This is a genomic window from Amycolatopsis keratiniphila subsp. keratiniphila, assembly GCF_001620365.2.
GTDB lineage: Bacteria > Actinomycetota > Actinomycetes > Mycobacteriales > Pseudonocardiaceae > Amycolatopsis > Amycolatopsis keratiniphila.
This window is the reverse complement of record NZ_LQMT02000019.1, coordinates 113,441-171,111: the sequence shown is the minus strand read 5'-3', so window position 1 is coordinate 171,111 and position 57,671 is coordinate 113,441. Positions and strand designations below refer to the sequence as shown.

Genomic DNA, 57,671 nt, shown 5'->3' with positions numbered 1-57,671 from the left:
TCGCAGGTGGCGCGGCGGGCGCGGTGCTGGCCCGGCTGTTGCTCGGCGTGTACGGACCACCGGGTGAACTGAACGACGGGGCGACACTGTGGGGGTCGCTCGTCGCGGCCGCGATCCTGCTCGTCTCGCTCGCGCTGCTCGCCGGCGTGATCTCCGTCCGCACCCACCGGGAGTTCGAACTCGGCCGGGTCCGCTCCGGACGGCGCAAGAAGGTGAAGGTCCTGGCCTTCTTCCCGTGGGAGCTGCTCACCGCCGGTGTCGCGCTGCTCGGCTGGAACCGGCTGGTCGACTACAGCAAAGGATCGCGGATCGGCAACCCGCTCCCCCAGGTCGACCCGCTCGCGCTCACGTATCCGGTGTTCGTCGTGCTCACCGTCGGTCTCGTCGCCGCCCGGCTGGCCTGGCTCGCGCTGCACGCGTCGCATCGCGCGCGGCTGTGGTCCCGGCCCGCGCTGCAACTGGCCATCCGGCGGCTCGCCAGCGCCCGCGCCCCGGTCACCGGTGTACTCGTGATCGGCACGCTGGCCATCGGGACGCTGGCCACGGGGATCGGCATCGCCCGTGGCCAGGAAGAGGCGCTGCAGACGAAGTCCGCCATCTTCGTCGGAGCCGAGACCAGGGTCGACACCGAAAGCGTCGTCGGCACCGGCAAGGTCGGGCTGCCCGCCTCGATCACCGACAGCACCGCGATCGTCGGCGAACTGACCGGCGCGGGCAACGTCGTGCTGGTCGTGGATCCGCGGACCTTCCGGCACGCGGCCACGTTCGGCCCGCTCGACGGAGCCGAAGTCGACCGGCTGCTCGGCGATCTGTCGAGCCCCGGTGCCGGTGTCCCCGCGATCCGGATCGGGAACGACCCCGCTCAGAAAGCCACGTTGCCGGCCGGACTCGGGGAAGCCAGGGCGGTCGGCGAGCTGCCGATGTTCCCGATCATCGGCACCAAGGCCGGGTATGTGGTCTCACGGGATTCGCTCAGCGAGGCGCAGCTCCGCACGGTTCCCAAGTGGAGCCTGCTGTCCAGCTCGTCGATGACGCAGGTGACCGAGGCGCTGGCGTCCGTGGGGGTGATGACCGCGGTCAACCGCGTGACCCGCGAGTCCGCGCTCGACGCGCTCCCGTTCTACGTGGTGTCGTGGACGTTCTCGTTCATGGCCCTGCTCGGTGCCGTGCTCGGCGTGGTGGCGGTGCTGTCGCTCCTGGTCGCGGTCGAAGTCCGCCGCCGCCAGAACGCGCTGGCCGGGGCGCTGGTGCTGCGGATGGGGATGCGGCCGCGTGCCCTGCTGGCGAGTCACCTGATGGAGCTGGGCGCGCTCAGCGGGCTCGCCGTGGTGATCGGCGTCGTCTGCGGCGTGTCGGTCGCGGGACTTTCGGTGCCGCGCTTCGACCCGGCGACGTTCCTCCCGCCACAGTCGGCGCTGCCCGACCCGACCCCGCTCGCCCTGACCGTGCTCGCCGTCGGCGTGCTCGTCGTGGCGCTGGCGGGCTGGATCGCGATGCGCTCGGTGCGCACCGCCCGGACCGCGGAGTTGATCCGTGCCTGAGAAACCGATCTTCCGGCTGCGCGGGATCGGCGTCGACTACCAGACGCCGGCGGGCACCGTGACCGGCGTCGACGACGTCACCATCGACATCCCGGCGCGCGGGATCACCGTGCTGGCGGGGCCGTCCGGCTCCGGGAAGTCCACCCTGCTGCGGACGCTCGGCCTGTTCGAGCAGCCCGTGCGGGGCACGATCTCCTTCCAGGGCACCGAAACCGGAAAGCTCCGGCATCGTGACCGGCGGGCGCTGCGGCGGCACCACCTCGGCCTGGTGTTCCAGAACCCGACCGACAACCTGCTCGGATATCTGAGCGTCGCCGACAACCTCCGCGCGGCGGCGGAATCGGCCGGGACCGAGTGCCTTCCCGACGACATCCTCGATCAGCTGGGGCTCGGCGGCACCGGCGACTGGCGGATCTCCGCGTTGTCGGGCGGGCAGCAGCAGCGTCTCGCGTTCGGCTGCACGCTCGCTCGCCGCTCGACCGTCGTACTCGCCGACGAGCCGACGTCCCAATTGGACGAAGCCTCGGCCGACCGCGTGCTCGACACCTTGCGGTACCTGGCGGGGCAGGATTTCGCCGTCATCGTCGCCTCGCACGACGACCGGCTCATCGAACTCGGCAGCCGGGTGGCGCGGATGCACAAGGGCAGACTGGAAAAGGTCGAAGAACGGGAGGTCGTGCCGTGATGGCGGAACCCGCCCTCGAGGCCGTCGGGTTACGCCGCCGGTTCCCCCATCCCAGCGGGGACGTCGAAGTCCTGCGCGGGCTCGAACTGCGGGTGGCCGCGGGTGAGCTGGTCACCGTGTCCGGCCGGTCCGGCTCCGGCAAGAGCGCGTTGCTGGCCCTGCTGTGCGGTTTCGACTCGCCCGATTCCGGCAGTGTCCTGCTGGACGGCGTCCCGATAGCGGGCGCGCCGCCTTGGCACACCTGCGCCGTCCTGCCGCAGGCGTTGGGCCTGGCGAACGAGCTGACGATCGCGGAGAACGTGGCGCTGCCACTACGGCTCCGGTCCGACGTCCCCAAGCCCAGCGCGAAGGACATCCACGCGCGGGTTTCGGAACTGCTGGAGGAACTCGGGATCGGCGACCTCGGCGACCGCTACCCGCTCGAGGTCTCGTTCGGGCAGCAGCAGCGGGTCGCGCTGGCGAGGGCGGTCAGCGGGCGGCCCCGGGTCCTGCTCACCGACGAACCGACGGCGCACCTGGACGCGGGGAGCACCCCGCGGGTGCTCCGGCTGTTGCGGCGCTGTGCCGAAGAGGGTGCCGCGGTGATCGTGGCGACGCACGACGACGAGGTGCACCGGATCGCGGACCGGCGGGTACGGCTGCTGGACGGGGTCCTTTCGTAGCTTCCGGATGTCATGAAAGGGTCGTTCAGGACATTTTTCGTCCTGAACGACCCTTTCATGACATTTGGCGCGGCTACGGAGCGACCGGCCCCGCCTTGCCGTACAACCCGTTCCCAGCCCAGTTCACGAGATCGTGCGAAGGCCGCGAAGGCGGGACAGGCACGAAGTTCGCGGCGTCGTCGACGCTTCCCGTGCCGTCGTACTTCGCCTGCAGCGGGTACGGGAACACGGGCCGCGTGCGGAAGACCTTGCCGTCGGCGTCGCGGCCGGTGGCGATCGTCCGGTCCGGCGCGGTACCGCGCTCGACCCAGGAGACCAGCTCCTTCAACGGGTCGTACTCGGTCAGCTTGTCGCCCGTCGCGCAGTGGTACAGCGCGGGCACCATGAACAGCCGCGCCCAGTCCCGCGTCGCGGCCGGGCCGCCGTTGGCGCGGGTGAGCCGCTCGTAGTAGTCGATGCTGCCCGCGGCCGGGATCGCCTGATCCGCCCAGCCGTGCCAGATCACGAGTTTCCCGCCCGCACGACGGAATTCGCGCAGATCCGTCGACATCGCGTTGGAGCGGACTCCTTCCGGGGTCAGCCGGTCGAATTCGCGGGCGGTGAAGGCGAACTTCTCGACCGACGAATGCGGTGTGCCGATCGGGTACGCCATGTACTTCAGGTAGTTGTCGGCGAGCGCGTGCGCGAACGGGATGCCGCCGGTTTCCGGCGACGGGATGATCCAGCCGTACCAGGAGAGTTCGGAGCCGACGGTCTGGCCGCCCGGGTACAGCTTGCGGCCGCGTTCGTCGGTCGGCGTCGCGTAGATCTTCTTCGTGGCGTTCACCTGCGTCGGGGTGAGGCAGCCGGCGTTGTCGCTGCCCGGCGGGCAGGCGATCGTGGCCGGGTCGAACCGGCAGGTGCGCGGGTCGTCGATGGCGCCGTCGCCGAGCCCGTCGGCTTTGTCGCAAGAGGACAGTGCGGCGGCGTGCAACGCCGGGAGTTTCTCCGCGGTCAGGATCGGCTTGCCGTCGGCGCCGGTGTTCACCTTGGCGAGCCAGGTCTGGTACACCCCGAGCAGCGGCCCCCAGTATCCGGCCGGTGCGCCCGCGATGATGCCGTCGAAGTCGTGCGGATAGCGCTGCGCGAGCAGTAGCGCCTCGCGGCCGCCGTCGGAGCAGCCGCTGAAGTAGGACTTCTTCGGCGGAGCGCCGTAGAACGCCGTGATCAGCCGTTTGGACGCCTTCGAGACCACGTGCGGTGCACGGAACGCGAAGTCGTCGCGGGCGGCCTGGTCGTTCTCGGCCCACTTGCCGTCGTCGACGATCGCGGGGGTCTTGCCGACGTGCCCGTCGTCGGTGGCCGCGACGGCGACGTCGCCGCCGTGCGGGAGACCGCAGTCGGCGAACGGCGGCGTGGTGACCACTCCGCAGAAGCCGCCGCAGCCGAACTGCAGGTACCGGCCGGCGTAGGTCTTGGTCGGCAGCCGCAGCTGGAACCGCACCGCCGGCTCCACGTAGCCGCGGACGTCGCAGTTCTCCGGTTCGGTCGCCGTCGCCGGTACGACGGTCGCGGTCTCGACGTGCGTGGTCGCGCCGGGAACGTCATAGGTCCGCACCAGGTCGGCGCAGGTGCGCACCGGGCGGAACGTCGTTTCGCCGGCGGTGGCCGCCGGAGCCGTGAATATCGAGCCTGCCGTGACGAGCGCTGCCACGCCGAGCATGGACAACCGCCGCATGTCCCCACCCCAGTTTCCCGGATCGGCTTCAGTCGTGTCTTCACCCTGGCCCCGGGCCCGTCGGTTGTCCACCACGTTTCCGGGCATCCGGGTTGTCCAGTTCGGGCCAGGTTTGTCCGAGTGTCTTGACATCGATGTCACAACCGAGTTTTTCTCTCCTGGCGTCACCGGTCCCCCTGCGAGAAAGCATTGGTGCAACGATGCCCCGAAGCGTCAGACCCTGGGTCTGCAGCCTCCTGAGTGCCACGGTGGTGGCGTCCGGGCTGGTAGCCCTCCCGGCCACCGCCTCGGCCGAACAGCTCCCACCGGACTTCTACTCCTCTTTCGAACAAGGCGAGCCGGAGCCGACGTGGAGCGACACCGTCGACGTCGACCCGTCCGGCAAGCCCAAGGCGTTCGGTGTCGACGGTGCGAACGCCACCACCATCCCCGGTGACATCCGCGGCAAGGTCACCGAGGTCTCCGCCAACAGCGAGAACACCCCGAACGAGGGTGTGGCGAACCTGGTCGACGGTTCGACCGACACCAAGTGGCTGGCCTGGACGCCGACCGGCTGGGCACAGGTCACGCTGTCCGAGCCGACGTCGATCACCCGGTACGCACTGTCCTCGGCTAACGACTTCGACAACCGCAACCCGCAGGACTGGACGCTTCAGGGGTCCGTCGACGGGAAGTCGTGGACCGATCTGGACAAGCAGACCGGGCAGAAGTTCAGCGAGCCGTTCCAGAAGAAGGAGTACCGCCTCGCCGCCGCGAGTGCCGCGTACAAGTACTTCCGGCTCGACGTCACCAAGAACAACGGCGGCCCGATCATGCAGCTCTCGGAGCTGCTCCTGGCGAACGAGGACCCGGCCCCGCCCGCGCTGCCGAACATGCGCAGCTTCACCGACAGCGGCCCTGGCAGCGGCTACACCAGCAAGAATCGGGTCGGCTTCACCGGCCTGCGCGCGTTCCGTTACTCCGGCAGCCACAAGGCGCAGGGCCACGGCTGGTCGTACAACAAGATCTTCGACGTCGACATCCCGGTGGCGGCGACCTCGGAGCTGTCGTACAAGGTCCAGCCGGAGTTCATCCGCGGCGATCTGAAGTACCCGAGCACGAACGTCGCGGTGGACCTGGCGTTCACCGATGGCACGTACCTGAGCCAGCTCGGCGCGGTCGACCAGTACGGTTTCGGTCTTTCCCCGCAGGGCCAGGGCGCGAGCAAGGTGCTCTACACCAACCAGTGGAACCTGGTGCGCTCGCAGATCGGCGTGGTCGCGAAGGGCAAGACGATCGACCGGATCCTGGTCGGCTACGACAACGCCGACGGTCCTGGTTCGCTGCAGGGCTGGCTGGACGACATCAAGGTCTCCGCCACGCCCACGCCGCCGGCGAGCCTGCGCCCGTCGGACAACGTGCTGACCACACGCGGTTCGCTGTCCAACGGCTCGTTCTCGCGCGGCAACAACATGCCCGCCACCGCGGTCCCGCACGGGTTCAACTTCTGGATCCCGACGACCGACGCGGGCACGTTGAGCTGGATGTACTCCTACCACTCGCGCAACAACGAGCAGAACCTCCCGGCGCTGCAGGCGTTCTCCGCGAGCCACGCGCCGAGCCCGTGGATGGCCGACCGGCAGACCTTCCAGTTCCTGCCCTCGACCGCGAGCGGCGTGCCGAATCCCGACCGTGAGGCGCGGAAGCTGCCGTTCAAGCACTCCAACGAGACGGCGCGGGCGCACTATTACGGCGTCGAATTCGAGAACGGGATCAAGGCCGAGGTCGCGCCGACCGATCACGCCGCGCTGTACCGCTTCAAGTTCCCCGGAGCGGACTCGAACCTGATCTTCGACAACGTCAACAACAACGGCGGGCTCACCCTCGACCCGGCGGGCCGGGCGATCACCGGCTACAGCGACGTCAGGAGCGGACTGTCGGCCGGTGCGACCCGGATGTTCGTCTACGCCACCTTCGACAAGCCGGTGACCGCCGGTTCGAAGCTGTCCACCGGATCCGGTGACCAGAAGCGGGACAACGTCCTCGGCTACCTGAAGTTCGACGCGGGTGCCGACAAGACGGTGAACATGCGGATCTCGACCTCGCTGATCAGCGTGGACCAGGCGAAGAAGAACATGGAACAGGAGCTCGCGCCGAACGCGACGCTCGAGTCCGTCGCCGACGCCGCGCAGAACGCCTGGGATCAGAAGCTCAAGGTCATCGAGGTCGAAGGTGCCTCGAAGGACCAGCTGATCACGCTGTACTCCAACCTCTACCGCCTGTTCCTGTACCCGAACTCGGGCTTCGAGAACGTCGGCACGGTCGAGAAGCCGGTGAAGAAGTACGCGAGCCCGGTGTCGCCCAAAGCCGGTCAGGACACCCCGACCCAGACCGGGGCGAAACTGGTCGACGGCGAGTTCTACGTCAACAACGGGTTCTGGGACACCTACCGCACGGTGTGGTCGGCGTATTCGCTGCTCAGCCCGGACACCGCGGGCAGGCTCGTCGACGGTTTCGTGCAGCAGTACCGCGACGGCGGCTGGATCTCGCGCTGGTCCTCCCCCGGCTACGCGGATCTGATGACCGGCACCAGTTCGGACGCCGCGTTCGCGGACGCCTATCTCAAGGGAGTCAAGGGTTTCGACGTCCAGTCGGCCTACGACTCGGCGATCAAGAACGCCACCGTGACCCCGCCGAACGGCGCGGTCGGGCGCAAGGGCATCGACGAGGGCACGTTCCTCGGGTACGCGCCGAATACCGCGGATCACGGGTTCTCCTGGGCGATCGAGGGCTACGTCAACGACAACGCCATCGCGAACATGTCGAAGAAGCTCTACGACGAGGCCCCGGCGAACGACCCGCGCAAGCAGGAGTACCTGGACAACTACGGGTACTTCACCGAGCGGGCCACACAGTACGTGAACGTGTTCGACCCGAGTGTCGGCTTCTTCCAGGGCCGTGACGCGGCGGGCAAGTTCACCCGGAGCAAGGAGCAGTTCGACCCGGAGGTCTGGGGTATCGACTACACCGAGACCAACGCGTACGGCATGCGGTTCTCGGTTCCGCAGGACGGACAGGGCCTGGCGAACCTCTTCGGCGGCAAGGCGGGGCTGGCGTCCAAATTGGACGAATTCTTCGCCAAACCCGAGCAGGGGCTCAAATTCGGCACCTACCCCGGGGTCATCCACGAGATGACCGAGGCCCGGGACGTGCGGATGGGCATGTACGCGCATTCGAACCAGGCCGCGCACCACACGCTCTACATGTACGACTACGCTGGTCAGCCGTCGAAGACGCAGGCGAAGGTCCGCGAGGCGCTGGCCAGGCTGTACGTCGGCAGCGAGCTCGGCCAGGGCTACGGCGGTGACGAGGACAACGGTGAGCAGTCGGCCTGGTGGCTGTTCGGCATGCTGGGCTTCTACCCGCTGCAGGTCGGCAGTTCGGACTACGCGATCGGCTCGCCGCTGTTCACCAAGGCGACCGTGAACCTGCCGGGTGGCAAGAAGATCGTGGTCAACGCGCCGAAGAACAGCGCGAAGAACGTCTACGTGCAGGGCCTGAAAGTGAACGGCAAGGCGCAGACCTCGACGTCGCTGGCGCACTCGGCGATCGCGAACGGCGGGACGCTCGACTTCGACATGGGTCCGAACCCGTCGTCGTGGGGTACCGGCCCGGACGACGCGCCGAAGTCGATCACCAAGGGCGACGCGGTGCCGACGCCGGTGCACGACCTGACCAAGCCGGTCTCCGGCGCGGACGCGGCGTTCTTCGACAACACGTCGCGGACCGAAGCGAAGGTCACGGCGCCGATCCAGTACCAGGTGCCCTCGGCGAACGAGGCGGGTTCGTTCTACACGCTGACTTCGGGCAAGGGTGCGGGCGACGCGAAGAGCTGGGTGCTGAAGGGCTCCTACGACGGGAAGAACTGGGCGGTCGCGGATCAGCGGACCGATCAGAAGTTCTCGTGGCGGCAGCAGACCAGGGCGTTCAAGATCGCGAACCCGGCGCACTACGCCTACTACCGGCTCGAGGTCACCGCGACCACGGGCGGGGAGGCGTCGCTGTCGGAGTTCGAGGTGCTGGGCAAGCCCGACGCGGCGTGCACTCAGACGATCACCGGCGAGCGGAAGGGGCCGCTGACCGTGCAGAGCGGGGTGACCTGCGTGGACGGTGCGACGGTGTCCGGTCCGGTGTCGGTCGCGGCGGGTGCGAGCCTGATCGTCCGCGGCGGCTCGATCTCCGGTCCGGTGACCGCGAACGGTGCGGCGCAGGTGCTGCTGGACCGGACGAAGGTGGGCGGCCCGGTGGCGATCACCGGGACGACCGGGACGGTCTCGATCGAGCTGACCGAGATCGGCGGACCGGTGGCGTTGACCGGCAACAAGGGGCCGGTGCTGACTTCCAGCACGATCGGCGGCCCCTTGGCGTGCGCGGCCAACTCCCCCGCTCCGACGGACTACGACCTGCAGAACACCGTCCGCGGTCCGGCCGCCGGTCAGTGCGCGAAGTTGTAGTCCTCCGGTATGCGCGTGAAGGCCCCCTTCCCTCGGCTGAGCCGAGGGAAGGGGGCCTTCACGCGCTTCGGGAGCGCAGGATGCCGAACCCGACCAGTGCCGCGGACAGCACGGTGAGAGCGAGACCCGCGTAGCTGGTCGCCGTCAGGAAGTCAGCCGACTGCAGGGCCGCGGTCAGGGCTCCGGGGAAAGCGAGGGCGAGGACGGTGCCGCTCAGCGCGATGCCGATCCCGGTGGTGACCTCGCCGGAAGTGTCGACGAGCGCGGCTCCGATGGTGGTCCGGTCCGCGGGCAGGCCCCGCATGACGTTGGTGCCCGCGACGACGCCGACCACCCGCATCCCCACCGCGACCAGGGCGAGCGCGACCGCGATCCAGACGTAACCGAACCCGCCGAACACGGTGTAGACCGCGAGTCCGCACACGACGGCGGCGGCGCTGAGCCAAGCGGCCTTGGTGAGCCCGACGCGGGTGATCAGCGGCGTGATGAGGGCGCCACCGGCGATGAGGACGACGACCTGGGGCAGCATCCCGAGCGCCGCTTGGGCGGGCGCCCAGCCGAGGCCGAACTGGAGGTGCAGCGTCACGAGGTAGCTCAGCCCGGCGGTCGCCGATCCGGCCGCGGCCTTCGTCGCCAGGCCGCTGGACACGAGCGGCCTGGCGACGAGGGCCAGATCGAGCAGCGGGTGCCGGGCGGTCTTCTCACGGAGGACGAAACAGACTCCGGCGACGAGGGCGGCCGCGGCGGCACTCCAGGGCAGAGGCGAGGCGGTGCCGGCTTCGACGAAGAACGTGGGGGCGAGCAGAACGAGGACGATCGTCGCGGTTGCCAGGACCGCTCCCGCGACGTCGATCGGTTCGCGGTGCAGGCCGGCGGGGTCGTCGGCGGGGATACCGGTCCGGATGCCGAGGAACGCGAGCGCGGCGACCGGCACGTTCACCAGCAGCAGCGCCTGCCATGGCGCGACGGTGAGTGCCAGCCCGCCGACGGTGGGGCCGACGGCGAGACCGATCAGGCCCACCGTCGAGATCAGCGTGGTCGCGCGGACGCGCTGCACGTCTTCGTCGAACAGGCGGAACGCGAGGGCGAGCGAACCCGGCGTCGTCATCGCGGCCGCGACACCCATGAGCGCCCGGACCGCGATGAGCTGCCACGCGGCGGTGACGAACATCGTGGCCAGGCTCGCCACGCCGAGCAGGACGAGACCGGTGAGCATGATCTTGCGCCTGCCCACCCGGTCGGCCAGCGCGCCGAACGCGAGCATGAGGCCGCCGAACACGACGGAATACGCGCCGGTGACCCATTGCAGGGTCGTCGTCGAGGCGGAGAGTTCGCGGCCGATGGTCGGCAGCGCGACGTTGAGGATCGAGTTGTCGAGCATCTCGAACAGGAACACGGCCGAAAGCCCGGCCAGCGCGGGCCACTTCTCGGCGAGAACAGGGGTACGCAAGGGGTCTACTCCTCCGGAAAGAAGGAGTGACGGTTCATCCGATACCGCGTATGCGCGTGCTCGGCGAGGAGCACGTTTCTACCCCGATGCCTCCAGCTTACTGCACTCGTGAGTGTCACGGACGGTTAGGGCCGACGCACTTACTGGTCGGAAGTCCGTGAAGGCCTCCTTGAGGGACTCTGGTTCCCTCAAGGAGGCCTTCACGGACTGGCCACTCAGGGCTCGGCGTGATTGAGGGCGTGACTCACGTGATCAGGGACGTAACTCGCGTGACTGGATGCGGAACTCGGTGTTCCGCCTCTGATCACGCGAGTTCCGCCTTCGATCACGCGAGTTCCGCCTTCAATCACGCGAGTTCCGCCTTCGATCACGTGGGGCCGTCAGGCGGCGGCGCCCCGCACCGCCAGTTTCTGCACGTCCATGTACAGGCACCCGGCCGTCGTCGGCTGCGGCGAGCAGGGCCTGTCCGGATAGAACGACAGCTGGTTGGACGAAACGGTCAGCCGCACGAACCGCACCCCGGTCGCGCTGCCCGGCGCGAGCTGGAGCGCGGTCAGCTTGTTCAGGTCGGCGGGTTTGAAGTCGCCGGTGCCCGCCTTCACCCACGTCGTGCCGTCCACCGAGGTCTCGACCGTGACGTCCTTGGCCGCGGCGGGCGGGTCGTCGCCGCAGACGTTGGTCGGGTCGATTTCGATGGCGCTGACGTCGATCGGCTTGCCCAGCTTGATCGTGACGAAGCGCGTCTCGATCTTGCCGTCGGGGCCGACGACCTTGTCGGTCGACCAGCCGCCACCGCCGAGCGCCGATGAGGCCACGAGGTCGCCGGGGCCGCAGCCGTACGGGGTGAAGTCCTCACCGTTGAACGCGGTGACGCCGGCACCCGCGTCGCGGGACGCCCAGTTGAACCGCAGCGCCCAGTCGACCTTGGTGGTTCCCGAGCGCACCGAGACCGCCCGGGTCTCGCTGTCCGCGCCACCTCCGGAGGCGTAGACCTTCGGATAGGTGCCGGGAAGCACGCCGGGAATGGTGTAAGCCCCCGAGGCGTCGGTGACCGCGGACAGCGAACCGGCGAAACCGGAGTCGTGCCCGCTGAACCGGATCGCGACGCCCGCGATCGGGGTGCCGCTGTCGCGGTTGGTGACCTTGCCGGTCACGGTCCCGGTCGGGGTACCTGCCGGCGGCGGGGTGGAGAAGTCCTCGGCGGGCGCGGTGTCGGCGCCGGTGATCGACGCGGCGAAGTAGCCCATGCCGCGGGCGGCGAACGCCTTCCACAGTTTGGCGTGCGCGCGGCCGCCGTTGATCACCGTGTCGGCCTGCAGGATCGCGTTCCGCATGTCGAGGAACGACGGCGCCGCGGGCGAAAGCTCCATCGCGCGGGTGACCAGCGCTCGGGTCAGCTGCACCCCGAGCGCCGAGCGGAGGTCCCACAGCGTGCTCGCCCAGATCTCGCCGTCGGCGTGGACCTCCGGGAAGCCGATGATCCGGCCGAGGTCGCCGTAGGTGTAGCCACCGGGGCCGGCTCCGGGCGTGCCGGGGCACTGCGGCGCACCGGCGCCGACCGGGCAGTCCAGCGGCTGGGTGCGGGCGAGGGGAACACCGTTGCTGACGTAGTCGCCGCCGAGGAGTTCACCGGGTGCCGAGGTGTCCTTGATCGCGTTGCGCCCGACGAGATAGTCGAAGGCGTACCAGTCGCTCCAGGCCTCGCCCATCGAGCCGGACTGCAGGGACCTGAGGGTGGAGTTGCCCTGCGCGTCGACGACGAGCCGGTTGGACAGGCCGTGGGTGTACTCGTGGTGGATGATCGTGGCGTCGTCCGCGGAGTTCGCCGCGAGGAACGGATCGGTCGGATCCCTCGGGTCGCGGAACAGGAACATCCCCATCGTCGGCGCTTGACCGTCCGGCGGAGTACCCATGAACGCGTTGTTGTAGTAGCCCGGCGTCTGCGCGCCGAGCAGGGTGTGGACCTGGACGGCGTCGCCGTCGACCTTCTCGAAGTTGCCCGCCTCGCGGGTGAAGCCGATCGGGAAGGAGGCGAGATGGTCGTGGAAGCTGCCGACGTAGGCCAGTGCCTGCACGGCGTTCTGTTCGCGGTTCTTCGCCCACGAACCAGGTGTCTTCGGGTCCCACGAGCAGGGCCTCGCCGTCGAGCACGGCGGGCCGACGACGGCGTTGAAGTCGGTGAACCTGTAGCGGAAGGTTCCGTCGGTGTTGCGGCCGATCTCTTCCTGCGGCTGGAACTTCTGGTCGCCGTTGACGTCGGCGGCGACGTGCGCGACGTTGCCGTCCAGTGTCTTGGCGTCGGCGGGTAGCCAGCCCTTCTGGCTCAGGTCGACCTGTTTCTGCGGACCGGGCTGCGCCTCCCAGGCGAGCCCCTTGGCTCCGTCGGCGTCGTTGGCATGGTTCACCAGGTTCTTGCGATAGAGCAGTTTCCCGGTGCCGGCGTCGGTCACTTCCTGGAACATCTGGTCCACGGCGGGTTTGGCCAGTGTGTACCAGGCGGGACGGATGCCGTCGCCGGTCAGGAACGCGACCTGCTTCGAGTCGGGGCCGGGTGCGGCCAGGGTCGCCGCGCCGAGCGACGCGGGAAGGTCGCGCACGGGCGCGCCGTCCAGCTGGATCAGCCTGCCGTCCTTGGTGACGTGCGCCTTCAACCCGTTGCCGAACACGGGAACCCCGCCGACGGACTGGGTGAAGGACAGATGATGCGTGCCTTCGACGTCCACGTAGTCCTTGCGGAGGTTCAGTTTCGCGGTGTCGGCGGCGCTGAGGCCGACGAGGCCTTCCTTGTCGCGCAGATAGTTCAGCACGACGTCGCGGGGTGACTTTCCGCTCGGTCCGGTGAGGAAACCGTCGGTGCGGGCCAGGACGCGGGGTGTGCCGGTCAGCTCGTCGAAATCGAGCAGGGCCTGGTTGCCCAGTTCCGCCCGCGCGGTCGCGACGGAGTTCGCCCGAGACGCCGCGAGCCGATCCCGCGCGGCCAGGACGCGCGGACTGGTTCTCGCCGTGTCACGGACATCGACGTCCTTCCCCGATCTGTCCGGTGTGGTGTGCACGGCGCCCGGTGCCGGTGCCGCACCGGCTTGAGGCGCTGTGACCAGCGCTAATACGGTGATGGCGGTCGCGGCGCACAGCGAGGCACGCGAACGCGACGAACGTGACGTCACTCCAGACCCCTCTCTCGGTGGTGACGCAGACGTTCCATTCGTACCGATACAGTCACAGTGGACGTCAGCGCCGATCAGGTACGGAAATCCCGGTGAGCGGTACCCCTGGCACGATGGTGTCCACAGTGGAATCAAGAGGGATTCGTAGGGGACGATGGACAGCGCCACGGAATTCGAGCGGCTGCGGCCCGCCATGTTCGGGCTCGCCTATCGCCTGCTCGGTTCGGCGGCCGAGGCGGAAGACGCCGTTCAGGACGCCTACCCGAAATGGGCGGGCGCCGAGCGCGAGTCGATCGGCTCGCCGCGGGCATGGCTGGCGAAGGTGGTCACCAATCTCTGCCTGAACCGGCTGACCTCCGCCAGGGCACAGCGCGAGCGGTACGTCGGTCCGTGGTTGCCCGAACCGGTGCTGACCTCGACCGATGTGCTCGGCCCGTTGGAGACGGCGGAGCAGCGGGATTCGGTGTCGCTGGCGATGCTGGTGCTGCTGGAGCAGCTCAGCCCGGTGGAGCGCGCGGTGTTCGTGCTGAAGGAGGCGTTCGCCTACAGCCATCGGGAGATCGCCGGGATCCTCGACGTCTCCGAGGTCAACTCGCGTCAGCTGCACAGCCGTGCGAGGAAGGCGCTGGACCGCTCGGATGAGCGACGGGTTTCGAACCCGCGACAGCACGAGAAGCTGGTCGAGAGTCTCCTGTCGGCGGCACGGGACGGCGATTTACCCGCTCTGGAGAGCCTGCTCACGGCCGACGTGACGGCGTGGTCGGACGGTGGCGGCAAGGTCACCGCGGCGCGTCGTCCGGTGCACGGCGCGGCCAAGGTCGCGCGGTTGTACGCCGGGATGTTCGCCGGTGCCGGCCAGGTGTCGATCGAGATCCTGGAGGTCAACGGCGGCCCAGCGGTGGTCGCGACGGCCGGTGACGTCCTGTTCGGCATTCTCGGGTTCGAGGTGGTGGACGGCCGGATCCGCGGGCTGCGCGCGGTCGGCAATCCGGACAAGCTCGCCTTCCTGTCGGGGCAGCTGTCACGTTCCGGGTGGCCCGCTGGTTCTTGAGGGTGGAAGCTCTCGTGAAGGAGGACCAAGGTGACGAACCCGATTCTGGTGACCGGTGGGACCGGCGACCTCGGCCGTGAGGTGGTGCGGCGGCTGGCGGCCGAAGAGCGGCGGGTCCGCATCATGAGCAGGCGGCCGCGGCCCGCGGACGAGCGGCACGAGTGGGCGCGGTGCGACCTGAAGACCGGAGACGGTCTCGCCGAGGCGGTCGCCGGTGTGTCGACGATCATCCACTGCGCGTCGACGCTGGGCCGCGGGGACGAGCAGGTGACGCGGAACCTGGTCGAGGCGGCGAAGCGGGCGGGAAATCCGCATGTGGTGTACATCTCGATCGTCGGCATCGACGTGATCCGGTTCTTCTACTACAACGAGAAGCTGGCCTCGGAGAAGGTGATCGAGGAGTCCGGTCTGCCGTGGACGGTGCTGCGCGCGACACAGTTCCACGAACTTGTCGCACGGGCGTCGTCGGCCCAGCGGCGGCTGCCGGTGACGATCATGCCGTCGGGATTCCGGTTCCAGCCGGTCAGCACCGGCGATGTCGCGGACAGGCTGGTCGCGCTGGCGTCCGGTGAGCCGTCGGGGCGGGTGCCGGACATGGGCGGCCCGGAGGTGCGGACCGCGCGTGATCTGGCCGAGGCGTATCAGTGCTCGGTCGGGCGCCGGAAGCCGATCGTGTCGCTGTGGGTGCCGGGCAAGGTGGCCAGGACGTTCCGGGCGGGCGGCAACCTGACCCCGGAGAACGCGACCGGTGCGGGCACGTTCGAAGAGTTCCTCTCCTCACGCGTTTAGTCCTCTGGATGCGGCACACCGAGCCGGGCGCACGCGCGGGAGTTACGGTGGCCTGGTGACGATCACCGGGTTCTTCTCCTCCTTCGAAACGGGTGATCCGCAGCCGGTGGATCCGGCCTTGCGCGTCGGCACCGGGCCGCGTTCGTCGCCGACGGCGAAGCCTGGCGTCGGGTTCACGGGCGCGCACGCGCTCCGATACGAGAACACGCTGCGCGCGACGCTGTTCGAAGTGGACGTCGAGGTCACCGGCCACACCGAACTGTCCTATGTGGTCTTCCCCGAGGCCGAGTCCGACGTGCCCGGCTATCGCAGCACCTTCGTGGCGCTGGACGTCGAGTTCGACGACGGGACGTCGGCCGGGTTCAGCGCCACGGAGCAAGGCCTTGGCAAGACGCTGTACGTGGACCAGTGGAATCTCGTGCGCCGGCGGCTGGGCGAGTTCGCCGGACGGCGGATCACCCGGATCGTCCTGGTCAGCGAACCGCCGGACGGCGAGAGCGCGGGCTGGGTGGACGACGTCCGGCTCACCGAGCGCACGATCGAGAGCCGCGATCCCGTCGATCACGTCCGCACCACCCGCGGCACGCATTCCAGCGACAAGTTCTCGCGGGGCAACAACTTCCCCGCGACGGCGATCCCGCACGGCTTCAACTTCTGGACCCCGGTCACCGACGCGAGCGTCACCAACTGGATCTACAGCTACCACCGGCACAACGACGCCGCGAACCGCCCGGCGCTGCAGGCGTTCGCGCTGTCGCATCAGCCGAGTCCGTGGATGGGCGACCGGCACACCTTCCAGGTGATGCCCGGCATCGGAGAGGTGGAGGCCGACCGGTCCCGCCGCGCGCTCGCGTTCTCTCACGACGACGAGATCGACCGGCCGCATCACTACGGCGTCCGGTTCATCAACGGTGTCACCACCGACATCGCCCCGGCGGACCATGCGGCCCTGTTCCGTTTCACCTTCCCCGGTGATCGCGGCTGGCTGCTGTTCGACAACGCCCGCAACCGGGGTGGCCTGCGCCTGCACGCGGCGAACGGCGTGGTCACCGGGCACACCTGGGTCCGCAGCCGGTTGTCGGCCGGGGCGCGGCGGATGTTCGTGTACGCCGAGTTCGACGTCCCGGCAGAACGCGGCGGGAGGATCCGGCGTCCGGTCTGGCGCACGGTGACCGGGTTCCTGGAGTTCGCCGCGGGTGAGGTGACGATGCGGATCGCGACTTCGCTGATCAGCCTCGCGCAGGCGAAACGAAACCTCGACCAGGAGATCCCCGCCGGCACGAGCTTCGAGCAGGTCCGTGACCAGGCCCGTGCGCGATGGTCCGAGGTGCTTGACCGGGTGGAGATCGAGGGCGCGACCGAGGACCAGCGCACCACGTTCTACTCCAACCTCTACCGGCTCTTCCTCTATCCGAACTCCGCGCACGAGGACACGCCGAAGGGCGTCCGTCACGCGAGCCCGGTCATCCGCCGCCTCTGGCCCAGCTCACGCACCAGGACCGGCGCGAAGGTCGTGGACGGCGAGATGTACGTCAACAACGGCTTCTGGGACACCTACCGCACCACGTGGCCGGCGTACGCCCTGCTCACCCCGAGCCGCTGTGGGCGGATGATCGACGGGTTCGTCCAGCAGTACCGCGAGGGCGGCTGGATCTCGCGCTGGTCCTCCCCCGGCTACGCCAACCTCATGACCGGCACCAGTTCCGACGTGGCGTTCGCGGACGCCTATCTCAAGGGCGTGCGCGGCTTCGACGTCGAAGCCGCCTACGAAGCGGCGCTGAAGAACGCGACCGTGACACCGCGCGGCCAGAGCGTCGGCCGGAAGGGGCTGCACGAGTCGATCTTCCTCGGGTTCACGCCGACGTCGGTCCACGAAGGCCTGTCGTGGGCACTGGAGGGTTGCGTCAACGACTTCGGCCTCGCCAATTTCGCCGAGGTGCTCGGGCAGAGCGACGACGCCGCGTACTTCCGGCAGCGGTCGCAGCAGTACGCGAACCACTTCGACCACTTGATCGGGTTCTTCCAGGGCCGCAACCGCGACGGGAGCCGTCATTTCGGCGCCGCGGGTTACGACCCCGAGGCGTGGGGCGGCGACTTCACCGAGACGAACTCCTGGAACACCGCGTTCTCCGTCCCCCACGACGGCGCCGGGCTCGCCGCGCTGCACGGCGGCACCGAAGCGCTGGAGTCCAAATTGGACACCTTCTTCGCGACTCCGGAGACCGGCCGCAAACCGGGTTCCTACGGCGGGCTGATCCACGAGATGACCGAGGCCCGCGACGTCCGGATGGGACAGTACGGGCATTCCAACCAGCCGTCGCACCACATCCCCTGGATCTATCACCACGCGGGCGCGCCGTCGAAGACGCAACGGATCGTGCGAGAGGTCCTGCGGCGGCTCTATGTCGGGAGCGACCTCGGTCAGGGTTATCCGGGCGACGAGGACAACGGCGAGATGTCCGCTTGGTACGTCTTCGCCGCGCTCGGGTTCTATCCGCTGGCGATGGGCAGCCCCGAGTACGTGATCGGCTCGCCGCTGTTCACGAAGGCGACCGTCCACTTGGAGAACGGGAAGGACCTGGTCATCGAGGCGCCCGGCAACACGGAGGACACCGTGTACGTCCAGGGGCTGACGATCGACGGGCAACCGCACGACAGCGGCACGCTCGCGCATTCCGTGCTGGCCGAGGGCGCGGTGCTGAAGTTCACGATGGGTGAGCAGCCGTCGGAGTGGGGCCGCTCCCCCGCCGAGCCTGCGGCCCCGAGCCCGCTCATGGACATCACGGTGACCGACGGCCCCCTGTTCGACGACACCACCAAGACCGAGATCACCTTCCCCGCGCGCGAACCCGTCATCGAGTTCCCCGTCGAGGACGCCTCGCGCGAGGTCATGATGTACACGCTGACCTCGGGAAGCCGTCGGGGTGATCCGCGGTCGTGGGTGCTGGAGGGCTCCGACGACGGCGAGCACTGGACGCTGCTGGACCAGCGCGAGGGCGAGAAGTTCCGCTGGCGCCGTCAGACGCGGCCGTTCGCCCTCGCCGGGCCGGTGAAGCACGCCCGATACCGTCTTCGCGTCACCTCGTCCACCGCCCGGCGGGTCACCCTCGCCCAAGGAGAGCTGCTCGCCCGATGATCTCCCGCATCACCCAGGCCACGACCGACCGTCTGGTCGCCTCCGATCCCGGCCTGGTCCGGCTCCGGCTCGGCTTCTCGGCCGTGCTCAGCATCGTAGTCGCGGTGCTGGCGATCCTGCCGTTCCATCAGCCGCTCACGATCGTCCTCGTCGCCGCGATCGCCGCGATGACGTCGGCCTTCACCGTCAACGACGAGACCCCGGGGAAGCAGGCGGTGACCCTGGCGTTGGGGCTGGTGCTCGGCGCGGCGTCGCTCACCGCGGCGAGCGTGGGGTCGGCGGTGCCGCCGCTGGACAGCATCGTGTTCGTGCTGCTGATCTTCGTCGCGGTCTACGCGCAGCGATTCGGTTCGCGCGGGATCGCGCTGGGTTCGCTGTCGTTCTTCCTGTTCTTCTTCGCGATGTTCCTGCAGACGCATCTGAAGCAGGTCCCGGTGCTGCTGCTGGCGCTGACCATCGGGATCGCGGCCAACGCGGTGGTCCGCTTCGTGCTGCTGCGACGGCATACCGACGCGGAGTTCCTGCGGATCCGGCGGGCGTTCCGGGCCCGGCTCGCCGCCGTGGTGCGGGCGGCGGAGGACCACCTCGCGGTCGGCGGCAGTGAGCGCACCCGCAAGCGGCTCCGCACGACGAACGCCCGGATGCACGAGTCGGTGCTGCTCATCGAGGACACGGCGCCGGAGGTGACCGGCGCGGATTCGGTGAACCGGCTGCGCCGCCGGGCGATCGAGGTCGAGCTGGCGGTGCAGTGGCTGACGATCACGGTGCAGCGCACCTGCGCGGAGGATCTCGACGAGGACGTCCGCGACGATCTGATCGCGCGGATGCGGCGATTCCGGTCGCTGATCGAGCGCGACCCGCGGGAGCTGCCGCTGATCAGCGAGACCGAAGAGTTCAGCAAGATGCTGGTGGAAGGCAGCCGGATCGACGAGCACGCCGCACCCGGCGACGGCGTCCGGCGCGCGCTCGCCGAACTCGCGCTGGCCGACGTCCGCGCGCAGCGGGTCGCCGAACACGACGTCTCCGATGCCGTCGACGATCCCGAAGACCCCGACGAGGAGAAGTCGTCGGCGTTCGCCTACGACAACCAGACACGAAGCGCCATCCAGGCCGTGGTGGGCGGCGGGCTCGCCGTGCTCGGCGGGGAACTGGTGTCGAGCCAGCGGTGGTACTGGGCGGTGCTGACCGTGTTCGTGGTGTTCATCGGCTCGTCGACCGCGGGGGCGACGTTCGTCAAGGGGGTCCGGCGGATCGGCGGCACGCTGATCGGGATCGTGGGCGGGCTGGTGCTGACGCTGCTCGTGTCCGGCAGTGTGCCTGCGACGCTGGCGCTGATCCTGGTGTGCGTGTTCGGCATGGTGTACATGGCGCGGGTGTCGCAGGTGATCATGGCGTTCTTCATCACCAGCATGCTCGGGTTGCTGTACAGCCTGCTGGGGACGTTCAGCCTCGAGGTGCTGTGGATCCGGGTCGCGGAGACCGCCGTCGGCGCGGCGGCCGGGGTGTTGGCGGCGGTGGTGATCGTGCCGGTGCGCACGCGCGCGGTGATGCTCGACGACGTCTCGGCGTTGCTGGAGGAACTGGACGAGTTCGTCGAGAAGACCGCGGGCCTGTTGTCCGGCGCGGAGAACGTGAGCGTGATCGAGAAGTCGCGTGATCTGGACCGTGCGGTGGACAAGGTCCGCACGACGATCGAGCCGCTGACGCATCCGGTGAATCTCAGCAGCCGTCGTGACTACGGCTGGCACGTGCTCACGACGGTGGAGACGATCGCCTTCCGCGCCCGGCACGTCGCGGCGCGGTCGCAGCCGGGCCTGCTGCTCAACGAGGCGGACCGGCTCCTGCTGTACACCGGGCGGATCCGGGCGAACATCGTCGTGCTGCGGGAGGCGATCGGTGATCCCGGCGGTTCCGGGCACGGGACGCTGGTGCGGGACGACGGGACGCCGGTGGCGGACCGGATCGACGATCCTCAGGCGCGTTCGGTGCTGACCAGTCTCGGGCATCTCGACGAGACGGTGATCGCGCTGGGGCGGGTGTTCGGGGTGGAGGCCACGGATCCGGTGCCGTCGGGGAAGTCGTGACGGCCCAGGTCGGTCCGTGAAGGCCTCCTTGAGGGACCCGTGTTTGCTGACCCGATGGTGTGGCCGGGCCGAGTGTGGAGGATTCGGGACGTTGTGCGTCCTGAACCCTCCACGGTCGACCCCGTTGGTGAGGGAGGCGTAATGCTGGTTGTGGTCTTGGGTGAGCGGGGAAGATTCCGGCCGTCCAACGTCTGGAATCTTCCCCGCTCGGTCGTCAGCCCCTGGGCGTGACCGGCACGATCAACGTTCACGACCAGGACGGCCACCGCGACGACAACCGGACTTTCGCTCCCACGCCGGTCACACGTAGGTACACAAAATGCTGGTCCGTGAAGGCCTCCTTGAGGGACGCTGGGTCCCTCAAGGAGGCCTTCACGGACCAGCGGGCACTCACACGCGCCCCATAAGCCCCGGCAGTCGCAGCGGCAGCGTGTGGAGGCCTCCTTCACTCGGCTGAGCCGAGGGAACTCGACCTTCACACCTTCCCCAAGTACATGAAGGCCCCCTTCCTTGCGCCTAGCGCAAGGAAGGGGGCCTTCATGTACTTCGAACCATCCGCGAGCGCTCACGAGGTTCAGGGATCAGTTCTTCGGTTTCGGGCAGGTCTTCCACGAGAAGTGGTAGGTGGTCTTGATGGAACCGTCGGTCGAGTCCATGGTGACGAAGCTGGTGGTCTTCTTCGGATCGGAAGTGCCGACCGCGGCCCGCAGTTCCGTGTTGATGTTGAAGTTCCGGTCCTCACCACAGGGTTTGTAGACGATGGCGCCGACTTCGATGTCGTCGGTGAACTGCCAGTTGTCCTCGAACGGGCCTTTGAGGCTGTGGTTCACATACGACGTCGGCGAATTGCCTTGGAAGTAGTAGTTGGCCCGTTCCAGTCCGGTGGCTCCCGCGGCCAAGGAGGCGAATCCGCGGTAGTCGGTGCCCGCGATACCGTAGGTGAATCCCTGCGGTACGTGGACATAGAGGTTGAGCTGACAGTTCTTGCGCAGATCGGTCGGTTTCGCGCCGACGCCGACCTGTGCGGTGTATTCGCTGTAGGTGACCGTGAACGCGGTGTTGTCCGGCGATACGGAAACGGCCGCCGTACCGGGTTTGCATCCGGTTCCGTTGACCGTCACGACATCGATGACTATCTTGTCGGCCGGCAACGGGGGCGGCACCCAGGCGTTCGGGGTGACGACCGAGGAGAAAAACGTTACGGCAGCGACCAGCACGTTGAGCATGGGATCCTTCCCAAAGCTTCGAAACGGCGGGATCGGCGGATTCAGCGAGACGATTTCTCCCTGCCGCCCGCCGGAAATGGGGTCGTCGAGAAGACTCGTCGCCGCCGGGCAAGGCGGCGACGAGCGGTGAAGTCCTCGTTCAGAGCGGCCAAGGCCCTGACCGGGCATGGGTGGGACGGCCTTCTTCCGGGCCGGGAAGCAGGCCGTCACCATGGAGGAGAGGTCAGGAGGTCGGGCAGGTCTTCCACGAGAAGTGGTAGGTGGTCTTGAACGCGCCGTCGGTGGAATCCATCGTGATGAAACTGGTGGTCTTCTTCGGATCCGACGAACCCGCGCCGACCCTCAGTTCCGTGTTCACGTTGAGATTCCGGTCCTCGCCGCACGGCTTGTAGATGATGACGCCACCTTCGGCCTCGTCACGGAATTGCCAGTTGTCCGAGATCGGCCCGTTGACGGGATGGCTCACCTGCGCGGTCGGCGAATTACCCTGGAAGTAGTAATTCGCCCGCTGCAGCGCCTTGGCCCCGGATTCGAGTGAGGCGAAACCGCGGTAATCGGCGCTGGCGATACCGTAGGTGAATCCCTGCGGCACGTGGATGTTGAGGTTCAACTGACAGTTCTTCCTGAAGTCGGTGGGCTTCGAGCCGACGCCGACCTGTGCGGTGTATTCGCTGTAGGTGACCGTGAAGGAAGTGTTGTCCCTGGCGACGGCCACCGCGGACGAACCCGGCGGGCAGCCGGATCCGTTGACGGTGACGACGTCGATGACGACCCGGTCGGGCGGCGGTCCGGGCGGCGGGGACATGCTGTTCGGCGTTATTATCGACGAGAAAAGAGATACGGCGGCAACCACTGCATTGAGCATGGGGTCCTTCCCGAAACTTCCACACGGGGGGCGGGGAACTGGGCGGACTCATGTTAGCGAGTCGATCATCACGATGCCGCCCGCCGATCGGACGAAACCGTCTCGGCAATCGGTTCATGAAAACGTATTATGGACTGTAACCGTTTTCCGGAGCCATTGCGAACACCGCAGGCCCCGGAAAACACCATTCGATTCGCACGATATGAAAAAGGCTTTCGCGGCTTCGCCGTTGACGATTCCGTGGAGACAAGCCGGTTCCGGTGGCGACCGTCACCTTCCGGAGGCTTCGGGGCGCGCGAAAGGCGGCAAGCCGCCGATCGGGCTCAGGTGGATGCCGGCGATGAGCCAGCGGTCGTCGTCGCGGACGAACGCGTGGGCGACGGGGAACCGGCCGTCGACCCGGTTCCCCTGATGCGTGCCCTCCTGCGCGTGCACGCCGACGGACACGGCGGCCGTGCCGTGGTCACGGACGTCGACCTCGGTCCACTCCAGTTTCTCGGTGACCAGGTCGCCGCCGCGGTAGCGCTGCAGCCATTGCGGTTTCCCGAGCACGAATCCCAGCGGCCCGACCAGGGTGAAGTCGGCGGTGGTCATCGCGTCGAGCGCTTCCGTGTCGCCGCGGACCTCGGCGTCGGCCCAGCGAGCCCCGAGGTCGCGGATCTCGCTCTCCGTACTGCGCATGGTGTTCCCTCCCTTTCGTTCGACGACTTCTACGTTAGATCTCGAATGATTAGACGTCAAACCTTTAGGGGCATGCGCTATGCTCCGGACGTGCAGAAACCCACCGCGGCGCCCATCGGGGTCGTCCTCGCCAAGACCGCCAAATCCGTCGGGCGCGCCTTCGACCAGGCACTGGCCGCCGACGGCGGCTCACAGCCCGTCTGGCAGATCCTGATCACGCTGAAGACCCGGCGCGTGGCCAACCAGCGAGAACTCGCGGCCGCGGTCGGCATCCAAGGCGCCACGCTCACCCATCACCTGAACGCCATGGAGAGTGCTGGCTTGATCACGCGGCGGCGCGATCCCGACAACCGGCGGGTGCATGTCGTCGAACTCACCGACGAGGGTGAAACGGTCTTCCACCGGCTGGCGAAGGCGGCGATCGCGCACGACAAACGGATCCGGGCCGGGTTCAGCGACGACGAGATCACCATGCTGGCCGGGCTGCTCTCGCGACTCGCCGCGAACGTGGCCGCCGACGGCATCGATCAAGAAAACAGTGACTGGACGCACCCGGACGGCGACTCGGGACAGGACTAGCATCGCGGTACAAAGTCGATGTCGCCTCAAGCTGGAGAACCGCAATGACCCAAGCCCCTGTCAACGTCACCGTCACCGGTGCGGCCGGCCAGATCGGCTACGCGCTGCTCTTCCGCATCGCGTCCGGTCAGCTGCTCGGCCCGGACACCCCGGTGAAGCTGCGGCTCCTGGAGATCCCGCAGGCGGTCAAGGCGGCTGAGGGCACCGCGATGGAGCTCGAAGACGGCGCGTTCCCGCTGCTGTCGGGCATCGACATCTTCGACGACCCGAAGCAGGCTTTCGAGGGCGCGAACGTCGCCCTGCTCGTCGGCGCCCGTCCCCGCGCGAAGGGCATGGAGCGCGGCGACCTGCTCGAGGCCAACGGTGGCATCTTCAAGCCGCAGGGTGAGGCCATCAACGCCGGCGCGGCGAGCGACATCAAGGTCCTCGTGGTCGGCAACCCGGCCAACACCAACGCCCTCATCGCGCAGGCGCACGCGCCGGACGTCCCGGCCGACCGCTTCACCGCGATGACCCGCCTCGACCACAACCGCGCCCTCGCGCAGCTGTCGAAGAAGCTGGGCGTACCGGTGACCGAGCTGAAGAAGGTCGCGATCTGGGGCAACCACTCCGCGACCCAGTACCCGTCGATCGCGCACGCCGAGGTGTCCGGCAAGGCCGCGACCGAGGTCATCACCGACCAGGCGTGGCTGACCGACGACTTCATCCCGACCGTCGCCAAGCGCGGCGCGGCGATCATCGAGGCCCGCGGCCTGTCCTCCGCGGCGTCGGCCGCCTCCGCGGCGATCGACCACGTCCACACCTGGGTCAACGGCACCCCCGAGGGTGACTGGACCTCGGCGGCGGTCGTGTCCGACGGCTCCTACGGTGTCCCGGAGGGCCTGATCTCCTCGTTCCCGGTCACCGCCGCGAACGGCGAGTACAAGATCGTCCAGGGCCTGGAGATCGACGACTTCTCGCGCGCCCGCATCGACGCTTCGGTCAACGAGCTGGCCGAAGAGCGCGACGCGGTGAAGAAGCTCGGCCTCATCTGAGCCTGAACCACCTCACGAAGGCGGCCGTGTCCCCCGGGACACGGCCGCCTTTTCGCGGCCGATGATCGTGTCGAGGTTCGCGCGGGTGCTTTCCAGCTCGCCGATCGCGCTGTCGATCCGGGCACGCTGCTCCCGCAGGGCGTCGACCAGCTCCGGGCAGTCGGGGGTCAACCAGCCGTCCTCGTCGACGATGCAGGGCAGGATCTCCAGGATCTGCGCGGTGTTCAGGCCGGCCCCGAGCAGGATCCTGATCCGCCGCACCGCCGCCACGTCGGCGTCCCCGTAGACGCGATAGCCACTCGGACGCCGCTCCGGCGTGAGCAGACCCTGCTCCTCGTAGTACCGCAGCGCGCGCTCGCTGACGCCGGTCCGCCGCGCGAGTTCCCCGATCCGCATCCGCACTCCAGACTTGACTCTCACGTCAATGTCAAGGTTTAGCTTAGCCGCCATGACCACCGTGACCGTCCTCGGACTCGGCCCCATGGGGCACGCCCTCGCCGCCGCGTTCACCGCCGCCGACCACCCCACCACCGTCTGGAATCGCACTCCTGGCAAAGAAAACGGCCTCGACGCCGCCGTCGCCGCGACCACCGCCGAAGCGATCACGGCCAGCCCGCTCGTGATCGTCTGCGTGCGCGACTACGCCGTCGCACGGTCGATCCTCGACACCGACGCGCTCAAAGGCCGCACCCTGGTGAACCTCAGCGGCGGATCACCGGAACAGGCCCGCGCGATGGCGACCTGGGCCGCCGACCACGGCATCGACTACCTCGACGGCGTCATCATGGCGACCACCGACGCCATCGGCGGCCCGGACGCGGCCCTGTTCTTCAGCGGCCCCGCCGACGTCTACGAAACACACCGATCCACACTGGCCGCGCTCGGCGAGAACTCGCTGCACGTCGGCGACTCCCCCGGCCGGGCCGCCGCGTTCGACGCGTCGTTGCAGGACATGCTCTGGACCTCGATGAGCGGCGTGATCCACATGCTCGCGCTCGCCAAGGCGGAGGGGATCGCCGCCGCCGACATCGCCGCGCACGCCAAAGCCCTCCTCGGCTTCTTCCCCGCCATGATCGACCTGCTCGCCGGACAGGTCGCCACCGCGAACTACTCCGGCGACGCGGGCACCCTCCACGCCACCGCCGCGACGATGGACCACATCCTCGACGCGATCCGCGCACAAAACCTCGACAACGGCGTCCTTGCCGCCGCTCGCGCCGAAGTACAGCGCGCCATCGACGCGGGACACGGCGAAGACGGGTTCGCCAGGCTCGCCGCCCGCTAAGACCGGAACTGCCGCGCCTTGATCCCGTACTGACCCATCTTCCGGTACAGCGTCGCCCGGCCCATCCCGAGCTTCTCCGCCGCACCGACCACAGTGGACCCCGGCTCGGCGAGGCAGCGCACGATCTCGTCCCGCTCCATCGCCTGCAACCGGCTCAGGCGATGCCCCACCCCGGAGAACACCTCCGCCGGCAGATGCCTGCCGTCGATCACGTCCGACCGCGACGCCGCCTCCCGCACCACCCGGCGCAGCTGCTTGGCGTTCTCCGGCCAGTCACACGCGGTCAGCGCCCGCACCGCGGCCGGGGTGAACACCACCTCGCGGCCCCGGTCGCGGCGGGCGAAATGATGGGCAAGCGGAAGCACGTCGTCCGGCCGGAACCGCAACGCCGGAACCTCGACCACGACCTCCACCAGCGGGGCGAGCGCCTCCGGAAGCCCACCGGCGTCCTGCGCGGTCAGCACGAACGGCGGCGGCTCACCTTCCCTGTGCGCCTGGGCGAACAACCCCGCCAGCTCGGCGGCCGCCCACGCCGGAAGCGTGTCCACCCCCGAAACGATCACGCAGGTCTCGTCCTTGAGCAGTTCCGGAGTCCACAGCGTCAGCCACGTGTCCACGTCGTCCGGCGCGGGCGGACGCGCGTTGAGCACCCGGTCACGCGGCCGCGCCGCCCGCCGCGCGGCCGACGCGAGCGCCGTCTTCCCCGCCCCGGCCTCCCCGACGACGGCGACCACCCGCCCTCGGCTCAACGCCACACTCGCCTCGTCGAGCGCCTCCGACCAGCCCGGCGACAGACTCGGGACGTCGGCCGGATCGAACCGATCGGAATGCACCCGAAACACCTCACCACGCGGCGCCGGCCGCGGAGTCCGCCCCGACGCCCGCGCCAGCATCAACGCCGCCGTGTTCCCGGCCGCCGCCTGCGCCAGCGCCAGCAGCAGCTCCGACGACTGATCCGACCACGTCGTCAGGTTCACGCTCCCGGCCAGCGCACCGGTCAACGGATCCAGCACCGGCACCGCCGCACACGTATAACCCCGCAACCCCGTGCAGTAGTGCTCCGCCGCCCGCACCAGCGTCGGCGCGCGATCGGCCAGCGCCAACCCCAGCCCGTTGGTCCCGGCATTGCTCTCCGCGAAGTAGAACCCCGGCGCCAGATGCACCCGATCCAACGACCGGACGATCGACGCGTCCGTGCACAGCCTGCTCAGCACCAGACCCTCACTGTCGGTGATCATCAAGCTGACCGGCTCATTCGCCAGCGTCGCCTGCAACCCCCGCAACACCTCGTTACCGCACTCGTACAACAACGAACCCGTGTCCAGCGAACCGGTGAACACCGGCCGGACCTCGTCCTCGGGCGCGCCGTACCGGGCGCTGCGCTGCCAGGACGCCCGCAACCGCGGCGCGATCACCGCATTCGCGCTCTCCACATCGACCTCCCGGGACGCGACAGTGCGTTCGGACCTCCGCTCAGCGTACGTGCGCGACCCGCGACTCACAGCCTGCTCGGTGTCTCAAACTGAGACACCGACCGACTCCCTGACCTGCGCCGACGCCCCTACCGTTCACCTCCAACGTGCCAACGGCGGTCACGAACGCGGAGGAAGACCCATGTACACCAAAGACGGCGAGACCTACTACATCGTGGACGCGCACGTCGCGCTCTGGGACGCCCGGCCGGAGAACCAGGCCAACATCCACGGCAAACAGTTCATCGACTGCTTCTACGACTACCACCGCAACCTCAGCCCCGAATCCGAACTGTGGTCCTACGAGGAATACCTCTACTACGGCGGCGCACGCCTGATGAAGGACCTCTTCCAAGACGGCTACGTCGACCACGCCATCTTCCAGCCCGCCCACCTCGGCGCCTTCTACAAGAACGGCTTCGGCCAAACCGAAGAAGCCTTCGCCCTCACCCGGCGGCACCCGGACAAGCTCACCTACAACCACTGCTTCGACCCACGCCTCGAACAAGCAGGCCTCGACCAGCTACGCCGCGACGCCGAACGCTTCGGCCTCAAAGGCGTCAAGCTCTACACCGCGGAATGGCGCGACGACTCCCGCGGCTACGAACTCGACGACCCCTGGTGCCGCCGCTACCTCGAAACCTGCCTCGAACTCGGCATCCGCAACATCCACGTCCACAAGGGCCCCACCATCCGCCCACTCGACCGGGACGCCTTCGACGTCGCCGACATCGACAAGGTCGCCACCGACTACACCGACCTCAACTTCGTCGTCGAACACTGCGGACTCCCCCGGCTCGAAGACTTCTGCTGGATCGCCACCCAGGAACCCAACGTCCACGCCGGCCTCGCCGTCGCGATGCCGTTCATCCACACCCGCCCGCGCTACTTCGCCCAGATCATCGGCGAACTCCTCTACTGGCTCGACGAAGACCGCATCCAGTTCTCCAGCGACTACGCGCTCTGGACCCCGAAATGGCTGGTCGAACGGTTCGTCGACTTCCAGATCCCCGAGGACATGACCGAGTACGCGCCGCTCACCACCGACCAGAAACGCAAGATCCTCGGCCTCAACGCCGCCGCGATGTACGACCTCCCCGTGCCAGGGGAACTCCAGGTCCGGCGCATCGAAACCCAAGCCGTCTCGGTGGCCTGACATGCGCGAACACGACGCCTACGCCGCACTCCACGCCGTCTTCGACCCCGAACTCGACGAGCCTGTGACCGACCTCGGCTTCGTCCGCTCCCTCACCGTCGAAGGAACGACGGTCACCGTCCACCTGAGGCTCCCGACGTCGTTCTGCTCACCGAACTTCGCCTACCTCATGGCCTCCGACGCCAAAGACGTCCTCACCGCACTCGACTGGGTCGAGCAGGCCCACGTCGTCCTCGACGACCACCACGACTCCGACCTCATCAACCGCGGCCTCGCCGCCGACGCCGGCTACCGCGGGACCTTCGGCGACGAAGCCGAACAGGACCTCGACGAACTCCGGCTCACCTTCCGCCGCAAAGCCCACACCGCGGCCATGGAACGCGCCCTCACCCGGCTCCTGCGCGAAAACCGCGAACTGACCGAGGAAGCGCTCCACGAAATCACCCTCGCCGACCTTCCCGACCACCGCACCACCCACGCACTCCTACGACGACGGACCTCCCTCGGACTCGACACCACACCCGACGCACCGGTCCTCGTCGACGACCACGGCACGCCCTACCCCCGCGAAGAAGTCCCGCTACGACTGCGCTTCGCCCGCTCCGTCCGCATCTCGATCGACGGCAACGCCCACTTCTGCCGCGGCCTGCTCCGCACCCGCTACCCCGAATCCGCCACCGACCAGACACCACGCGACCAGGAGGTCCACTCATCGTGAAAGCGATCCAGGTCATCGGCTACCACGAAAAGCTCCAGCTGACCGAGGTCGCCGAACCCGAACCCACCCGCCCCTACGACGTCATCGTCCGCATCGGCGGCGCCGGCGTCTGCCGCACCGACCTCCACATCCTCGAAGGCCAATGGGCCGAGAAATCCGGCGTCACCCTCCCGTACACGATCGGCCACGAGAACGCCGGCTGGGTACACGCCGTCGGCAGCGCCGTCACCAACGTGACCGAAGGCGACAAGGTCATCGTCCACCCCCTCATCACCTGCGGCCTCTGCCGCGCCTGCCGCTCCGGCGACGACGTCCACTGCGCCCAATCGCAGTTCCCCGGCATCGACACCGCCGGCGGCTACGCCGAATACCTCAAGACCTCCGCCCGCAGCGTCGTCAAGATCGACGAGACCCTCGAACCCGCCGACGTCGCCGCCCTCGCCGACGCGGGCCTCACCGCCTACCACGCAGCAGCGAAAGCAGCCCGACGGCTCCGGCCCGGCGACCGCTGCGTCGTCATCGGCGCCGGCGGCCTCGGCCACATCGGCATCCAGGTGCTCAAAGCCCTCACCGCCGCCGAACTCGTCGTCGTCGACCGCAACCCCGACGCCGTCGACCTCGCCGTCACCATCGGCGCCGACCACGGCGTCATCGCCGACGGCACCCAGATCGACCAGGTCCTCGACCGCACCGACGGCGAAGGCGCCGAAACCGTCATCGACTTCGTCGGCGAAGGCGGCGCCACCAAAGACGGCCTCGCCATGCTCCGCCGCGCGGGCGACTACCACGTCGTCGGCTACGGCGAGAACATCGACGTCCCCACCATCGACGTCATCTCCACCGAGATCAACCTGATCGGCAACCTCGTCGGCTCCTACACCGACCTCTGCGAACTCATGGTCCTCGCCGCCCAAGGCCGCGTGAAACTCCACACCGCGCGGTACCCGCTCGAAGAGTTCCAAACCGCGCTCGACGACCTCGACGCCGGGCGAATCCGGGGCCGCGCCATCCTCGTCCCCTGACCACCAACTGTGTCTTGCTGAGTCTGCTGGCCGGAAGCCCGTGAAGGCCTCCTTGCCTACTCTGAAGGTAGGTAAGGAGGCCTTCACGGACCCTCAAGGTTCGTCACCGGCAGCTCATCTGCATCAGTGACCACAACTGTCACAGCGGCGGCGCGTGAAGGTCCCCTTCCCACACTCGACGCGGGTCCTGACTGGTAAGGACGGTTAGAGCGGATCGGTGTTTTGAATGTTGAGGGTCGTGCGGGTCTCGGGGTTGATAGAGCCGGAAGCTCGGCGTGCCAGGTGCCGACGATGTAGGAATCGGGACGTTGAGTGTCCTAATTCCTACATCGTCGAGGGGTTGCTCGGGTCGAGGACCTTGATCAACGGAAGATCGGGGACGTTGAACGTCCCGAATCCTCCGTTGATCAAGGTCATACCGAGCGGGGAAGATTCCGGACACTGAACGTCCCCAATCCTCCCCACTCGCCGGCATCGGCTCCGCCACAGCAGTGTCAAGCCGAGTGGGTGAGCAAGTACAGGTTCACCAGAACCGTCCTCACCACTCACGACACAATGGGCCCGTGCACCTCGACGAACTCCTCACCGGCCAGCCCACGGAAGTCCTCACCCGGGCCCTCGAGCTTCCCTCCGCCGAGCGGAAAGCCCTCGTCCCCGAACTCCTGGCCGCCTTCAAGGACAGCCGCGAGTTCGTCGAGATCAAGCCCGACACCTACGGCGCCCGCAACCCGCTCAGGGCCCAGCAAGCCGCGACCGCCCTCTGGACCGCGCTCCCCGCCAGCGACCCCCTGCTGCGCAAACTCTGGATCGCCTCGCCCACGATCCTCGAACGGGTCCTGCAGGACCGCTCCCTCACCGAACGCAAGACGATCGCGCTGCGCATGATCGGCCACCACACCGCCTGGGAAGCCATCCGCCGCATGATCCTCGACGGCGACCTCGAACCCATCCGGACACCGGAATACCACGCCGGCTGGTTCCGCTGGGCCGGACGCTTCCGCGGCAAATCGCTGGCCGAACGGCTCCGGACCGAACGCGAAGCCCTCACCGAAATCTGGGAACTGCTCACGATCGAAGGCAACGGCGACGCCAGCTTCGCCGCCTTCGACAAGTACGTCCGCGACGAGGACAAATGGTCCACCGCGCTGCTCGAACTCACCGAGACCGGCGAACTCGACCGCACCCGGCTCCTCGACCTCACTCTCGACATCCTCGCCCGCGACTTCGCCGCCTTCCGCGCCCAGTGGTACTCCGCGCTCCACGAAGCGCTCGCCCCCACCCCGGACGAACGCACAGCGGCTCAGCACCGCTACGCCCGGCTGTGCGGAAGCAGCCTCCCCCGCACCGTCTCCTTCGCCGTCAAAGCACTGTCCCTTGTGGACAAACAAGGCACACTCGACGACGAAGTCGCACTCCAGCACCTCCCCGCCGCGGCCGCCGGACGCGGCGCCGCCACCGCCAAACTCGCCCTCAAACTCGCCGGCCGCATCGCCGACCGGCGCCCCGAACTCACCGACCTCGCCAACGAAGTCTTCGAAGCGGCAATCACCCACGACGCCTCCGACGTCCGCGCCATCGCCACCGCCCGGCTCGGTGTCACCCCTGAGGCGCCACCCGTCATCGAGACCACCGAGTACCCGGAACCCACCCGAACACCCTGGAACCAGCGCAAAACGCTGACCGCCCCGCTCGAAATCCCCGACACCCCGGCCGCGGTCGCCGAAGCCCTCTCCTCCCTGCTCGCCGACCCCGACCAGGCAGACCTCCTCCTGGCCGCCCTCGACGGCGCCCACCGTGTCGCCGGTGAGCTCCAGGACGCACTCGAACCGCTGGTGAAACGCGCCGCCCGAATCGCCGACCAGCAGTACAGCGCGGCGGTACCGAAGATGATCGCCACCCTCGTCCTCGGCCTCACCGGCCGCGACGTCGCCCCGCTACCGCAGGTCGACGGCTGGCGCCGCCCACTCCACCACCGGATCACCGCCCTCCTCGAAGGCACCGCCGTCCCCGTCTCCGCCGCCACCCACCATGGCGGCTGGCTCGACCCGGTCGTCTTCGTCGCCCGCATGCTCGAACACCCCGACGCGGCCGAAGACGACGTCGCCGACGCACTGCTCCGGCTCGCCCCCGACACGAGATCCGCCGCCCTCGCGCTCGCCACGGATCTCACCGGACCGCACGCCGACACCATCCGCTACGCCCTCGGCGGACCGGCCATCGACAACACGGGCTGGACCGCCCTCGCCGCCGCCCGCGCCCGGCACCCCGAATCCGCAGACCCCGCCGCCGCACTCCGCGGCGAACCCGGACCGCCCATCACCTGGACGCCGAAAGCCGGCCTGACCCACTACGGCTCGAACACACTGAACGTCGAACAAACCCCGGAACCCGTCTCACCGGGGGTTCCTTGGCTGGGCATCCCGTTCGAGGGCCGGGCCCCCGAATGGCTCGGCTTCACCGAATGCCACGAAGCGGTTTCCTCCCCGTACGACCGCGACCACCTCGAAGCCACCGTCGCCGGGAACCTGTACTTCAACGACATCGAAGTCGGCTATCCCGTGGAGAAGGCCGCGCTGCCACCGTTCCTCGACAGCCCCTCGGTACCGGGCATCCCCGGCACGATGCTCCTCGCCACCACTCTGGCGCTGAAACGCCCCGCCGCCGTCCAACTCGGGACGGACGCCGTGCTCACCCTGCTGGAGCAGCGGATGCTCGGCCCCCACGCGCTCGGCGAGGCCTTGGGCGTACTCGGCTCGCAACTCATCATCACGCGGCTGGCACCCCGGCTCGCGGTCATCGCGAACGAACACCCGATCGCCGTACTGTCCACACTGGACACTTTGCTGCCGAAGCTGGCCTCCTCCCACCGCGGCATCTTCGCGCTGCTGGAGCTCGCCGCGGACCTCGTGGACCGCGGAGCGGGCACGATCAGCGCCGAAACGAAGGAATGGCTCACAGGCTTCAAGGGCAGCTCGAAAGCGGCGAAGGCGGCGTCACGACTCGGCGGCTGACATCCGAGCCGCCAGCACGTGCGAACAGGGCCCTCGGTTCTCCTGATGCTTGGCCCACCACGCACACGTGCACCCGGCGGGCGAAAGCCGGACACGCTGCACCGAGCCCGCGCGGGTGATCTCGTAGCCGCCGTCCGGCAACATACGGACCGCTCCGGTGGCAACGAGCTCCCGGGCTTTCGCCAGCCTGCCGTTCGCCGGAGCGGCCCCGCTCGGGAGCTCACGTGGGAACCACGTGCCGTCGACGACGTCGTGCCCGGCGCGACCCGCGACGAGTTCCGGCGCTTCGAGCCCCTCCGCCAGCACGTTCAGCCAGCCGCCTTCGCCAGAGAAACCGCGGGACGGCTCCGGGGACAACGTTACGACGAGCCGCGCACGCTCCAACCGGAGCACCCAAGTCGCGACCTCGCTGTCCGGTCGCGTGTAGACGGTCAGCCCCTGGACGAACCGGGTGAGCGGCTCGACGATCCGCAACCGATGGAGCCCGGTCGCCGGGATCGAGTCCCGGCCCGTCCGTGACGTCAGCCGGAGCCCACGGCCCGACGCCACCGCCCAAGAGTTACCGACCGAAGTGGGGAGCTTCCGCAGGAAGTTCCGCGCCTCCGTCTTGTCCAGCTCCGCCTTCTCGACCGCACCCGCCGTGACAGCGGCGACCTCGGCGAACCCCGACACCCAGCGATCCGGCAACGGCACCACGGACTCGTCGTTCTGCCCGTCGAGCGTGCGGAGGCGGATTCCCTCGCCACGAACGGTCAGATGCAACGGATCCTGGGCGACGACCCCGGCCAGAACGGTCCTCGTCGCCTCGGACAGATCCACGTTGGTGCAACCCTCACCGAGCTCACCCGCCTCCAGCAGATCGAGCCTGGCGTAGACGCCGCAGCACGGCGAGAAAGCCTCCGCTCGCAGCGTCGTCCGATCCGCGGTGAACACCGGATCGGACTCGGCGATCAACCGCTTCACCATGGACGGCGGCGTCCAGAACCGGGTGCGGGCGACCTTCCCCAGCACGAGCAGCGCCTGGGCCGCCTGTGCTCCGGGCACCACAAAACCCTGGAAGAGCACGGACGTCGGAGCGTCCTCTTCCAGCTGCTCCAGCAAGACCTCGGTGACCACCGCGCAACCCTAGCCAGTGCCCCCGACAGTCTTTGCGGGTTTTGTCATCAGCTTGAAGTTGATGTTGTCAACTGCCCGACTGAATAGGTCGTTATACACTTCGAGGCTGACGACGCCGGTAGGCGCGTTGCTGGCACGCCCGCGAGCAGTAGTCCCGAGGCCTGCCCCGCCCTCCCCCGTCCAACGGCTTACCGCAGACGACGCACTCCCCTCCCCCGGTTTCGTCACTGATTACCTCACTCCCCTGGCTTCGGACGAGCGCCTCGATACCGTCGAGGGTCCTCCGCAGCCCGAATTCGAAGGCGTCCAGCGGAGCATCCATTCCCCCGGCCTTCCACAGCCGCTCCAGTGCCGGATAGCGGTCCAGGCGCTCGAAGAGGGACTCGCGTTCACTCCACCAGCGCTCATGGGTCACCCCCGTGCGCCGCTGGAGCTCCGCGGCCTCCCCCGCCTGACGTGCGGCCGACTCGACGAATCCGCCCACCAGGTTCACCACCGCGATGACTTCCGCCGGCGCCAAACCGCTACGCGAAGCCACGTCCAGCGCGTGGTCGTAGCCCGCCATGATGTTCGGCCCCGGGAGGCGGCGGGAACCGGCGCTGTGGACCAGCCACGGATGCCGGTGGTGCATCTCCCAGGCTCGCCGCGCCCAGCGTTCGAGACCCGCTCGCCAGCCGAGCCCATCCGAAGACCCCATCGGGAACTCGCCGTACACCGCGTCACGCATGAGCTCCACCAGCTCGGCCTTGCCGGGGACGTACCGGTAGAGCGACATGGTGGTGGTGCCGAACCGTTCCGCGACCTTGCGCATCGACAGCGAGGAGAGCCCTTCGGCGTCCGCGACCTCGACGGCCGCCGCGACGATCCGGCCGAGGCTCAACCCGGGCCGCTCCGGCTCGGACGTCCCCCACAGCAGCTCGATCGCGCGCTCCGGATCCGGCTGCGCGTCGTCTTCCGCCACCCGCTACTCCCTTGACGCTCTTCGCTCGTTCGTGTTTAGCTGATAAACCTCAGTATATCCCATATACCTCTCGCAGGAGCGCTTCAGCATGCCCGAAATCAGGTTCTTCGTATCCCCGGACGGCAGAGACGACTGGCCCGGCACCGCCGAACAGCCGTTCGCCGGCCCGAAAGCCGCCCAGAAGGCCGTCCGTGCCGCAGCGGCCACCATGACCGGCGACGTCATCGTGTCCTTCGCGGCCGGCGTCTACCACCTGGACGAACCTCTTGTCTTCGCTGACACACAGGGCGATTCCGGCTCGAACGGCTTCCGCGTGATCTACCAGGCACACGGCTACGGATCAGCCGACCAGGCCGAAGTGGAGCTGAGCGGCGGCCGCGAGATCACCGGCTGGACGACAGGCGACGACGGCGTCTGGACCGCGCCGATCGGCGACCTGGCGCCACGACGGCTCACCGTCGACGGCAAACCCGCGACCAGAGCGGCCCGCATGGACGGACCCCCGGGAAACGTGACGAAAACAGCGTCTGGTTACGTCACGGACAGCACTGAACCTCAGGAGTGGCCGGACCCCTCCGGGCTGGAGTTCGTGTATCCGGGCGTCTACCCGTGGTCCGAAGCCCGGCTCGCGGTCGCGTCGATCTCCGGTGACGCCTCCTCGACCACGATCACCATGGCTCAGCCCGCCTTCGATCACGCCAAATCCCTCTACGACGCCAAGTGGTACGGCGCAGGTGGCGACGGCGCCTGGGATGGCCTGGCCGCGCCGACAACGCTCGAGAACAACGTGGCTTTCCTGGCCGAACCAGGAACCTTCGCCGTCAGCCGCACCGACAAGGGCGAGCACGTCCTGCATTACCGCCCTCGTCCCGGAGAGAAGATCGGCGAGACCAGCGTCGTCGCTCCGGCGCTCGAAACGCTTATCAGCGCACGAGGTGTCCGCGACCTCGTGCTACGCGGCTTCAGCTTCACCGACGCGACCTGGTCCGGCCCTGCCCGCACCGGCGGCTACCTGCACTATCACGGCAACGCGCGCTACGAACGAGGCGACTTCCAGAAGATCGACCTCGGCGCGGACGTGGGCTACGTCCATGTGCCCGCGGAGCCGGTCCAGCTGCCAGCCAACGTCAGCCTCACGTCCGTCAGCCGGGTCTCCCTGGAGGGCAACCACTTCACCCGGCTCGGCGCGGGAGGACTGCTGATCGAAGACGCCACTGACGTGCGGATCCGGGCGAACGTCTTCGACGAGATCTCGGGCAGCGGGATCGCCGTCCACACGAGCACCCGGGTCACGGTCGAAGACAACCTGGTCCACCACATCGGCACCGAGTACCGCGGTTCGCCCGCCGTCCTCGTGGTCGAGTCCGCGGAGACCGTCGTGGCACACAACGAGATCCGCGACGTCCCGCACAACGGCATCGTGATCACCGGCGGCGAGCGCGCCAAGGGCACGCAGGTGATCTCGAATCTCGTCGAACGCAGCATGGGGAAGCTCATGGACGGCGGCGGGATCTACCTGTCGGCTCCGCAGGGCTCGTCGTTCGCCGGCGGGGCGTTGGTCCGCGGCAATGTCGTCCGCGACGTACTCACGTCGTACAACTTCGGCCTCTACACCGACTACGGCGCGGCGTGGATCACCGTCCTCGGCAACATCGTCCACCGGGCCGACACCCCGATCGTGCTCCAGGTGGGGCCGCCGATGGAGAACGTCGCCTTCGTCGGCAACTTCTGGGACGCCCTGCCCGACGGCTACGACACACCACCTGAGACGGTGACCGTCGCTGGGAACACGGTGCTGCCCAAGGAGAGCTTCGACGAAGCCATCCGGGCGGACCCGGCGGGCGCGGACATCCTCGCGAGGGCGGGCCGCCGGGGTCTGGAACGATGATCACCGCTCCTGCCGGGCGCGAGTCCGGCAGGAGCCGCTCCGGCCACGATTCCCGAGGAGACCACGCGCGATGCCGACCCAGACCACGGAAGCCCCCGGGTCCCGCCGACGTCTCGCGCGGATCGCGACCGAGGTGCTCGCTCCTTGGGTCTGGGTGCTCGGCCTCCCGCTGATCGTCGCCTGGAAGGTCACCGGATATCACGTCGGCGAGACGGTGCTCTGGGGTCTCGTCGTCGGCGTCACCGGCTCGCTGATCCCGATGGCCGTGATCGTGCGCGGCGCCAGGAAGGGCAAGTGGGACAGCCACCATGTCACCGATCGCGCCGGACGGCTCGTCCCGTTCGCGGTCTGCATCGGCTCGCTGACCGCCGGCTTCGTCGGCCTGATCGCCGGCGGTGCCCCGCACCAGATGATCGCGCTCGCGGCCGCCGAGCTCGTCTGCCTGGTCGCCGCGCTCGCGATCACCTTCGGCCTCGAGTTCAAGATCTCGATGCACGCGATGGTGGCGGCGGGTGCGGCCGTGATGCTGATCCGCGTCTACGGCCCCTGGCTCGCACTGGTCTTCCTCGGCGTCGCCTGGGTCTGCTGGTCCCGCGTCGAGCTCGGTGATCACACCAAAGCCGAGGTCACGGCCGGAATGGCCGCGGGTGTCGTCCTTGGCGGTGGTGTTTATCTATTGCTTGACGCTGTTTTGATCTGAGCCACGCCGTATAGGTCGTTATACGCTTCCCAGTCGCCTGATGCCTTCGGCGAGTTCGGCGACGTCCGCCGCGGCGGCGAAGCCGAGCCGGAGGAACGGACCTGCCGGTTCGGCGGCGAAGAACCGGTCCCCTGTCCCGACCACGACTCCCCGCTCCCTCGCCGCGCGGGCGACCGCGTTCGTGTCACTCCCCGCCGGTAGCCGCACCCACAGGTGGAGTCCGCCCTCGGGCAGCCGCGCGACAGTCCACTCTGGACATTCCCCGGCCAGCGCCGCGGCCGCTTTTCCGCACCGCTGCCGCAGTTCGGAGCCCAGCTTCCGCACGTGCCGTTCCCAGGACGGCGCGCTGAGCAGTTCGAGGGCCGCCTCCTGCAGCGGACGGGAGACGAAGAAGTCGTCGACCCTCCGGATGGCCTTCATCCGGTCGAGAACGGGCCCACGCGCGATCAGCGCCCCGATCCGGAGGCTCGGCGCGGCGGCTTTGGTCACCGACGTCAGATGGACGACCGTGCCGTCGCGATCGTCGGCGATCAGCGGACGCGGTGCCGTGCCCCCATGCGAGAGGTGCCGGGCGAAATCGTCCTCCAGCACGAAGGCGCCCGCCGCGCGCGCCACCTCCAGCACCTGAGTGCGGTGCTCCGGCGTGAGCACGGTCCCGGTCGGGTTGTGAAAGGTGGGCTGGCAGTAGAACAGCCGGGCACCGGTCATCGCGAACGCCTCGGCCAGCAGATCCGGCCGGACCCCGTCGTCGTCGATCGGGACCGGCACCGGGCGGAGCCCCGCCGCCCGCGCGGCGGCGAGTGCTCCCGGATAGGTCGGCGATTCGACGAGGACCGGGCTGCCGGGTGCCGCGATCGCCCGGAACGCCATGGACAGCCCGCTCTGGCCGCCGGCGGTGATCAGGACGTCGTCAGGTGACGCACCGGCGGGTCCCGCGAACACCGACCTCAACGCGGCCAGACCGGCGGCGGGGGCCCGGTCCCAGGAATCCGGACGGCGTCCTGCCCGTGCGAGGGCCGCGCTCAGGAAGCGGGTCGCCTGCAGTGAGCGATGCGGATATCCGCCGTCGAGAAGGATCGCGCCCTCCGGCGGCGGACCGAGGACACCGGTGAGCGACGTCGTGTCGACGCTGCGGTCGGTCAGCGCGACGGTCTGCCAAGCCGTGTCGAGTGGTCCCTCCGCCACCGACGGCCTGGCCGCCACATACGTCCCGCTCCCGGGCCGGGTCACGACGGCACCCTCGGCCGCCAGCAGAGCGATCGCGCGCGAGACCGTCACCGGGCCGACCCGGTAGCGCTCGATCAGCTCACGGCTACTGGGCAGCCGGTCCCCCGCGGCCGCCGAGCGGATCAGGGAACGCAACTGGAGGACGAGTGCGGAAGTGCTACTATCCGACATGAAAGACCATGATAGTGCTACTGGAAACCGCACCGAATCACTACTGGACATCGCCGCTCTGCGGGCCGATACGCCGGGCAGCGAGAAGGTCGTCCACTTCAACAACGCGGGCTGTGGGCTCCTGGCGAAGCCGGTGCTCGCCGCCATGCTCGATCATCTGAAGCTCGAAGCCGAGATCGGCGGCTACGAGGCCGCCGCGGCACGGTCGGATCAGGTCGCGGGCTTCTACCGCGAAATCGCCGCGTTGATCAACGCGCGGCCCCGCAACATCGCCTTCGCGGCGAGCGCCACCCACGCCTACTCCACCGCGCTTTCCTCGATCCGGTTCGAACCCGGCGACGTCGTGCTCACCACCCGCAACGACTTCATCTCCAACCAGATCGCGTTCCTGTCGCTGCGGAAGCGGTTCGGCGTCGAGATCGTGCACGCACCGGACACCCGTGGGGGCGGTGTCGACGTCGAGGCCATGGCGGCCCTGATGCGTACGAGGAAACCGAAACTGGTCGCTGCCACGCACATCCCGACCAACTCGGGGCTCGTCCAGCCGGTCGCCGAAATCGGGCGGCATTGCCGGGAGCTCGACCTGCTGTACCTGGTCGACGCCTGCCAGTCGATCGGCCAGTACCCCATCGACGTCGCAGAGATCGGCGCCGACCTGCTCACCTCGACGTGCCGCAAATTCCTGCGCGGTCCGCGCGGTTCGGGGTTCCTGTTCGTCTCCGACCGGTTCCTCGAAGCCGGGCACGAGCCGCTGTTCATCGACATGCACGGTGCCCGCTGGAGCGCGCCCGGCGCGTACGAACCCACGAAGTCGGCTTCCCGCTTCGAAGAATGGGAATTCCCTTACGCCACCGTGCTCGGCTGCGCGGTCGCGGCGAGGTATGCCCGTGAGGTCGGCCTGGAGGCGATCTCACGACGCACCCCCGCGCTCGCGGCGAGGCTGCGGGACGGTCTCGGCGCCATCGCGGGCGTCGAAGTCCTCGACCGGGGGCCGGAACTGGGCGCCTTGGTGACGTTCTCCATCAAGGGCTGGGAAGCCGTGCCCTTCAAGGAGGCCATGGACGCCAGGCGGATCAACTCGGCGCTCAGCTACCGGGAGTTCGCGCAGTTCGACTTCGGCGACAAGGACGTCGACTGGTGCCTGCGGCTGAGCCCGCACTACTACAACACCGAGCGGGAAGTGGACGACGTCGCCGCGGCCGTCGCCGAACTCGCCGCCTGAACGCGGTCTCCCCGCCTGGGCACTGGGGGTGCCCGGGCGGGGAGACCGTCAGGAGGTCAGGCCCCGGCGAGACCGCGGCGCTTCAGCAGCGGCTCGATCTCCGGGTCGCGGCCGCGGAACGCGCGGAAGGCGGCCATCGGGTCGACGCTGCCGCCCCGTCCGAGCAGTTCGCGGCGGAAGTGGTCGCCGTTCTCCCTGGTGAGCCCTCCGTTCTCGCGGAACCACTGCACGGTGTCCGCGTCGAGGACCTCGCTCCAGATGTAGGAGTAGTACCCGGCGCTGTAGCCGCCGCTGAAGATGTGCGCGAAGTAGGTGGTGCGGTAGCGCGGCGGCACCGCTTCCAGCGCGACCCCGGCCTTGGTCAGCGCCTCGGCCTCGAACCGCTGGACGTCGTCGACGTTGTCCTCGGTGCCCAGCGCGTGCCACGCCTGGTCGAGGAGCGACGCCGCGAGGTACTCGGTGGTCGAGAAGCCCTCGCCGTACTGCTGGGAGGCCAGGAGCTTGTCGATCTGCTCCTGCGGCAGCGGCTCGCCGGTCACGTGGTGCTTGGCGTAGTTGGCCAGGACCTCGGGCCACAGCATCCACATCTCGTTGACCTGCGACGGGTACTCGACGAAGTCACGCGGGACGTTGGTGCCGGAGAACATCGGATACTCGACGTCCGAAAGCAGCGAGTGCAGCGCGTGCCCGAACTCGTGGAACGCGGTGACGACCTCGTCGAAGGTCAGCAGGGTCGGCTCGCCCGCCGGCGGCTTGGCGACGTTGAGCACGTTCACCACGACCGTCTTGGTGCCCAGGAGCTTCGTCTGGTCGACGAAGTTGTTCATCCAGGCGCCGCCGCGCTTGGAGTCGCGGGCGTAGTAGTCGAGCAGGAACAGGCCGAGCTCCGAGCCGTCGGCGTCGAAGACCTCGAAGATCCGGACCTCGGGGTGGTACTTCGGCAGATCCTCCCGCTCGGTGAAGCCCAGGCCGTACAGCTTCGACGCGGCGAAGAAGACGCCGTCGGTCAGCACACGGTTCAGCTCGAAGTACGGGCGCAGCGCGGCGGTGTCGACCTCGAAGCGGTCCTTGCGCACGCGCTCGGCGTAGAACGCCCAGTCCCACGGCCGCAGGATCGCGCCCGGGATGTCGGCTTCGAGGTAGCGCTGCAGTTCTTCGGCCTCCGCCTTGGCGTTGGCGACCGCGACCGGCGCGAGACGTTCCAGGAGCCCGACAGCGGCCTGAGCGGTCTTCGCGGTCTCGTCCTCGATGACGTACGAAGCGTGGTCGGGGAAGCCGAGCACGGCAGCCCGCTCCGCCCGCAGGCGGACCAGTTCGGCCACGATCCCGTTGTTGTCGGACTCGTTGCCCCGGTTGCCGCGCGAGACCGACGCGGTGAAGATCCGCTCGCGCAGCGCACGGTCCTCCAGCGAAGCCAACGCGGCCTGCGCGGTCGGCAAGGTCAGCTTGAGGACGTACTTGCCTTCCTCACCGGCGGTTTCGGCGGCCGTGGCGATCTCGTCCTCGCCCAGTCCCGCGAGCTCCGCGACGTCGTCGACGACCACGGCGAGCTCGTTCGTGTCCTTGAGCAGGTTCTGCTGGAAGCGGGTCGACAGCGTGGAAAGCTGCTCGTTCAGCTCGCGCAGGCGCTTCTGGTCGGCCTCGGGCAAGCCGGCGCCGGCACGGCGCACGTCGGTGTGGTGGCGCTCCAGAAGGCGGAGCGACTCGCCGTCGAGGCCGAGTTCGTCCTTGCGCTCGAACAGGGAGTTGATCCTGGCGAACAACGCGGGGTTCAGGTTGATGGCGTCCGCGTGCGCGGCCAGCCGCGGCGCCATCTCGGCCTGCACGCGCTGGATCTCGTCGTTCGCGTTCGATCCGGCGAGGTTGAAGAACACGCTGGACACGCGGGACAGCAGCCTGCCGGACTTCTCGAGCGCGACGATGGTGTTCTCGAAGGTCGGCGGCTCCGCGGAATTGGCGATCTCTTCGATTTCCGCGGCGTGCTCGGCGAGACCCGCCTCGAAGGCGGGAAGGAAGTGTTCGTCGGCGATCCGGTCGAACGGCGGAAGGGCGTAGGGCAGCTCACTCGGCGCGGCGAACGGGTTGTCCTGCGAAATCATCGGTGTTGCTCCCGGGTCGTCGAATCTGCTGTTCAGGCCACCTTACGGGCAGTGAGGGGCCGGTGGATGCCGTCCGTGGCGTGACACCGCGGACGAGGAGTCGTCACGCTCCGGTGGTACCGCCCACCACCGCGTCGGAGCTAGGTTTTCCCTTGCCACGCTTGGCTTTCGCCTTGGGCGACGGTGGGGCGATACCGGCCAGGTCGCCGCCGTTGTCGTTGACGCGCAACACGAACGGACGAGTCTCGGTGTACCGGACAACCGAAACCGACGCCGGGTCGACCACGATCCGCTGGAAGGAATCGAGATGCTGGCCGAGCGCGTCGGCGAGGATCGCCTTGATCACATCGCCATGACTGCATAAGAGCCATACCGCGTTTTCGCCGTACTTCTCGGTGATCCGGGCGTCGTGCGCGCGAACGGCCGCGACCGACCGCGCCTGCATCTCGGCGAGCCCTTCGCCGCCGGGGAAGACCGCGGCCGACGGATGCGCCTGCACGACCCGCCAGAGGGGTTCCTTCACCAGATCCTTGAGCGCGCGCCCGGTCCATTCGCCGTAGTCCACTTCGGACAAACCCGGCTCTTTGACCTTGTCCAGACCGCGTGCCTCGGCCAGCTTCGCGACCGTCTGGCGGCAGCGGAGCATCGGCGAGACCACCAGCTCGGCGAGCGGGACCGGGGCCAGGCGCTCGACGAGCGCGGCCGCCTGCGCCCGGCCGGTGTCGTCCAGGCCGACCTTGGGCGTGCGCCCAGCCAGCACACCCGAACCGTTCGCCGTGGACTTGCCGTGGCGCAGAAGGATCACAGTACTCACGTGGCCCACCCTACGTGTCGTGCTTTGCCCACTCCCGAAATGCGCGGGTCACAGGTGCGGGCCCTCCTGCGGGTCCAGGACACCGGTGAAGATCAGGACGAAAAGCAGCGCGCCCAGCACGAGCCGGTAGATCACGAACGGAACGAAGCTCTTGGTCTTGATGTAGGACATCAGCCACGCGATGACGGCGTACCCGACACCGAACGCGACCAGCGTCGCCAGGATCGTCGGCCCCCACTGCGCCGGTGCGCCGTCCTTGCCGATGTCGGTCAGCTTGTACAGACCCGAGCCGAACACCGCCGGCAGCGCCAGCAGGAAGGAGTATTCAGCCGCTTCGGCGCGGGTGTAGCCGAGCAGCAGCCCGGCGCTGGTGGTGCCACCGGAGCGCGAGACACCCGGGATCAGCGCCAGCGCCTGCGCGAACCCGAAGCCGAGGCCGTGCGGCACGGTCAGGTGGTCGAGGGTGCGCTGCTGCTTCCCGATACGGTCGGCCACCAGGAGGATCAGGCCGAACACGATCAGCGTGGTCGCGGTGATCCGCAGGTCACGGAAGGTTTCGTCGATGGCGTCCTGCAGCAGCAGGCCCAGCACCACGATCGGCAGCGAGCCGACGATGATCAGCCAGCCCAGCCGCGCGTCGGGGTCCTGTCGCCAGTCCTTCTTGTAGACCGAGAAGAACCAGGCGCGGAGGATCTTCCCGATCTTCGACGAGAAGTACAGGATGACCGCGAGTTCGGTGCCGATCTGGGTCACCGCGGTGAACGCGGCGCCCGGGTCGTCCCAGCCGGCGAGCGCCGCGGTGATCCGCAGATGCGCGCTGGACGAGATCGGCAGGAACTCCGTGAGGCCCTGGACGAGTCCGAGGACCAGTGCTTCGAACCATCCCATCAGGCGACACCGGCCGATTCGACGGCTTCGGCGGCGACTTCGAGGGCGTGTGCGGAGCCCTCGGGATCCGGCATGGCGGGCGCGACGGTCAGCGTCGTGACGCCGGACTCCGCGAAGGCCTGCATCCGCTCGGCGATGCGCTCCTTGGGCCCCAGCAGCGACGTCGCGTCGATGAACTCCAGCGGGACGGCCGCCATGGCGCCCTCGTAGTCCTTGCCCAGGTACTTCTGCTGCACATCGGCCGCTTCGCGTTCGAAGCCCATCCGGCAGGCGAGCTGGTTGTAGAAGTTCTTCTCGCGGCTGCCCATCCCGCCGATGTACAGCGCCGCGTACCCGCGGACCGCGTCGGCGCAGGCCTTCCAGTCCTCACCGACCACGAGCGGGACGGTGGGGACGACGTCGAAGCCGTCGAGGGAGCGCTCGGCCTTCGCCGCACCGGCCTGGATCAGCTTCAGCTGCTCGCCGGCGTGCTCCGGCGAGTAGAACACCGGCAGCCAGCCGTTCGCGATCTCGCCGGTCAGTTCGAGGTTCTTCGGGCCGATGGCGGCCAGGTACACGGGGATCTCTTCGCGCACGGGGTGCACGGTCAGGGTCAGTGCCTTGCCTGGTCCGCCGGGCAGCGGCAGCTGGAAGTGGTCGCCGTCGTACCGGACCCGGTCGCGGCTCAGCGCCTTGCGGACGATCTCGACGTATTCGCGAGTGCGGCCGAGCGGCGACGCGAACTTCACGCCGTGCCAGCCCTCGGAGACCTGCGGGCCGGAAACACCGAGGCCGAGGCGGAACCGGCCGCCGGAGAGCGTGTCCAGGGTCGCGGCGGTCATCGCGGTCATCGCCGGTGTCCGCGCGGGGATCTGAAACACCGCGCTGCCCACGTCGATCCGGGAGGTCTGCGCCGCCACCCATGAGAGCACCGTCGGCGCGTCCGAACCGTAGGCCTCCGCGGCCCAGACGACCGCGTAGTCCAGTTCGTCCGCCTTCTTCGCCAATGCCAGGTTGGCCGCGTCGTTCCCCGCGCCCCAATAGCCCAAGTTCAGTCCGAGTCGCACGGCGTGAATGTATCCATCGGAGTGTCACTCCTCCGTTCAGGGTGTTGACAGCCGATAACCCGCACGGTGGTACTCGATCACGACACGCTCACCTGCTCCGCGACCCGCACTTGCCTTCCGGCTAGGCTCGCCCGTCGTGGAAAAGCGACAGCTCGGCCGGTCGGGACTTCGTGTCTCGCGGATGGCCCTCGGGACCATGACGTGGGGTGGCGACACCGACTCGGAGGAGGCGGCCAGCCAGCTGGTCGCGTTCGTCGACGCCGGGGGCACCCTGGTCGACACCGCCGACATCTACGGCGAGGGAGAGAGCGAGCGCGTCCTCGGCGCGCTGCTCGGCGACCTGGTCCCCCGGGACGACATCGTGCTCGCCACCAAGGCCGTCGCCCGCCGCACCGACGGCCCGTTCGGCGGCGGCGCCTCGCGCGGTGCCCTGCTGAGCGCGCTCGAAGGCTCGCTGCGACGGCTCGGCACCGACCACATCGACCTCTGGCAGCTGCACGCCTGGGACACCACCGTGCCGGTCGACGAGACCCTCGCCGCCCTCGAATACGCCGTGACCAGCGGAAAGGCCCGCTACGTCGGCGTCTCCAACTACTCGGGCTGGCAGCTGGCGACCGCCGCGGCCCGCAGTTCGGCCGTCGCCCCGCTGGTCTCCACGCAGGTCGAGTACTCGCTGCTGGAGCGCGGGGTCGATCGCGAAGTCGTCCCCGCGGCGGAGCACCACGGCATCGGGCTCCTGCCCTGGGCGCCGCTCGGCCGGGGCGTGCTCACCGGCAAGTACCGCAGCGGGACCCCCGCCGATTCACGCGGCGCTTCGAGTGTTTTCGCGGGCTATGTCGAACATCACCGGACCGATCGCGCGGCCCGGATCGTGCAGGCGGTCGCGACGGCCGCGGACGGCCTCGGCACCTCGCCGCTGGCGGTCGCGCTGGCGTGGGTCCGCGACCGGCCCGGAGTGGTCGCGCCCGTGGTCGGAGCCCGTGACACCGGTCAGCTGACCGGTTCGCTGACCGCCGAGGACATCACGCTCCCGCCCGCCATCCGCTCGGCGCTCGACGACGTCAGCGCGATCGAGGTCGGGTACCCGGAACGCGGCCTCTGAGCCGTCTCGAATAGTGGATTAGGTGACTGTTGGGTGACGCTGACGTGACGTGGTGGAGTTCCAGGAGGATGCTGGACAAGTCCGTTCGACGAGTAGCAGGTGGAGGCACCAAGGTGGGTCGGCTGTCCGCCGTTTCCCGGATCGCGATCCCGCTCGCCGGTGTCCTGGTGCTCTCGTCCTGTAGTACGGACGACACGCCCAACGACTCCTTGCAGATCGTGCAGAACCCCGTCGCGGCGACCGCGGCGGTCTCCCCCGCCGTGACGGTCAAGCCCGCCGGTTCGGTGTTCGCGGTGCCGGGCGTGCGGGCCCTGGTGACCGACGAGGCGAGCAAGTCGCTGGTCGTCGCCGTCTCGGAGCCGCCGTCACTGCGCATCTACGATCTCGCCGCCTTGGACGCCCCGAAGACGACCGTGGCCTTGCCCGGTCCTGCCGAGCGCCTGACGGTCTCGGGCTCCCAGGTGCTCGCCAGCGTGCCCGGCAAGAGCCTCTTGGCGAAGGTCTCCCTGCCCGGTGGCGCGCTGGAGACGGTCGCGGTCGCGGGGCAGCCGTCGGCCGGCCTCGCCGACGGCGACGCGACGCTGGTCTCCGTCCGGGACCGTAAGGCCGTCGAGGTGCTGTCGAAGAACGCGGGACCGAGGACCATCACCGGCCAGATCTACAGCGCCGACGACGTGCTGAGCACCGGTGACGGCGTGGTCGTGCTCGACAAGCTCCGCACCGCCCTGTTCGCCGTCGACCTCACCGAAGGCAAGATCGGCGAGGGCCTGCGCGCCGGTGACGGTGCGGCCAACGCCGTCACCGACGATCTCGGCCGGGTCTTCGTCACCGACGCGCGCGCGGGCGCACTGCTGGCGTTCTCCACGACGCCGTTGCTGCTGCGCCAGCGCTATCCCGTTCCCGGCGGGGCGTACGGCATCGCCTACGACCGCACCCGCGGCCTCGCCTGGGTCACGCTCACCGAACGCAACGAGGTCGTCGGTTTCGACGTCCGCGGTGGAGAGCCGATCGAGAAGCACCGGTTCCCCACCGTGCGGCAGCCAGATTCGGTCACCGTCGACGAGCAGGGCCGCCGTGTGGTCGTCGGCTCGGCCATCGGAGAAGGGATCCAGGTGATCACGCCATGACAGTGGTGGACGAGGCGGTGGTCGAAGGGGATTGGGAGTACCGGCGGTTGCAGCTTCCGCCCGGTGTTTCCCGGCGGGCGGCGGCGACGCAGCTGTCGATCCACGCCGAGTTCGCCGGCTGGGAGCTTTCGACCGTCCGGCTCTACTCGGACGGGACCCGGAGGGTGTGGTTGCGCCGCAAGCGCACCGCCACACCGCTGCCCGGCCTCATCACCTGAGAGCCCGGCGTCTGTTAGCGCCTGAAGCCTGAAGTACGTGAAGGCCCCCTTCACTGCGCTAGACGCAATGAAGGGGGCCTTCACGTACTCGGGAAGGTGTGAAGGTCGAGTTTCCTCGGCTGAGCCGAGGGAAGGGGTCTTTCACGCGCTGCTGCTGTGACTGGTGGTACTCATGGGGCGCACGTGGGCGGACCACATTCCGTGAAGGCCTCCTTGCGGGACCCAGAGTCCCTCAAGGAGGCCTTCACGGACCGGGCGGCCCCTTCAGCTCTTGAAGACCCGGCCCAGCCAGTCGGCCCAGAGCTCGTCCTGTTGCGCAGGATCGACGTCGCCGAACAGGTGGTGCATCGCGACCATCGGACCGGCGAACCCGCGCACGAAGCGCAGGAACGAGTCCGCGGTCCGGATGCCGACCGTCTGCGCGTTCGCGTGATAGACCTCGCCCTCCACGGTGGACACGGAATCGGTGGAAAGCCGGACCCTGTCCCCCGTTCCCGGCCGCCCGGCGAGGCCGAGCTCCCGGCCCAGCTTCAGCCACGCGCTGTCCCAGTCCCCGATCATCGGCCCGAACACCGTCACCGGCACGGCCTTCCGGCCGGCGAACCGGTTGAGGTACTCGACGAGGGTGCGGAGGAACAGCTCGCCACCGGCGGTCATCGCCTCGAACTCGTCTTCCCAGTCGTCGCCGGGCAGGAAGCCGCTCGTCACGGTCCGCAGCACGGTGCTGCCGCCGGAGCGGCCCTCGATGAGGAACTCGTAGGCGACGAACCGTCCGTCCGGCGCGGGTTCGGTGCCGTAGACGAGCCGCTCCAGCGGGTCCCATGAGGTGATCGCCGACGTGGGTTCGTAGCCGCCGAACGCGGTCTTCACCGTGCCGCCGACCCCGCCGTCGACCTCGTTGCGGCCCATGAACCACGACGTGATCCCCGGCCCGGTCGCGATGGCGTCCCAGACCTGTTCGGGTGTCGCGTCGACCTCGACGCGGTCCGTGATCTCGAATTCGTGGCCCACTCAGCGCTCCTCGGTTTTGACACTCGGGTGGACGGCGACGACGATCCGGTGATCGCGGCCCTGCTCGGCGCCTTCGTCGTGGTACTTGCTCACCAGATTCGTGATCGCGACGGTGAGCTCTTCGGCGAACGCGGCCCGGTCCGCGGCGGAGGAGAACCGCACCTCGCCGTCGATCGCGAAGGTCGCGACCCGCTTGCGTGCCTTGGTCGCTCCGGTGATCAGCAGGCCGACGTCACGCACCAGCCTGCCGGCCACCGCGAGCAGCCAGCGCGCGGACAGACGATCCGGTGACTGCGCCGGATCGGGCTGCACGGCCGCGAGTGCCGTCGGCGAGATGACGTACGAGGACGCTGTCGCGCGCATCATGCGCTCGGTGACGTTGCCCTTCCTTCGCTCCTCGACGAGCTCGACCAGCCCGTGCTTCTCCAGGGCGCGAAGATGGTAGTTCACCTTCTGTCTCGGCAGGTCCACCCGCGCGGCGAGCATCGTGGCCGACGCCGGTTCGGCGAGTTCGGCGAGCAGCCTGGCCCGGACCGGATCCAGCGACACTTCGGCCGCTTCCGCGTCCTCGATCACCGCAACGGAGAACATGCCAAGAAGGTGTCACCGAAAAGAGTTTTTGTCAAGAAGGTCAGTCTTGTCGGTGAGCCCGGTTCGCCAGGGCCAGCAGGCGGGGCACCACCTGCGGAGCCGCTTCGAGCGGGACGACATGCCCGACCCCGGGCAACACCACCGAGGTCCCGTTCCGCACCGCGCCCGCCAGTTCTTCGACGTCCGCCGTCGGTACGAGCTTGTCGCGCTCCCCCACGATCGCGATCACCGGCACCGCGCCGACCTGCGACAACGCGGATTCCCGTGTGTAGGCGTCCAATGCCGGACGGAACGCCGACACCGTCTGCGGCCAGTTGCCGCGGATCATCCGCACCGTCAGTTCGACGTCGGCGGGCACCGGGTCGTCCCCGAAGAGCCACCACCGCAGCCCGGCGGTCACCGCCTTGCTCGTGTGCTCCCGGACCAGACCGATGAGTTTCGTCCCGAAGACCATCTCCAGGTCGCGACCGAGCTTCCCGAGCGCGTTCGGCCAGATCGCGTCCGGGGTGACACCTCCGGCCGACATCGCGAGCAATCCGATTCCCGCCACTCTCGCCGCGAAGACCTCCGGGTGCCGCTGGGCGAGCGACAGGATCGCGAGCCCGCCCATGTCGTGGCCGACCAGGACGACCTTGCCGTCGGGAATCACCTTCTCCAGCACCTCGGCCAGATCGTCGGCGAGGTGTCCCATGGTCGCCGACGCCGCCCGGACCTCACCGGATTCGCCGTGCCCGCGCTGGTCGTAGGCGAGCACCGCGACCGGCTTCTCCGCGGCTTCCGCCAGCACCGGCGCGATGGCACGCCAGCTCCGCCTGTCGAGGGCGTACCCGTGGAGCAGGACCACCGTCACCGGCGCCGACGGATCACCCCAGCGCTCGAAGTGCAGGGGTGTCCCGTCGGCGGCCAGCAGACCGGGCATCAGGCCGAGCGCAGGAAGCGGTCGAGCACGCGCACACCGAACTTCAGCGCGTCGACCGGGACGCGCTCGTCGACTCCGTGGAACAGGGCCGAGAAGTCGAGGTCCGCGGGCAGCTGCAGCGGGGCGAACCCGAAGTTGCGGATTCCGAGCGACTGGAAGGACTTCGCGTCGGTGCCGCCGGAGAGCATGTACGGGAGCGTGCGGGCGCCCGGGTCTTCGGCGAGGACCGCGTTGGTCATGGCGTCGACCAGGGCACCGTCGAAGGTCGTCTCGACCGGCGGCAGCTCCATCCACTCCTTCTCGATGTCCGGGCCGAGGATCTCGTCCAGCTCGGCGTTGAACGCCTCCAGACGGCCGGGCAGGATCCGGCAGTCGACCGAAGCCTCCGCGACCGACGGGATGACGTTCGACTTGTAGCCCGCGGTGAGCATCGTCGGGTTCGCCGTGTCGCGCAGGGTCGCGCCGATCATCCGGGAGATGTTGCCGAGTTTCGCGACGGAGCCCTCGATGTCGTCCTCGGGGAAGTCCCAGCCGGTGATCTCGGTGACACCGTCCAGGAACTCGCGGACGGAGTCGGTCATGACCAGCGGGAAGCGGTGGTTGCCGAGCCGGGCGACGGCCTCGGACAGCTTGGTGACGGCGTTGTCGCGGTGGATCATCGAGCCGTGGCCTGCCGTGCCGCGCACCCGCAGCTTCATCCAGCGGATGCCTTTTTCGGCCGTCTCGATGAGGTACGCGCGGACGTTGTCCTTCAGCGTGATCGAGAAGCCGCCGACCTCGCTGATCGCCTCGGTGACACCCTCGAACAGCTCCGGCCGGTTCTCGACCAGCCACTGCGCGCCGTACTTGCCGCCGGCCTCTTCGTCGGCCAGGAACGCGAAGACGAGGTCACGCGGCGGGACGATGCCGTTGATCTTGTAGTGACGGGCCAGCGCGAGCGTCATCGCGCACATGTCCTTCATGTCCACGGCGCCACGTCCCCAGACGTAGTCGTCCTGGATCGCGCCGGAGAACGGGTGCACCGACCACTCCGATGCGTCGGCGGGGACGGCGTCGAGGTGACCGTGGATCAGGAGCGCGCCGCGCGAGGGGTCCGCGCCCGGCAGCCGGACGATCACGTTGTGGCGGTTCTTGCCGCCGGACTCGACATAGGTGATCTCGTAGCCAGCGTCGGTGAGCTTCTCGGCGACGTACTCGGCCGCGGCGCGTTCACCGACGAGCGTGTCGGGGTCACCGGTGTTGGTGGTGTCGATGCGGATCAGTTCACTGGTGAGGGTGACTGCCTCTTCGGCGGCTGCTTCGATCAGATTCGGTTCGGTCACCAGGCATTCCTACCATTGGCGGAGTCCGCCGACCCGTTGCCACCAGGTCGTGGACGGCGGGTGGGGATTCAGGCGGGCAACTCACCGTTGAGAACCGCCACGCCGAGGCCGGACACCTGATGGACGACGGTGCCGCCATCGCGCCGGGTGGTGATCAGACCGGCCTCCCGGAGCACCCTGGCGTGTTTGCTCGCGCTGGGCGGCGACAACCCGATCCGGCGGGCGAGGTCCGTCGTGGTGACCGCGGTGGTGCTGGCGCGGAGGGTGGCGGCCCGGGTGCGGCCCAGCAGGCTGGTGACCGGATCCTGCGTGGCCGGCCTGTCCGGCGTGAGCCAGGCGAAACTGGAGCTCACCGGATAGGCGAGCACCGGGGGCAGATCGGCGTCTTTCAGGGTGACCGGATGGTGGCGGCAGAAATGCGACGGAAGCAGCACCAGGCCTCTGCCGTCCAGATGGAGGTCCTGGTCGACGTAGTCGAGCACCCGCAACACCGGTGGCCGCCACTCGACCCGCGGATGAAGGGTGGCGAGGAGCCGGTCGACCCCACCGGTCAGCAACGCCTTACCGCGCCGCGATCGGTCCGCCTCGACGTGCGCGCGCAGCCGCCCCCGATACGGCGCGACCGCCCGCTGGTAGTACCGATCGAGAGCGGTACCGAGTTGCCGCAGGGCGGTGACGTCACCGTCCGCCAGCTTGCGTGTCCACGGCGTCGGCGGCCGGCGATCCACGAGACAGGCCACGTCGTCCCGCAACCGACGGCGTGGAGTGGACATGATCCGGTCGATCACCGTATCCGAGTCGGCATCTCCACGCCCCGGAGTGAGAAAGTCCGCGGAATAGCCGCGAGGCGGCGCCAACTCCAGCAGAAGCGGAATCCAGGCGGGCAGTTCCGCTCTTATCCGGCGCCGCCAATGGTCGAAGGAAAGGATTTCGTCGGGTTCTTGCAAAAGGTGGAGACTGAACAGCGTCTCCCAAGAGGCATCGACGTCCTCCGCGATGGTGATCCTCGAAATATCCGCGTCGGTGAAGTGAATTCGCAGCACCCTGGCCCCCCGAGGTTGCTTTCCATGATGTTGCCGATATGCGGGACGGAATACCCGCCAATCGGATCAAGCAGGCCGGTGTTCTTCGCCCGCTTGGCCGAAGCGGTCGCGTAGCAAGGGCACGCTCACCGCTAGTTCGCCGCCGTGCCACCCAGGTCGGCCCACCACCAGTTGCTGCCGGGCTGCCACGCGGCTTGGTGAGCGCGTCCGTTCAGCCCCTGCACGGTGACCTGGAGCTGGTTCCCGAAGGCCATCGCGGTCGGCGTCCCGGTGAGCCCGCCGGCCGGCCCGCCTGCCGCCTTTCGCCAGCCGGTCCAGCCGTTCGCCGACCAGGAGTCGGTCCAGAGCCGGCTATCCGTGCCAAGGGCCGTCACCCGGACCGTGGATCCGACGACCGTGGCGGACGGGTCACCGAAGATCGCACCGCCGAGGTTGTGCCACGTCCATCCACCTTCCCGGTTCCACACGGCCTGATACACGTTGCCGTTGAGCCCCTGCACGAACGCCTGCGCCTGACCGCCGAAACGGATCACCGAGGGCGTCCCGGTCAACCGCGCACCGGGCTCTCCGCTCTTCGCCCAGCCGCCCCAGCCCGAGCCACCGAGGACGTTGCTGTACAGCCTCTGGTCGGAGCCGAGCGCGTACACCTGGGCCTGGCCGCCGAAATCGAGTGCGGCCGGGTCGCCGACGACCGTGCCCCCGAGGTTCGTCCACCGCCACGCGCCATCGGACCAGCGTGCCTCGTAGACCTGGTTGTTCTCACCGCGGGCGAAGACGTGGAGGTTCTGGCCGATCACGACCGCGGACGGGTTGCCCCGCAGCCGGGCCGGTGTTCCGCCAGGCTCGGCCCAGTTCGACCAACCGCCGGACGGATCCCAATACCGGGTGCGCAGCTCACGGGTGGCCCTGTCGATCCCGAACACGTGCATCTGCCGCCCGAACGCGACGGCGGCCGGCTCGCCCGCGAACGATCCGCCGAGGTCGGCCCAGCCACGCCACGCCGAACCGTCCCATACCCGTTGATGGACGCTGTGGTCCCGCTGACGCTGGAAGATCTGATACTGCCCGCCGAACGGCACGGCCGCGTCCCGCTTGCCCCCGCGGACCTTCTGCAGATACGCGTCGTGCCGTTCGTACCAGAACCTGCCGGGGTCGGAATTGCCCTCGTGGCCGGAGAACTGGTTGTGCCCTCTGATCCCGCCGCTCTGCTCGTCCGGCTCGGAACTGCCCGTCCTCGGAATCAGATACCGTTCGCAAAGATCGCGCACCAAAGCGGCCGACGAACGCATCATGATGTCGGTGTACCACTTCTCTTCGCGGCTGGTCGCCTCGTGCTCGATGCCGATCGTATTGCCGTTGTGACCGCGCAAATGATTGGCCCGATCCTGATTCTGCACCATCTGCGTGATGTCACCGTCTCTGGAGCGGATCACGTAGTGCGCGCTCGTCTGGGCCGCGTTCGGGTTGGCGAAGAACCGGATCGTGCTGTCGTAGTCCGGTACCGCCGGCGGTACGGGATCGAAGGTGTGCAGTGCGATACCCGTGATGGTGTCGCCGTTTCGGCTGCCCCAGTTGCCCGGATCGGCCGCTACCCACCGTGCGGCGGGATAGTCCGGTCTGGCGAGCAGCGCGGCATCGGACGCGGTCACCGGGATCAGTGATGTCGTCAAGACCCCCGCGACCGCCAGTGACGTGGCCAATGATCGCTTCATGAAACCTCCCCTGGTTCGCACTGGTCGCGTCGAGCAAACCAGCAGCGACGAGGGGCGTTCCACGGTTTTCGATATGAGGAAACGTGGGGCGAACGGATCAGCCGCTCCCGCGTGATCTGCTCTGTTCGGGTGGTTGTGATTTTCGAATACTGCGGGCGGTGAACGTCGGACGCTAGCGTCGGCTCACGGTCTTTCGGGGAGAGCCTTCGGGCGTCTAAGGGGGATTTTCGCATCATGCAAAGAAAACTCTCGCGGCCTTCGCTGAGGATCCGGCTTGTCGCCGCGCTCACCACAGCCGGACTGATCGCCACCACGGGCACCGCGCTGGCCGACACCGACGCCGACCGCAAGGTCGTGCAGGAGGCGCTGGACCAGCTCACCACAAGCGGAGGAGCGCTCGGCGTACAAGCCAGGGTGACCGACGGCCACCAGCGCTTCACCGCGCGCTCCGGCAAGGCGGAACTGGGGTCGAATCGGCCGGTCCCGGAGAACGGCCGGTTCCGCGTCGGGAGCATCACCAAGACGTTCGTGTCGACGGTGTTGCTGCAACTCGAAGGCGAAGACCGGCTCGATCTGGACGCGCCGGTCGTCCGTTACCTGCCCGGCCTGATCGACGGCCGCATCACGGTCCGTCAGGTCCTGCAGCACACCAGCGGCCTCTACAACTACACCGACGCGTTGCCGCTCGACCCGGCCGAGTTCGAGAAGATCCGCTACAAGCACTGGACACCGCAGGAACTGCTCAGAATCTCGACCGGCAGGCCGCTCGACTTCGATCCCGGCACCCGGTGGAGTTACTCGAACACCAACTACGTGGTCGCCGGTCTGCTGGTGGAACGATTGACCGGCAAGCCGTACGAGAAGGCGGTCGAGCAACGGATTCTGAAGCCGTTGCGCCTCCACGACACGGAGGTCCCCGGCGACGACGTCGGCATCAGCGGCCCGCACGCCCACGGCTACGTGTCCGTGGCGGGCAAGCCGGTCGACATCACCCGCCTCAACCCGTCGGTCGCGTGGGCGGCGGGCGAGATCATCTCGACGACCCGCGATCTGGACACCTTCGGCGCGGCGGTGGCGGGCGGCCGGCTGCTCGAACCCGCGCAGCAGAAGGAAATCTCCAAGACCACCGCGGTCAGCCCCGAGTACGGCCTCGGCCTGCAGGTGCAGACCCTGCCGTGCGGCACCCGGGTGTGGGGCCACGGCGGCGGTATCCCCGGCTATTCCTCGCAACTGCTGACCACGCCGGACACCCATAAGCGGCTGGAGCTTTCGGCCACGACCGCGCCGACCGGGGGCGACTCGAACCCGGCGTTCGTCAAGCTCCTCACAGAGGTCTTCTGCTGATGCTTCGCCGACGGAAGTGCACTCCGTACCGTACGAACGTGCAAACCTTCCCGTCCGGCGGACTCACGCGATCGGATCGTGGTCCAATCGATCATGCTTGCACGTCACCCACTCGGCAACTCCGGTCTCACCGTGTCCTCGCTGTGCTTGGGCGGGAACGTCTTCGGCTGGACAGCGGACGGACGAGAATCGTTCGAGGTACTCGACGCCTACGTCGCCGGCGGCGGCAACTTCGTCGACACCGCCGACTCGTACATGTTTCACTTTCCCGGCAACGAGGCAGGCCAGTCCGAAACCATCATCGGCGAATGGCTCGCCTCCCGCCGCGGCCGGGACGACGTGGTCGTCGCGACCAAGGTCGGTGACCACCCCCGGTACAAGGGCCTCGCACCGTCGAACATCAAGGCCGCCGCCGAGGAATCCCTGCGACGGCTGGGAACCGACCGTATCGATCTCTACTACACCCATTTCGACGACGAATCCGTCCCGGTCGAAGACATCATCACCGCGCTCGACGACCTCGTGAAGGCGGGCAAGGTGCGCGCGATCGCGGCCTCCAACATCGGCCCCGAGCGACTGTCGGCTTCGCTGGCCTTCTCCGACCGGGAAGGCCTGGCACGCTACGTCGCGCTCCAGCCGCCGTACAACCTCGTGTCACGCTACACTTACGAGGGCGACCTGCGGAACGTCGCGCGCAGCGAAGGGCTGGCCTGCATCCCCTACTTCGCTCTTGCTTCCGGCTTCCTGACCGGTAAGTACCGCCCCGGAAAGCCCGTCGACAGCGTGCGCGACCTGCCTGGCCTCGCCGGTGGTTACGCAGACACCGAGCGCGGCACGAAAGTACTCGCCGCCCTGGAGAAGATCGCGTCGGCCAAGGGCGTCGAGATGGCGACCGTCGCTCTGGCTTGGGTCGCGCGGCAGCCGACGGTGCTCGCGCCGATCGCCTCCGCGCGCACCCTTGAGCAGTTGCCGTCACTGCTGGCCTTCGAGGAGCTGCGACTGTCCGACGCCGAACTTCAGGCCCTGACCTCGGCCTCGGCCTGACCACCGCGGGTCGTGCCCCGTCGCGCACGTCCGCGGGCCCGGCAAAGGTGTCCGTCTTCTGGCCGAATGGGTGGTGGACGACCTCGTCACGTCACCCGTATCGGTGATACTCGCCGATTCACCATTCGTGGCAAGTGGATCACCGGTTCGTGTCACCCCGCCGCCCACTTGCCGTAGCGGAGGCTCAGCGTCCACATCGACCCGCCGCAACCCCGCTACGCACGGTGTCATCGCTCCCGAAACCCACCCCTGGCGCAAAACACGAAAGACTTACGTGTTTATCGT

At 68.6% G+C, this 57,671-nt stretch carries 44 protein-coding genes (1 of these 44 cut by a window edge); 23 read left to right on the top strand and 21 right to left on the bottom strand.

What is annotated here, in order from left to right:
• The 3 genes in view from AVR91_RS18800 to AVR91_RS18790 are tightly spaced (each overlapping or abutting the next) and all read left to right on the top strand, a layout consistent with a single transcriptional unit that may run on beyond the window.
• Positions 1 to 1,541, top strand: the 3' portion of a protein-coding gene (locus AVR91_RS18800) for an FtsX-like permease family protein (RefSeq protein ID WP_083715252.1). 1,036 nt of this gene lie to the left of the window's left edge; 1,541 of the gene's 2,577 nt are visible here — the last part of the coding sequence; the start codon falls outside the window, past its left edge; the stop codon is at positions 1,539 to 1,541.
• Positions 1,534 to 2,226: an ABC transporter ATP-binding protein gene (locus AVR91_RS18795; protein WP_063273955.1), complete on the top strand. Its 693-nt coding sequence runs from the start codon at positions 1,534 to 1,536 to the stop codon at positions 2,224 to 2,226. Before AVR91_RS18800 ends, AVR91_RS18795 begins: the two co-directional genes overlap by 8 nt.
• Positions 2,226 to 2,888 (top strand): ABC transporter ATP-binding protein, encoded by a 663-nt coding sequence (locus tag AVR91_RS18790; protein ID WP_034318501.1) that lies wholly within the window; start codon positions 2,226 to 2,228, stop codon positions 2,886 to 2,888. Before AVR91_RS18795 ends, AVR91_RS18790 begins: the two co-directional genes overlap by 1 nt.
• A gap of 73 nt (positions 2,889 to 2,961) precedes the next feature.
• On the opposite strand, the gene AVR91_RS18785 is transcribed toward AVR91_RS18790, so the two are convergent.
• The gene (locus AVR91_RS18785; protein WP_063273954.1) at positions 2,962 to 4,605 is read right to left on the bottom strand and encodes a tannase/feruloyl esterase family alpha/beta hydrolase; all 1,644 of its coding nucleotides are present in this window, start codon (positions 4,603 to 4,605) and stop codon (positions 2,962 to 2,964) included.
• A 200-nt stretch (positions 4,606 to 4,805) separates the two neighbouring features.
• Here AVR91_RS18785 and AVR91_RS18780 point away from each other — a divergent pair, with 200 nt between their 5' ends.
• Entirely contained in the window at positions 4,806 to 9,098 is a 4,293-nt protein-coding gene (locus AVR91_RS18780) for a GH92 family glycosyl hydrolase (protein WP_063273953.1), read from the top strand.
• A gap of 58 nt (positions 9,099 to 9,156) precedes the next feature.
• Here AVR91_RS18780 and AVR91_RS18775 read toward each other — a convergent pair whose 3' ends face one another.
• Entirely contained in the window at positions 9,157 to 10,548 is a 1,392-nt protein-coding gene (locus tag AVR91_RS18775) for an MFS transporter (RefSeq protein ID WP_063273952.1), read from the bottom strand.
• A 380-nt stretch (positions 10,549 to 10,928) separates the two neighbouring features.
• A complete protein-coding gene (locus tag AVR91_RS18770) occupies positions 10,929 to 13,712 on the bottom strand; it encodes a M36 family metallopeptidase (protein WP_063273951.1) in 2,784 nt (927 codons plus the stop codon).
• A 154-nt stretch (positions 13,713 to 13,866) separates the two neighbouring features.
• Here AVR91_RS18770 and AVR91_RS18765 point away from each other — a divergent pair, with 154 nt between their 5' ends.
• The 4 genes from AVR91_RS18765 to AVR91_RS18750 are packed head-to-tail and all read left to right on the top strand — an operon-like array spanning position 13,867 to position 20,772.
• A complete protein-coding gene (locus AVR91_RS18765; protein ID WP_063273950.1) occupies positions 13,867 to 14,763 on the top strand; it encodes an RNA polymerase sigma-70 factor in 897 nt (298 codons plus the stop codon).
• Between the two features lie 30 nt (positions 14,764 to 14,793).
• Positions 14,794 to 15,552, top strand: a complete 759-nt coding sequence (locus tag AVR91_RS18760) for an SDR family oxidoreductase (RefSeq protein WP_063273949.1) — start codon at positions 14,794 to 14,796, stop codon at positions 15,550 to 15,552.
• A 55-nt stretch (positions 15,553 to 15,607) separates the two neighbouring features.
• Positions 15,608 to 18,688, top strand: coding sequence for a GH92 family glycosyl hydrolase (locus AVR91_RS18755; RefSeq protein WP_063273948.1), 3,081 nt, complete (start codon positions 15,608 to 15,610; stop codon positions 18,686 to 18,688).
• Complete coding sequence (locus AVR91_RS18750; protein WP_143254030.1) at positions 18,685 to 20,772, top strand: FUSC family protein; 2,088 nt, start codon at positions 18,685 to 18,687, stop codon at positions 20,770 to 20,772. Before AVR91_RS18755 ends, AVR91_RS18750 begins: the two co-directional genes overlap by 4 nt.
• A gap of 581 nt (positions 20,773 to 21,353) precedes the next feature.
• Here AVR91_RS18750 and AVR91_RS18740 read toward each other — a convergent pair.
• The 3 genes from AVR91_RS18740 to AVR91_RS18730 form a co-directional block, all read right to left on the bottom strand.
• Positions 21,354 to 21,998 (bottom strand): DUF4360 domain-containing protein, encoded by a 645-nt coding sequence (locus AVR91_RS18740; protein WP_063273946.1) that lies wholly within the window; start codon positions 21,996 to 21,998, stop codon positions 21,354 to 21,356.
• A gap of 223 nt (positions 21,999 to 22,221) precedes the next feature.
• Positions 22,222 to 22,863 (bottom strand): DUF4360 domain-containing protein, encoded by a 642-nt coding sequence (locus tag AVR91_RS18735; RefSeq protein ID WP_063273945.1) that lies wholly within the window; start codon positions 22,861 to 22,863, stop codon positions 22,222 to 22,224.
• Between the two features lie 270 nt (positions 22,864 to 23,133).
• On the bottom strand, positions 23,134 to 23,544 hold the full coding sequence (locus tag AVR91_RS18730; RefSeq protein ID WP_063273944.1) for a nuclear transport factor 2 family protein: 411 nt from the start codon (positions 23,542 to 23,544) through the stop codon (positions 23,134 to 23,136).
• 90 nt (positions 23,545 to 23,634) lie between these two features.
• On the opposite strand from AVR91_RS18730, the gene AVR91_RS18725 reads away from it, so the two are divergent.
• Positions 23,635 to 24,123: a MarR family winged helix-turn-helix transcriptional regulator gene (locus AVR91_RS18725; protein WP_063273979.1), complete on the top strand. Its 489-nt coding sequence runs from the start codon at positions 23,635 to 23,637 to the stop codon at positions 24,121 to 24,123.
• Positions 24,124 to 24,167: 44 nt separating this feature from the next.
• The gene (locus AVR91_RS18720) at positions 24,168 to 25,157 is read left to right on the top strand and encodes a malate dehydrogenase (RefSeq protein ID WP_016334432.1); all 990 of its coding nucleotides are present in this window, start codon (positions 24,168 to 24,170) and stop codon (positions 25,155 to 25,157) included.
• A gap of 12 nt (positions 25,158 to 25,169) precedes the next feature.
• On the opposite strand, the gene AVR91_RS18715 is transcribed toward AVR91_RS18720, so the two are convergent.
• Positions 25,170 to 25,553 carry a MerR family transcriptional regulator gene (locus AVR91_RS18715; RefSeq protein ID WP_063273943.1) on the bottom strand — a complete coding sequence of 128 codons (384 nt, stop codon included), beginning with the start codon at positions 25,551 to 25,553 and terminating at the stop codon, positions 25,170 to 25,172.
• Positions 25,554 to 25,605: 52 nt separating this feature from the next.
• Between AVR91_RS18715 and AVR91_RS18710 the strand changes: the two genes are divergently transcribed.
• Positions 25,606 to 26,442 (top strand): NAD(P)-dependent oxidoreductase, encoded by an 837-nt coding sequence (locus tag AVR91_RS18710; RefSeq protein WP_083737637.1) that lies wholly within the window; start codon positions 25,606 to 25,608, stop codon positions 26,440 to 26,442.
• On the opposite strand, the gene AVR91_RS18705 is transcribed toward AVR91_RS18710, so the two are convergent.
• On the bottom strand, positions 26,439 to 27,875 hold the full coding sequence (locus tag AVR91_RS18705) for a helix-turn-helix domain-containing protein (RefSeq protein ID WP_211282732.1): 1,437 nt from the start codon (positions 27,873 to 27,875) through the stop codon (positions 26,439 to 26,441). The two genes, AVR91_RS18710 and AVR91_RS18705, sit on opposite strands and share 4 nt — an antisense overlap.
• A 181-nt stretch (positions 27,876 to 28,056) precedes the next feature.
• Here AVR91_RS18705 and AVR91_RS18700 point away from each other — a divergent pair, with 181 nt between their 5' ends.
• The 4 genes from AVR91_RS18700 to AVR91_RS18685 all read left to right on the top strand — a co-directional run bounded on the left by AVR91_RS18700 (position 28,057) and on the right by AVR91_RS18685 (position 33,821).
• Complete coding sequence (locus AVR91_RS18700) at positions 28,057 to 29,070, top strand: amidohydrolase family protein (protein WP_063273941.1); 1,014 nt, start codon at positions 28,057 to 28,059, stop codon at positions 29,068 to 29,070.
• A gap of 1 nt (position 29,071) precedes the next feature.
• Positions 29,072 to 29,788, top strand: coding sequence for an iron-sulfur cluster assembly protein (locus AVR91_RS18695; RefSeq protein WP_063273940.1), 717 nt, complete (start codon positions 29,072 to 29,074; stop codon positions 29,786 to 29,788).
• Entirely contained in the window at positions 29,785 to 30,810 is a 1,026-nt protein-coding gene (locus AVR91_RS18690) for an NAD(P)-dependent alcohol dehydrogenase (RefSeq protein ID WP_063273939.1), read from the top strand. The genes AVR91_RS18695 and AVR91_RS18690 overlap by 4 nt, the downstream gene beginning before the upstream one ends.
• Before the next feature lie 563 nt (positions 30,811 to 31,373).
• Entirely contained in the window at positions 31,374 to 33,821 is a 2,448-nt protein-coding gene (locus AVR91_RS18685; protein WP_063273938.1) for a DUF6493 family protein, read from the top strand.
• Here the strand turns inward: AVR91_RS18685 and AVR91_RS18680 are convergent.
• The gene (locus tag AVR91_RS18680) at positions 33,804 to 34,937 is read right to left on the bottom strand and encodes an SWIM zinc finger family protein (RefSeq protein WP_063273937.1); all 1,134 of its coding nucleotides are present in this window, start codon (positions 34,935 to 34,937) and stop codon (positions 33,804 to 33,806) included. The two genes, AVR91_RS18685 and AVR91_RS18680, sit on opposite strands and share 18 nt — an antisense overlap.
• 91 nt (positions 34,938 to 35,028) lie before the next feature.
• On the bottom strand, positions 35,029 to 35,898 hold the full coding sequence (locus AVR91_RS18675; protein WP_063273936.1) for a TetR/AcrR family transcriptional regulator C-terminal domain-containing protein: 870 nt from the start codon (positions 35,896 to 35,898) through the stop codon (positions 35,029 to 35,031).
• A gap of 88 nt (positions 35,899 to 35,986) precedes the next feature.
• Here AVR91_RS18675 and AVR91_RS18670 point away from each other — a divergent pair, with 88 nt between their 5' ends.
• Entirely contained in the window at positions 35,987 to 37,786 is a 1,800-nt protein-coding gene (locus AVR91_RS18670) for a right-handed parallel beta-helix repeat-containing protein (protein WP_063273935.1), read from the top strand.
• Positions 37,787 to 37,856: 70 nt separating this feature from the next.
• Positions 37,857 to 38,486, top strand: coding sequence for a hypothetical protein (locus AVR91_RS18665; RefSeq protein WP_063273934.1), 630 nt, complete (start codon positions 37,857 to 37,859; stop codon positions 38,484 to 38,486).
• An 18-nt stretch (positions 38,487 to 38,504) separates the two neighbouring features.
• Here the strand turns inward: AVR91_RS18665 and AVR91_RS18660 are convergent, their stop codons facing one another.
• Positions 38,505 to 39,884 (bottom strand): aminotransferase-like domain-containing protein, encoded by a 1,380-nt coding sequence (locus AVR91_RS18660; protein ID WP_063273933.1) that lies wholly within the window; start codon positions 39,882 to 39,884, stop codon positions 38,505 to 38,507.
• On the opposite strand from AVR91_RS18660, the gene AVR91_RS18655 reads away from it, so the two are divergent.
• On the top strand, positions 39,883 to 41,106 hold the full coding sequence (locus AVR91_RS18655; RefSeq protein ID WP_063273932.1) for an aminotransferase class V-fold PLP-dependent enzyme: 1,224 nt from the start codon (positions 39,883 to 39,885) through the stop codon (positions 41,104 to 41,106). The two genes, AVR91_RS18660 and AVR91_RS18655, sit on opposite strands and share 2 nt — an antisense overlap.
• Before the next feature lie 56 nt (positions 41,107 to 41,162).
• On the opposite strand, the gene AVR91_RS18650 is transcribed toward AVR91_RS18655, so the two are convergent.
• From AVR91_RS18650 to AVR91_RS18635, 4 genes are all read right to left on the bottom strand, one after another.
• Positions 41,163 to 43,205, bottom strand: a complete 2,043-nt coding sequence (locus AVR91_RS18650) for a M3 family metallopeptidase (RefSeq protein ID WP_063273931.1) — start codon at positions 43,203 to 43,205, stop codon at positions 41,163 to 41,165.
• A 103-nt stretch (positions 43,206 to 43,308) separates the two neighbouring features.
• Complete coding sequence (locus tag AVR91_RS18645) at positions 43,309 to 44,019, bottom strand: histidine phosphatase family protein (protein ID WP_063273930.1); 711 nt, start codon at positions 44,017 to 44,019, stop codon at positions 43,309 to 43,311.
• A gap of 48 nt (positions 44,020 to 44,067) precedes the next feature.
• The gene (locus AVR91_RS18640; RefSeq protein WP_063273929.1) at positions 44,068 to 44,907 is read right to left on the bottom strand and encodes an undecaprenyl-diphosphate phosphatase; all 840 of its coding nucleotides are present in this window, start codon (positions 44,905 to 44,907) and stop codon (positions 44,068 to 44,070) included.
• On the bottom strand, positions 44,907 to 45,953 hold the full coding sequence (locus AVR91_RS18635; RefSeq protein ID WP_063273928.1) for an LLM class F420-dependent oxidoreductase: 1,047 nt from the start codon (positions 45,951 to 45,953) through the stop codon (positions 44,907 to 44,909). Before AVR91_RS18635 ends, AVR91_RS18640 begins: the two co-directional genes overlap by 1 nt.
• Before the next feature lie 136 nt (positions 45,954 to 46,089).
• Here AVR91_RS18635 and AVR91_RS18630 point away from each other — a divergent pair, with 136 nt between their 5' ends.
• From AVR91_RS18630 to AVR91_RS18620, 3 genes are all read left to right on the top strand, one after another.
• Positions 46,090 to 47,055, top strand: coding sequence for an aldo/keto reductase (locus tag AVR91_RS18630; protein ID WP_038513211.1), 966 nt, complete (start codon positions 46,090 to 46,092; stop codon positions 47,053 to 47,055).
• Between the two features lie 113 nt (positions 47,056 to 47,168).
• Positions 47,169 to 48,182 carry a hypothetical protein gene (locus AVR91_RS18625; RefSeq protein WP_063273927.1) on the top strand — a complete coding sequence of 338 codons (1,014 nt, stop codon included), beginning with the start codon at positions 47,169 to 47,171 and terminating at the stop codon, positions 48,180 to 48,182.
• Positions 48,179 to 48,400, top strand: a complete 222-nt coding sequence (locus AVR91_RS18620) for a DUF5703 family protein (protein ID WP_016334446.1) — start codon at positions 48,179 to 48,181, stop codon at positions 48,398 to 48,400. The genes AVR91_RS18625 and AVR91_RS18620 overlap by 4 nt, the downstream gene beginning before the upstream one ends.
• Positions 48,401 to 48,664: 264 nt before the next feature.
• Here the strand turns inward: AVR91_RS18620 and AVR91_RS18615 are convergent, their stop codons facing one another.
• The 6 genes from AVR91_RS18615 to AVR91_RS18590 form a co-directional block, all read right to left on the bottom strand.
• Positions 48,665 to 49,411 (bottom strand): SRPBCC family protein, encoded by a 747-nt coding sequence (locus AVR91_RS18615; protein WP_063273926.1) that lies wholly within the window; start codon positions 49,409 to 49,411, stop codon positions 48,665 to 48,667.
• Positions 49,412 to 50,002, bottom strand: a complete 591-nt coding sequence (locus AVR91_RS18610) for a winged helix-turn-helix domain-containing protein (RefSeq protein WP_063273925.1) — start codon at positions 50,000 to 50,002, stop codon at positions 49,412 to 49,414.
• Between the two features lie 40 nt (positions 50,003 to 50,042).
• Entirely contained in the window at positions 50,043 to 50,921 is an 879-nt protein-coding gene (locus AVR91_RS18605; protein ID WP_063273924.1) for an alpha/beta fold hydrolase, read from the bottom strand.
• Positions 50,921 to 52,243 carry a M20/M25/M40 family metallo-hydrolase gene (locus tag AVR91_RS18600; protein ID WP_016334451.1) on the bottom strand — a complete coding sequence of 441 codons (1,323 nt, stop codon included), beginning with the start codon at positions 52,241 to 52,243 and terminating at the stop codon, positions 50,921 to 50,923. Before AVR91_RS18600 ends, AVR91_RS18605 begins: the two co-directional genes overlap by 1 nt.
• 68 nt (positions 52,244 to 52,311) lie before the next feature.
• Positions 52,312 to 53,286 (bottom strand): ArsR/SmtB family transcription factor, encoded by a 975-nt coding sequence (locus AVR91_RS18595; protein WP_063273923.1) that lies wholly within the window; start codon positions 53,284 to 53,286, stop codon positions 52,312 to 52,314.
• Positions 53,287 to 53,417: 131 nt separating this feature from the next.
• The gene (locus AVR91_RS18590) at positions 53,418 to 54,998 is read right to left on the bottom strand and encodes an N-acetylmuramoyl-L-alanine amidase (protein WP_083737635.1); all 1,581 of its coding nucleotides are present in this window, start codon (positions 54,996 to 54,998) and stop codon (positions 53,418 to 53,420) included.
• 234 nt (positions 54,999 to 55,232) lie between these two features.
• On the opposite strand from AVR91_RS18590, the gene AVR91_RS18585 reads away from it, so the two are divergent.
• Positions 55,233 to 56,342: a serine hydrolase domain-containing protein gene (locus AVR91_RS18585; protein ID WP_063273921.1), complete on the top strand. Its 1,110-nt coding sequence runs from the start codon at positions 55,233 to 55,235 to the stop codon at positions 56,340 to 56,342.
• A 93-nt stretch (positions 56,343 to 56,435) separates the two neighbouring features.
• Positions 56,436 to 57,386 (top strand): aldo/keto reductase, encoded by a 951-nt coding sequence (locus AVR91_RS18580; protein ID WP_063273977.1) that lies wholly within the window; start codon positions 56,436 to 56,438, stop codon positions 57,384 to 57,386.
• Positions 57,387 to 57,671 lie beyond the last annotated feature (285 nt).

Coding starts and splice junctions, on each gene's coding strand:
- AVR91_RS18790 (WP_034318501.1), top strand. CDS start 2,226: ATGGCGGAACCCGCCCTCGAGGCCGTCGGGTTACGCCGCCGGTTCCCC.
- AVR91_RS18785 (WP_063273954.1), bottom strand. CDS start 4,605: ATGCGGCGGTTGTCCATGCTCGGCGTGGCAGCGCTCGTCACGGCAGGC.
- AVR91_RS18780 (WP_063273953.1), top strand. CDS start 4,806: ATGCCCCGAAGCGTCAGACCCTGGGTCTGCAGCCTCCTGAGTGCCACG.
- AVR91_RS18765 (WP_063273950.1), top strand. CDS start 13,867: ATGGACAGCGCCACGGAATTCGAGCGGCTGCGGCCCGCCATGTTCGGG.
- AVR91_RS18750 (WP_143254030.1), top strand. CDS start 18,685: ATGATCTCCCGCATCACCCAGGCCACGACCGACCGTCTGGTCGCCTCC.
- AVR91_RS18740 (WP_063273946.1), bottom strand. CDS start 21,998: ATGCTCAACGTGCTGGTCGCTGCCGTAACGTTTTTCTCCTCGGTCGTC.
- AVR91_RS18735 (WP_063273945.1), bottom strand. CDS start 22,863: ATGCTCAATGCAGTGGTTGCCGCCGTATCTCTTTTCTCGTCGATAATA.
- AVR91_RS18730 (WP_063273944.1), bottom strand. CDS start 23,544: ATGCGCAGTACGGAGAGCGAGATCCGCGACCTCGGGGCTCGCTGGGCC.
- AVR91_RS18720 (WP_016334432.1), top strand. CDS start 24,168: ATGACCCAAGCCCCTGTCAACGTCACCGTCACCGGTGCGGCCGGCCAG.
- AVR91_RS18715 (WP_063273943.1), bottom strand. CDS start 25,553: ATGCGGATCGGGGAACTCGCGCGGCGGACCGGCGTCAGCGAGCGCGCG.
- AVR91_RS18710 (WP_083737637.1), top strand. CDS start 25,606: ATGACCACCGTGACCGTCCTCGGACTCGGCCCCATGGGGCACGCCCTC.
- AVR91_RS18700 (WP_063273941.1), top strand. CDS start 28,057: ATGTACACCAAAGACGGCGAGACCTACTACATCGTGGACGCGCACGTC.
- AVR91_RS18695 (WP_063273940.1), top strand. CDS start 29,072: ATGCGCGAACACGACGCCTACGCCGCACTCCACGCCGTCTTCGACCCC.
- AVR91_RS18670 (WP_063273935.1), top strand. CDS start 35,987: ATGCCCGAAATCAGGTTCTTCGTATCCCCGGACGGCAGAGACGACTGG.
- AVR91_RS18665 (WP_063273934.1), top strand. CDS start 37,857: ATGCCGACCCAGACCACGGAAGCCCCCGGGTCCCGCCGACGTCTCGCG.
- AVR91_RS18655 (WP_063273932.1), top strand. CDS start 39,883: ATGAAAGACCATGATAGTGCTACTGGAAACCGCACCGAATCACTACTG.
- AVR91_RS18660 (WP_063273933.1), bottom strand. CDS start 39,884: ATGTCGGATAGTAGCACTTCCGCACTCGTCCTCCAGTTGCGTTCCCTG.
- AVR91_RS18650 (WP_063273931.1), bottom strand. CDS start 43,205: ATGATTTCGCAGGACAACCCGTTCGCCGCGCCGAGTGAGCTGCCCTAC.
- AVR91_RS18640 (WP_063273929.1), bottom strand. CDS start 44,907: ATGGGATGGTTCGAAGCACTGGTCCTCGGACTCGTCCAGGGCCTCACG.
- AVR91_RS18620 (WP_016334446.1), top strand. CDS start 48,179: ATGACAGTGGTGGACGAGGCGGTGGTCGAAGGGGATTGGGAGTACCGG.
- AVR91_RS18610 (WP_063273925.1), bottom strand. CDS start 50,002: ATGTTCTCCGTTGCGGTGATCGAGGACGCGGAAGCGGCCGAAGTGTCG.
- AVR91_RS18605 (WP_063273924.1), bottom strand. CDS start 50,921: ATGCCCGGTCTGCTGGCCGCCGACGGGACACCCCTGCACTTCGAGCGC.
- AVR91_RS18590 (WP_083737635.1), bottom strand. CDS start 54,998: ATGAAGCGATCATTGGCCACGTCACTGGCGGTCGCGGGGGTCTTGACG.
- AVR91_RS18585 (WP_063273921.1), top strand. CDS start 55,233: ATGCAAAGAAAACTCTCGCGGCCTTCGCTGAGGATCCGGCTTGTCGCC.
- AVR91_RS18580 (WP_063273977.1), top strand. CDS start 56,436: ATGCTTGCACGTCACCCACTCGGCAACTCCGGTCTCACCGTGTCCTCG.